This window comes from Methylobacterium sp. Leaf108 (assembly GCF_001423265.1).
Lineage (GTDB): Bacteria > Pseudomonadota > Alphaproteobacteria > Rhizobiales > Beijerinckiaceae > Methylobacterium.
Genome location: NZ_LMND01000009.1, coordinates 1 through 55629 on the forward strand (window position 1 = coordinate 1; position 55629 = coordinate 55629).

The following is a 55629-nucleotide window of genomic DNA, read 5'->3' on the forward strand; positions in this document are numbered from 1 at the left end:
CGCCGGCCGACGCGGGTGCGGCCCCCGCAACCGTCGGGACGGCGCCAAAGGTCGCGGCAGCCGACGCTCCAACCATCAGGTCTCTCCGATTCACGTCGTAATCTGCGGATCTTCCCATCGTGGTCTCCGGGCCTGCTGTAGGGGGCGATGGCACGATGGCGGGCCATCGAAGGGGATGCCCGGGGGCGAAACGGGCACCTTTGATCGACTCTAGGGTAGCGCCTCACCCCTCGTTGATTAGTGCCGTCTCGCCACATAGGGTCATGAGCCAAAGTTATGGATCGGCGACGGCGCGGTCCCGGGCGGTGGCGCCCACCCAACCGACTGCATCGAAGAGGTCGCCGATGGCGCGCACGGACCTGACCGACCTGCTGTCCTTCGCGACGGTGTCGCGGGAAGGTAGTTTCACCCGCGCGGCGACCCGCCTGGGCGTCACGCAATCGGCCCTCAGCCATGCCCTGAAAGGACTCGAGGCCCGGCTCGGCGTACCCCTGCTGACCCGGTCCACCCGCGGTGCCATCCCGACCGAGGCGGGTGAGCGCCTGCTGCGGATCGTGGGCCCGCAGTTCGAGCAGATCGAGGTCGAGCTGTCCGCGTTGACGGAACTGCGGGACAAGCCCGCCGGCACCGTCCGCATCACGGCGCCCGAGGACGCGGCGGTCACGGTCCTATGGCCGGTCCTGGCGCGCCTGCTCCCGGATTATCCCGATGTCTCGGTCGAGGTCGTCACCGAGCAGGCCTTGACCAACATCGTGGCCGAGCGCTTCGACGCCGGCGTGCGCATCGGCGAGCATATCGAGAAGGACATGGTCGCCGTGCGGATCGGGCCGGACATGCGCATGGCCGTGGTCGGGGCGCCGGCCTACCTGAGGAAGCGCCCGAGGCCCAAGCACCCCGAGGACCTCACCGCCCACCGGTGCATCAACCTGCGCCGTCCGACCCGCGGAGGGTTCTATCCCTGGGAGTTCGAGCGGAAGGGACAGGCCCTCGCCGTGCGCGTCGAGGGGCAACTGGTGTTCACCAGCCTACGCCTGATCCGGGACGGGGCGCTCTCGGGGCTCGGGTTGGCTTACCTGCCGGAGGACCACGTCGCGCAGGACGTGGCCGAGGGCAGGTTGGTCCGTCTCCTGAAGGACTGGTGCGAGCCCTTCCCGGGCTACCACCTGTACTATCCGAGCCGCCGCCAGCCCGCCCCGGCCTTCACGGTCATCTTGGAGGCGCTCCGATACCGAGGGTGAGCGGTCGGGCGTCAGCCGACCGTCTGGCCACCGTCAACCACCATGGCGTGCCCGATCGTGAAGGCGGCGAGGTCCGAGCACAGGTACAGCACGGCGGCCGCGATCTCCTCGGGCCTGCCCATCCGTCCGACGGGTTCCTGGGCGATCACCCGTGCGATGCCGTCCGGGGTGCCGCCGGTGAAACGCTGCATCATCGGGGTATCGACGATGCCCGGGCAGATCGCGTTGATGCGAATCCCGTGCTTGGCATAGTCGAGGGCGGCGCTCCTGGTCATGCCGATCACGCCATGCTTGGTCGCGGCGTAGGCGGCCTGGCCCGCGAAGCCCCTCACGCCGGCGCCCGACGAAGTGTTGACGATGGCACCACCCCCGGCCTTCAGCAGCAGCGGGACCTGATGTTTCATGCAGAGGAACAGGCCGCGCAGGTTGATCGCGACGATGCGGTCGAAGTCCTCGTCCTCGATCTCGGCGACCGGCGCCATCGGCTGCTCGATGCCAGCGTTGTTGAAGGCGACGTCGAGCCGCCCGAAGGTCTGAATCGTCCGGTCGAGCGCCGCCTTCACGTCCCCGGCCTCGCTGACGTCGCACCGGACCGCGAGCACGCGTCCGCCGGCCTCCTCGATCAGCCGGGCGGTCTCGAGATTGCCCTCCTCGGATACGTCGGCGACCGTGACGGCGGCGCCGGCCTTCGCGAACGCCAGGGCGGTGGCGCGACCGATGCCGCTGGTCGCACCCGTCACGAAGGCGATCTTGCCGGTGAAATCATGGGCCAGGGACATCGGTTTCTCCAGGATGGGTTCGAAGGGGACTTCTAAAGCCGCTGTCGGGATCAGCGCGGCAGCGCGTAGGCGACGAGCTTGGTGCCGAGGCTGATGGCCAGCGGAGGCTTGCCGCCGGCCGCCACCACCACGAACTGGCGACCGCTCACCGGGCTTCGGTAGGTCATCGGCGTGGCGTTGCCGCCCCCGGGGAGCCGGGCCTGCCAGAGTTCGCGGCCGGTCGCGACGTCGAGGGCACGGAAGGTTCGGTCCATGCTGGCGCCGACGAAGACGAGGCCGCCGCGCGTGGTGACGGCCCCGCCGGACACCGGGGTTCCCACCGTCAGCGGCAGCATCGAGGGAATGTCGAGCGGACCGGTGTCGCGCGCCGTCCCGAGGGGCTTCGACCAGAGCAGTCGCCCGCTCGTCAGGTCCAAGGCGGCGGTCAGGCCCCAGGGCGGGGCGGTACAGGGTACGCCGAGCGGCGACATGAACAACCCGCCATAGGCACCGTAGGGCGTGTTCAGCATCGGCCGGTCGGCGTCGCCACCGGGGCTTTGGCCGTCCGAGAGCGTGAGCTGGCGCTGGTTCGCCACCTCGCGGGTCATGAGCTCGACCCGGTCGGGGAACCGCATCCAGTTGGCGATCATGATGCCCCGGTCGACATCGATGGAGGCGCTGCCCCAGTTCACGCCGCCGACCGAGCCCGGATCGATCAGGACGGGCTTGCCCAGGGTGATCGGCGTCAGGTGGCCCTCGTAGCGCGATTGCCGGAACAGGATGCGGCAGAGCATCTGGTCGAGGGGTGTCGCGCCCCACATGTCGGACTCCCGCAGGGGCGCGCCCCGGAAGGCCGGAAGGTCGAGGGAAGCGGGCTGTGTCGGCGCCAGGCGTTCGCCGGCACCGATGTCGCCCTGCGGCGCCGCCACTTCGGTGACGGGCTTGATGGGCCGACCGGTCTCGCGGTCGAGCACGAAGACCTCGCCGCGCTTGGTCGGCTGGATCAGGGCCGGGCGAACCCCGTTCGCGGTGGGCAGGTCGACGAGGGTTGGCTGCGATGGGGTGTCGTAGTCCCAGATGTCATGGTGGGTCGCCTGGAAGCTCCAGCGCAGGCGCCCCGTCTCGGCGTCGAGGGCGATGACGGCGCTGGAGACCTCCTCGTCGAACGGCCGGCGCAGGCCGCCGAAGTTGTCCGGCGTGGCGTTGCCCATCGGCAGGTAGACCAGCCCCAGCGCCTCGTCGGCGCTGATCGGCGCCCAGCTGTTGGGCGAGGACGGCGTATAGGTCTCGCCCGGGGGCGGCGCGCCGATGCGGTCGGGATGGCCGGGATCGAACGCCCAGGCGAGGTCGCCCGTGCGGGCGTCGAAGGCGCGGATCACGCCGGACGGGCCGCCCCAGAACTGGCCGTCGGGGATGCCGCCGCCGACCACCGCCTTGCCACGGATGATCTGCGGGGCCGAACTCACGTAGTACTGGCCTCTGGGATAGGCGCTGATGCCCTCGCGAAGGTCGACCCGGCCGTCCTTGCCGAAATCGGTGCAGGGCTGGCCGGTCGCCGCGTCGAGGGCGATCAGCTCCGGCGTCTGGGTCGCGGCGATGACGCGGTGCGCGCACGGGCCGGTCATGTCCGGCACGGCGTAATGGGCGACACCGCGGCAGGGCTTGCCGGAGGGCGGGGTGCCATTCGACATGTCGTGGCGCCAGCGCTCGCGGCCCGTTTCGGCGTCGAGGGCGAGCACGCGGTTGTGGCCGTCGCACAGGTAGAGGGCGTCACCGACCATGATCGGCGTCGCCTCCAGGGCGGTCGCCGGTCCGGGCGTGTCGGGGCCGGTCTCGGCCTTCCACGCGACCTCGAGCCCGCCGACGTTCTGCGGGGTCAAATCGGCGAGCGGACTGAAACGGGTGCCGCCCTGGTCGTTGCCGAAGGCTGGCCAATCCTCGCGGTCGATCCGCGCGAGCGGTTGCGCCAGGGGGCCCGGGGCACGGTCGGCGATGCCCCGGCGAAGGATGGGTTCGGCCGGTCCGTCCGGGTGGAGAAGGCCGCCTGCCGCCAGGGCGAGGATGAGCGCGCCCGCGAAGGCCGGCCAGCCCAGGGCCGCCGCCGGCCGGCGTGGCCCGGCGCGTCGCACGGCAGGAAGCAGGAGCGCCAAGCCGAGGACGAAGGGCGCGAGCAGGCGGGGCAGGAGCTGCCAGGGCTCGAAGCCCACCTCCCAGACCGCCCAGGCGGTCGTCCAGAGCAGCATCGCGGCATAGAGCCGAATGCCGCGCGGATCGCGGCGCCAGACCATGATGCCGCTCGCGAGGACAGCGACCCCGGTCAGCAGGTAGTACGGCGATCCACCGTACCAGGCCAGCGCCGCACCCCCGGCACCGAGGCCGAGCCCGACGACCATGAGGAGGGCGGTAACCGCGCGTCTCGTCCAGACCGTCACGCGGCCGTCCGGGCCTGCCGCGGGCGCCGGCAGGGACACCGTTTCGTTGGTTCTCATGGTGGTGGTTTCCGTTTTCGGATCGGGGGCCGGCGTCATCGATGAGAGAAGAGCGGCAGTGCCTTCGCGAAAGCCCGGGCATGGAAGATCGTCGAGCCCTGGCCGCCCGCGCCGTCGTTCGTGACGATGAGGAGGTCGTCCGTGCCGGGCCGCAGCGCCATGCTGGTGGAGTTCAGGTTGTGGCCGTCGTCCCGGCCCGGCAGCAGCACCTGCCCGATGGGGATGCCGTTGCGGTTGAACGCGAGGATCCGGCCCTGGCCGTAGAGGGCGACATAGATGTTTCCGTCGGAATCCACGCGCATCGAGTCGGGCGCCGGACCGGTGAACTGGTAGGCCACCGTCGTCCCGAGCGGCGTGGGCGTGGTCGCGTCGACGAGGTCGACCCGGTGCAGGAGGTTGCGGCCGAACTCGGTGATCCAAAGGGTCTTGCCGTCCGGGCTGAGCGCCACGCCGTTGGCCATGGCGAGGTTTGGCAGGACCGCCGTGACGGTCCCGAGGTCCGGCGTGACGTAGTAGGCGCCGCCCTTCGGGTCGGTGGAGGTGCCGCGGAAGTCGGTGAAGTAGAAGCCCCCCTGCGCATCGAAGACGAGGTCGTTGACCACGTGGCCCGCATCCGGGGCGATGACGGTCCGCAGATCCGATCCGTCCGGTCGCACCGAGACGATGGAGCCGCGCCTGAAGCCGCCGGTTCCGGCGGCGAAGATGCGCCCGTCCCGATGGATCGCGAGACCACCGAGGTTCAGGGCGTTGGCGGGCACGACCGTGGCGAGGCGCCTGTCGGGTGTGAGGCGCAGCACCCTTCCGGTCCCGGCATCGGTGAACAGCAGGTCCCCTGCCCGGTCGAAGGACGGTCCCTCCAGGGGGATCCCCGCCTCGGAGACCTTGAACCAGGGCTGCGCGACGACGCTTTGCAGATCGCGCTCGCCGGGTGGAATGGGCACAGGTCCGCGCGTCCGCGCGTCGTACCCCAGCGCGCCGGGCGCCTCGTCGGCCAAGGTCCCTCCGGCCGTCCCCATGAGGCAGGCCAGGACGAGGAGAGTCCGGGCGAGGACCCGCGACCTCGGGGGCTTGCCCGTCACGGGGCCGGCTCGATGGTCACCGTGACCGGTCCGGGCTGGCGGAACGCATCGGGGATGCGGCTCAGCCGGCCCAGGCGAACGAGCCCGCGCGAAGATCCGAAATCCTTGTAGAAGATCGCGAGGTTGCCCCAGGGGGCGTAATAGGTGAGGTCGCCGGGCTCCGGGTCGATGCCGGCCGGCTCGCCCAGGACCGGGAGCCGCCTCGGCAGATCGGCGATCTTTTCGGTGGCGTTGTAGTCGGTCAGCTTCAGGGTGAGTGGCAGCAGCGCCCGGAAGGCACGGGCGGCCTCGCCGGGCTCCAGGGTCGCGGTGACGGTTTCGCCGCCGAACCGGATCAGGACGCTTTCCATCGCGGGCGCCTTTCTGGTGGGAGTCGAGGGTGGCCGCCGGTCCTGGGCGGGCTCTGCGTGGACGATGGCTCCTGCGGCCAGGCTGGAGGCCAGGATCACGGTCAGGAGCGTCGCGGCGCGTGCGCTGCGTTTCATGTGAGGGCCTCCTGCCCGTGCGGGGTGGAACCGGCTTCGAGCGGCCTCTGGCGCCAGGCGAGGGTGGCGGCGAGCGCCGAGGCGCACAGCGCGACGGCGCTGACGGCGAAGGTGGCGCGGTACCCGCTCGCGTCGTAGGCGAGGCCGCCGAGGGTGGCGCCGAGCGCGATCGCCAGTTGCACCACCGCGACCAGCAGCCCGCCGCCGGCCTCGGCCTCGTCGGGAAGCGCTCGGCTTAGCCAGGTCCACCACGCCACGGGTGCCGCGGTCGCGACGAGACCCCATCCGGCGAGCAGGATGGCCGACGCCGCCGGAGAACCGCCGACCATCGTCAGGGCGACCGCGATGGCCGCCATCAGGAGGGGAATGACGATGAGGAGGCTGAAGAGGCGTGACGTCAGCAGGAATCCGATGAGGTAGCTGCCGATGAGCCCCGCCGCGCCGGTGCCGAACAGGATCAGGGAGAGCGTCGTCACGTCGACGCGCGGGACCGTCTCGAGGAACGGACGCAGATAGGTGTAGAGGGCGAACTGCCCGAGAAAGAACAGCGCCACCGACAGCATCCCGAGGGGGACCTGGCGCCGGCGCAGCACCCGGAACACCGTGCCGCCCCGGGCCGTCCGGTCGGAGGGCATCGCGGGCAGGCTCATGAAAAGCCAGGCCAGCGTCACGCACCCCAGCGGGACGACGCAGAAGAAGGCCCCGCGCCAGCCGATGTGCGCCCCGAGGAAGCTGCCCAGCGGTGCGGCCACCGTGGTCGCCAGGGCGTTGCCGCCGTTGAGGAGGCCAAGGGCGCGCGGAAGCTCGGCGGCCGGCACGAGACGCATCACCGTGGCGGTCGACATCGACCAGAAACCGCCGATGACGACGCCGACCAGCGCGCGCCCGGCCATGAAGACCACGGTGTTCGGCGCGAAGGCCACCATCAGGCCCGAGGCGATCATCAGGACGGTGAGCGCCAGCAGAACGGTGCGGCGGTCGATCCCGCGGGTGGACGACGAGATGACGAGGCTCGTCAGCACGGCGAACAGGCCGGAGACGGCGATGGCCTGGCCGGCGTGCCCTTCGGTCATCTGCAGGTCGGCGGCCAGCGGCGTCAGCAGGCTGACGGGCATGAACTCGGAGGCGATCAGCGTCCCGACGCAGAGGGTCAGGGCGAAGACGGCGCCCCATGCGCCGGCCGGTGTCTCGTGCCGGAGGGCAGCTTCGTCCGCGCAGGCTTCGTTCGGGTTCATGGGCAAGCCGCCGCTCCCAGGGTGTCGAAGGTCGAGGGTGAGATTCAGGCGCCGTACTGCCGGTCGGAGACCGTCTCCATCCAGTCGACGGGACTGCCGTTCAGCGCTTCCTGGATGGCCATGTGGCTCATCGCGGTGGTCGGGCCGGCGCCGTGCCAGTGCTTTTCGCCGGGCGGAAACCAGACCACGTCCCCGGGACGGATCTCCTCGATGGGACCGCCCTCACGCTGGACCCGACCGCAACCGGCCGTGACGACCAGCGTCTGCCCGAGCGGATGGGTGTGCCAGGCCGTGCGGGCGCCCGGCTCGAAGGTGACGAGGGCAGCGCTGGTCCGGGCGGGCTCCGTCGCGTCGAAGAGCGGATCGATGCGGACCGTACCGGTGAACCACTCGCCCGGGCCCTTGCGAGAGGGCTGCGAGCCCACGCGTCTGATGTCCATGGCCATGCTCCGTCGTATCCGATCGGCTTGCGTGTCCGGACGGCTTGGAGCCGCCTGCGATGCCGGATCGGAAGCTAGCGCTCGAGATCGGACCCGATTAGATGTTCAAATGAACATGGGGTTATGAGCAGGACTTATGGATGTTGCGCGAGAGCCTCAACGACCTGAGCGCCTTCGTCGCCGTGGCGCGGGCGGGTAGCTTCACGAAGGCGGCTGCACAGATCGGGGTGTCGCAGCCGGCCCTCAGCCAGACCGTCCGGGCGCTGGAAGCGCGCCTCGGCATACGGCTGCTCGCGCGCACGACGCGAAGCGTATCGGCGACCGAGGCCGGCCAGCGCCTTCTCAAGGCCGTGGGGCCGCGCTTCGACGAGATCGAGGCCGGCCTCGTCGATCTGGCCGAGATCCGCGGCAAGCCGGCCGGAACCATTCGGATCACCGCGGACGAGCACGCGGCGCGAACGATTCTCTGGCCCGCCCTGCGCCGGGTCCTACCCGACCACCCGGAGATCAAGGTCGAGACGATCGTCGACTACGGCCTGACCGACATCGTCGCAGAGGGCATCGACGCCGGCGTTCGGTTGGGCGGGACGGTGGCCAAGGATATGGCCGCGGTCCGGATCAGCCCCGACATGCGCATGGCAGCCGTGGCGGCGCCCTCCTACCTGGCGGATCGTCCGATTCCGCGACGACCTGAGGAGCTCACCGACCATTCCTGCATCACCCTGCGCCAGCCGACGCACGGGGGGCTCTACGCCTGGGAGTTCGAGAAAGGCGGACGGAATGTCCGCGTCTGGGTGGAGGGGCAACTCGTCTTCAACACCGTTTCCCTGATCCAGGAGGCGGCGCTCGGCGGTTTTGGGATCGCCTACCTGTCACAGGACCAGGTTCAGGCATGCCTGGACGACGGCCGACTCGTTCGGGTGTTGGATGACTGGTGCCCGCCATTCTCCGGCTATCACCTTTACTACCCGTCGCGCAGCCGGCCTTCGCCTGCGTTCGCCGTGCTGGTCGAGGCACTGCGCTACCGGTCGTGACGGAGCATCGATCCGACTGCACTCCGGCATCCGGACAGCGACTCCCGATGTGTTGGTTCAATGGTGGTTCGGCCTTCCGGCCGTCAACGCGGCCCGGTCGATGACCTGAACTTGACCCCGGCGAATTTCGACCAGGCCGCCGTCCGCCCATTCCCCGAGGAGGCGGCTGACGACCTCGCGCACGCTCCCGACGTCGGACGCGAGTTGCTGGTGCGTCTTCCAGACGATGCCGTCCGCATCGGCCTCGACCAGCAGCCGCCGGGCGAGGCGCTGCTCCAGGGGTGCGAAGGCGATTTCCTCGACGAGGTCGAAGACCGCCGACAGGAGCTTGGTGTAGTCGTCGAGGACGAAGTCCCGGAAGGCGGCGCTGTCCCGCATCAGCTGGCGGAAGGTGTCGGCCGGCAAAGCCGCCAGCTCGGTCCGCGCCTCCGCGACGCTCTGCGCCGGGAAGCCACCGCCCGACAGCAGGCACTGGGTGGTCAGGACGCAGGTGCCGCCGGCCCCGACCTTGTAGATTAGCATCTCCCGGCCGCCCTCCGACATCCGGAAGACCCTGGTCCGGCCATCGATGCACATGAGGTAATTCGCGCAAGGATCTTCGAGCTCGTAGGCGATCGCGCCCGCCTCGAGCGTGGGGAAGGCGACGGTGCCCCGCGCGAGTTGGAGATGGCTCGCGCTGAAATCCCGGACCACCGGAAAGCGCTCGATCCAGCGCTCGATCTGATGGGCGCTTTGCATGATGATCCTCCTCGGGCTGGCGGTCGTCGGTCGCCGCCATGCCCCGGTCGCCGCCATGCCCCGGTCGATGCATGAAAGTCTCGGGATCCACAGACCTCGGTGACCTGGGTCACAGACGGTTGCGAGCGCCCTCAGTACCACCGTCGGCAGACAACAAGAATCCGTTCGGGCGACATCATGGGGAAGCATAGGCTTTCCCTGGGCTCGGGCGAAGTGACCGGGAGAAACCGATGCGCCGCCTCGCCCCCCTTCTGCTTGCGTCCATCCTCCTGGCCGCCCCGGCGCACGCCGAGCAGGATCTCCTGCTCGGGGCCGACATGGGCTCGGCGGCGATGACCACGGCCGAGATGACCCGGTCCGACGTCGAGGCGATGATCGCCAAGGCCGACGGCAAGCCCATCGACCTCTCCGACAAGGCACTCGCCGGGCTCGACCTATCGGGCCTGAACCTGAAGGGCGCGAACCTGCGAACCGCCCGCCTCAACACGGCGAACCTGCGTGGCGCCGACCTGACCGGCGCGAACTTGGAGCAAGCCTGGTTCATCAAGGCCGACCTCTCCGGCGCCAAGCTCGTCGGCGCCAAGATGTTCGGCATCACCGCCCGCGACGCGAACCTCAGCGGGGCCGACCTCAGCCGCTCCATGCCCATCGGCGACTTCAGGGGCGCCAACATGGCCGGGGCGACGCTGGTCGACCTCAAGGGGGGCGCCGACATCAAGAACCAGTCCATGGGCCTGATGCGTGCCGTCTTCGTTTCGGTGAACCTGAAGGGCGCCAACCTGAAGGGGGCGAACCTCGGTCGCTCGCGCCTGGAATACGCCAACCTGACCGATGCCGACCTGACCGACGTGGTGCTGATGGGCTCCGACCTGTCGGGCGCCAACCTCACGGGCGCGACGGTCACGGGCGCGGACTTCAAGAACGTCGACGTGAGCGGCGCCCGGCTCATCTCGCTCAAGGGCCAGGACAGCACGAAGGACTGGGCGGCCCGGGTGAACGTCGACCGCGCCATCACCCAGGCCGCCGATTGAGCCGCGTTCCCTCACCCGACCCTCGACCGCGCAGACCGCGTCCAAGACCACTCGTCGCATCCGGGATCGCCCCGGCTTCGGTGGCGATCGAGAACGCTTTCGCGCGAGGTCTTTATCCGATGCCCGAGACCCGTCCCGCATGCGCGGCCGCGGATGGTCGATCCGGTCCGTGCCGGATGCGATCCCACCGGTCTCGCCCGCGAGGTCGAGCCCTCGGGCCGGACCATTCAGGATTGGGTCGCCACCGGCGAGCCGAGGGATGGTCCGGCAAGTTCAGCGCACGGCCTCGATCGCCGCCTGCGCATCTTCGTGGTCTTCCGCCGTGGCGGAGGGTTTGTCCTGCACGGCCGCTGCGTGCGGTGCGCGGCACAGGGTGACCGAGATCGGGAAATGATCGGAGCCGACGCCGTCGAGCCGCTTCAGCCCGGACAGCAGAAAATGCTCGCTGAAGAAGACGTGGTCGAGGGGCCAGCGCGCGAAGGGATAATGCGCGTGGAAAGTTGCGAAGAGGCCACGACCCTGGCGGGGATCGAGGAGGCCGCTAATGTTCTGGAACAACTGCGTCGTGCGCGACCACGCCACGTCGTTGAGGTCGCCCGCAACGATGGTGGGGCCCTCCCCCTTCTCGATCTCGCGCGCGACCATCACGAGCTCGGCGTCGCGCGGAGCGCTGCTATGGCCCGGATGCGGCGGGCGCGGGTGGATGCCGTAGAAGGTCACCGGCTCGCCGTCGCCGAGGACGAGTGTCGTGCGCAAGGAGGGCACGTCTTCCTGAAGCAGGTAGCGGATGGTGGGGTCGCGCAGGGGCAGACGTGAGAAGAACAGCAGCCCGTAGGTGTTGTCCTGCGGCTGCTCGACCCGGTGCGGATACCGCTCGCGCAGCGGCGCCATCGCCGATTGCCAGGCGGCATCGGTCTCCAGCAGGAGGATGAGGTCCGGCGATTCCCTCACGAGGAGGTCGAGGGCGCGGGCGTAGTCCCGGTTGGACTCTAGCACGTTGAGGACGAGCAGGCTCAGGTGGGCTCCGGGGTCCCCAGCCGCCGCGGCCTTCGCCTGGGTCGTGGCCAAGGGCGTGAATGGCAGGATGTGGCGGGCCTGGAGGACGAGGGCGCCGGCCATCGCCACCGCGAGGACCAGAGCGGTCGCGTCGCGGCTGACGACGAGCAGACCGACGAGGCAGGCGGCGAGGGCGACGGCGATCTGGAGCCTCGGAAAATCGAGGCTGCGGACCAGGCCGACGTTCGTCCTGATGAGGGGGAGCGCGGTCGCCAGCACCAGGAGCGCCGCGATGCCCTTCAGGGCCATGGTCAAGAAGGTCACATCCGTCTCCATCGCCGCGGTGGTGGCCCGATCCGGCGGATCGACCGGACGGCGGGTCCGACCGCGCACGGATGGCCGTCGATACCGGGCGATCGCACCCAGGCGTCGCCCCCTTCCCCGGGAATACGACGCGGACCGGACCCCCGGATGACGCAATGACGTCGGACGGAAGGCGGTTCCGGTTTCATCTGCGGCCCGCCGCCGACCACGGCGACGACGGGCCGCCCAGACCTGTTGTAATAACATTACACCCGCGTCGTCCGATCACGGGGTTCGCACTTCGCGATTGCGTCCAACGACGGCAGGCCGTTAGTGCAACACTATCACATTGCACCGAGGCGACCATGTCTTCGTCGACCACCGTCCTGACCCGCATGGTTCCTCGCCGCGTGGTTCTGGCCACCCTTCCGCTCGCGGCTTGGTCGGTCGGTGTCCACGCGCAGACGGCGGCGCCCGTGACCCTCGAGGAACTCAGCGTGACGTCGCCGAGCCCGATCCAGCCCGGACGGGGGCTCGTCTCCGGGTCGAGCTTTCCCACGGGCGTCTTTCCAGTCGTGGCCGGCACCTATTCGCCGGTCACGGTGGTGACCCGCGAGCAGATCGGCCGCGACCAGCCGCGCACCCTCGGCGACGCCCTGTCGGACCGACCCGGCATTGCGAGCTCGACCTACGCGCCGGGGGCCGCCAGCCGCCCGATCATCCGAGGCCTCGACAACGCCCGGGTGCGCATCCAGGAGAACGGTATCGTCACCGGCGACGTATCGGAGCTCGGCGAGGACCACGCGGTGCCGATCAACCCGCTGGTGTCCGACCGGATCGAGGTGATCCGCGGGCCGGCGACGCTGCGCTACGGATCGGGCGCGATCGGCGGCGTCGTGTCGGCCGAGAACAACCGCGTGCCGACCTTCATCCCGGCGGGCGGTGTGTCGGGGCAGGTCACGACCGGGTACTCCACCGTCGACAACGGGCGGCTCGGTGCCGCCACCGTCGATGCCGGCCACGACGGTATCGCGGTGCATGCCGACGGGTTCAGGACGGCCACCGATTCCTACGCGATCCCGGGGGGCATCCAGCGCAACTCCGCCACCGAGACGCAGGGCGGGTCGGTCGGCATCTCGGCCATCGGCGACCGGGGCTTTGCCGGCATCTCGTTCAGCCACTACGACGCCCTCTACCAGATCCCCGGCGGCGAGGCGGCCGAGAACCGCACCCGCCTCGATCCGCGCCAGGACAAGGTGCTGTCGCGCGGCGAGTATCGCCCGCTCGACGGACCGCTGGAGGTCATCCGCTACTGGGCCGGCTACTCGGTCTACCGCCACGACGAGCGCGGCATCGGCGGCAACGGACTCGACGGCATCCAGGCGACGTTCAAGAACCGCGAGGCCGAGGGCAGGATCGAGCTGCAGCACGTGCCCGTCACCCTCCCCTTCGGCGTCCTCACCGGGGCGCTCGGCCTCCAGAGCGGGCGGCGGGTGATCTCGACCCAGGGCGAGGCCTTCCTGCCGCCGACCGAATCGCGCTCGCACGCGCTCTACCTGTTCGAGGAACTCGCGGTCGGCAACGGGCTGCGCTTCCAGGGAGCCGGTCGCATCGAGGGCGACCGCCTCAACAGCACGGTGACGCAGTTCCCGCGCGACTACCTGCCGGTGGCGGGCGAGGATCCGGCCCAGTTCGCGCTGACCCGCCGGTTCGCGCCCAAGAGCGCCAGCTTCGGCGCGCTCCAGGACCTCCCCTACGGCTTCGTGGGCGCCGTCAACGGCTCCTACGTCGAGCGCGGCCCCACCGGCTACGAATTGTTCTCGCAGGGGCCCCACGACGCGACCGCGACCTTCGAGATCGGCGACCCGCGGCTCAAACTGGAGCGCGCACGCACGGTGGAGGTCAGCATCCGCAAGGCCGACGGGCCGCTGCGGCTCGACGCGACCGGGTACTACACCCGCTACACCGGCTTCATCTACAAGCGCGACACCGGCAACCGCTGCGACGACGACTTCGCGTCCTGCGGCAGCGGCGACGAGCTGCGCCAGATCGTCTACTCGCAGGCCAACGCCGCCTTCTACGGCGCCGAGATCGCGGCCCAGCTCGATGTGCTGCCGGTGGGCAACGGCTTTGCCGGCTTCGAGGCTCAGTACGACTTCGTGCGGGCGCAGTTCGACGACGGATCCAACGTGCCGCGCATCCCGCCCCATCGCGTCGGCGGCGGCGCCTTCCTCCGGGCGGACGGCTGGTTCGCGCGCATCAACCTGCTGCACGCCTTCGATCACCGGGAGACCGCACCGTTCGAGACCGTCACCCCCGGCTACGACGACCTGCGCGCGGAGGTGAGCTACACCAAGCCCCTGGACCCGGCGGTCTACGGGGCGCGCGAGGTTACCCTCGGCCTCCAGGGTCGCAACCTCCTGGACAGCGATATCCGCAACTCGGCCTCGTTCAAGAAAGACGAGATCCTGCTGCCCGGCCGCAACGTCCGGCTCTTCCTGACCGCGCGGTTCTGAGGAGCCCCTCCGTCCGGCGAAGGCGGACCCTCGCGGGGCGGTGGCATCGGGGCAGCGTGTCGTTGCGCGAACGTTCCGGCGAGGACCGCGTTGTCGGCCATGCTTCCTCTCGACGACCATCGTTTCGCCGACCGTCTCCGCTCCGCCATCGCCGGGATCGAGGCCACCGACATCGCCCTCGGCGTGTCGCTGGCCCGTGCCAAGGATCACCCCGGCGTGCGGGCGCTGGCGAGCGCCAGCGAGGTCGGGAGCTGGCAATCGCTCCTCGCCCTGTCCGTGGGCACCCTGGCGTTCGGGCTCGCCTCGAGGGATCGGCGCCTGGCCGCGGCCGGCCGCCAGATGCTCGTGAGCGGCGTCTTGGCCAGCGTCGTCAAGACGAGCGTGAAGCGGGTCGTCCACCGCACCCGGCCCAACGTGCTGATGGACACGGGGCGCTACCAGAAGGGGTGGCTCGGCCCGAACGTCGGGCCCTGGCAGTCGTTTCCCTCGGGCCATTCCGCGCTGAGCGTCGCCGTGGCCAGGGCGGTGGGCCGTGCCTATCCGGAGGTCCGTACCCCGGCCTATGCGGCCGCGGCCGGGATCGTGGCCGTCCAGATGCTCCGGGGCGCCCATTTCCCGTCCGACGTGGTGGTCGGCTCGCTCATCGGAATCGCCGCGGAGGCGACCGCCGACGCGATCTGCGGGAGCCCCCGGCCGGCCGATCCCAGGCGGTAACCGGACCGGGTTCGCCCAGCGACAGACCGTCCGTCCACGATCAGCTGCGCAGGCCCGGCGCCTCCTGGCCGGTACGGGCCACGTATTCGGTGTAGCCGCCGCCGTACTGGTGGATGCCCTCCGGGGTCACCTCGAGAACGCGATTGGAGAGGGCGGCCAGGAAGTGGCGGTCGTGGCTGACGAACAGCATGGTGCCCTCGAAGCCGGAGAGCGCCGCGATCAGCATCTCCTTCGTGCCCATGTCGAGGTGGTTGGTGGGCTCGTCGAGGACGAGAAAGTTCGGCGGATCGAACAGCATCTTGGCCATCACCAGCCGGGCTTTCTCGCCCCCCGACAGCACCCGGCATCGCTTCTCGACGTCGTCGCCGGAAAACCCGAAGCAGCCGGCGAGCGCCCGCAGCGACCCCTGCCCGGCCTGCGGGAACGACCGCTCCAGGTCCTGGAACACCGTCAGCTCGCCGCCGAGCAGGTCCATCGCATGCTGGGCGAAGTAGCCCAGCTTGACGCTGCCGCCCAGCGCCACCGCGCCGTCGTCGGGCTGCGTCGCGCCGGTGACCAGCTTCAGGAGCGTCGACTTGCCCGCACCGTTGATCCCCATCACGCACCAACGCTCCCGGCGCCGGATCGAGAAGTCGAGTCCCTCGTAGATCGTGCGGGCGCCGTAGCGCTTGTGGACGTTCCGGAGCATCGCGACGTCGTCGCCCGAGCGCGGCGCGGGCTGGAACTCGAACGCCACCGATTGCCGGCGCCGGGGCGGCTCGACCCGCTCGATCTTGTCGAGCTTCTTCACCCGGCTCTGGACCTGGGCGGCGTGGCTGGCGCGCGCCTTGAATCGCTCGATGAACTTGATCTCCTTGGCGAGCATCGCCTGCTGGCGCTCGAACTGCGCCTGCTGGTGGGTCTCGTTGAGCGCCCGCTGCTGCTCGTAGAAGGCATAGTCGCCCGAGAAGGACGTCAGCGTGCCGCCGTCGATCTCCACGATCTTCGTGACGATGCGGTTCATGAACTCGCGGTCGTGCGAGGTCATCAGGAGCGCGCCCTCGTAGCCCTTGAGGAAGGATTCGAGCCAGATCAGGCTCTCGAGGTCGAGGTGGTTGGAGGGCTCGTCGAGCAGCATCACGTCCGGGTTCATGAGGAGGATGCGGGCCAGCGCCACGCGCATCTTCCAGCCGCCCGACAGCTTGCCGACGTCGCCGTCCATCATCTCCTGGCTGAAGCTCAGGCCCGCCAGCACCTCGTAGGCCCGGCCCTCCAGGGCGTAGCCGTCGAGCTCCTCGAAACGGGCCTGGACCTCGCCGTAGCGTTCGACCAGGGCATCCATCTCGTCGATCCGGTCGGGATCGGCGAGGCCCGCCTCCAACGCCTTCAGCTCCTTGGCGACGGCGCTCACCGGCCCGGCGCCGTCCATCACCGCCGAGACCACCGAACAGCCGGACATCTCCCCAACGTCCTGGCTGAAATAGCCGATGGTGATGCCCTTGTCGGTGGCGACCTGGCCCTCGTCGGGCTCCTCCTCGCCGGTGATCATCCGGAACAGCGTGGTCTTGCCGGCGCCGTTGGGGCCCACGAGCCCGACCTTCTCCCCCTTCTGGAGAGCGGCGGACGCCTCGATGAAGACGATCTGCCGGCCGTTCTGCTTGCCGATTTTCTCAAGACGGATCATGCGCGCGATGGACCCCGGGACTGCCCAGCGCCCTTACGGCATGGATGACCGCAGTGGAAGGGACGGGCCCTGGCCGGGGCCGCTCTCCCTCGGTGCGTCAGGCGGCGATGCGCGGCTTGTTAGGCAGCGATGCGCGGCTTGTCAGGCGGCGATGCGCGGCTTGGCCTTGACCGTGACGTGATCGGCGCCGGTCACGGTCGCAGGGCCGCCGCGGCGCGCCTGCAGGGTGCCGCCCTTGGGCACCACCAGCCAGCCGTCGCGGCAGCCGTCGATGGGTTCGGAGACGACGATGAGGCCGGTCTCGGTTTCCCGATAGTAAAGGCTCGGAGGCCGGCCGTCGCAGGCCCAGCGGTAGGCGGTGATCGTATCGCCGTCCGTCACCACCGCGGTGAAGCGCAGCGGCTCGTCAACGCCGGCCGCCTGCATCAGGTCGCGGACCGTGGAGAGCGTCTGGGCCATCGCCCCGACAGGGTCCTCGGCCAGCCCGTTGGCGAGAGCCAGCAGGAAGATCGCTTCGGAATCGGTGGTGCCGCGCCGCATGTCGTAGAGCGCGTCGGGGATCAGGGCCTCGATCCGTCGCTTGATCCGCGCATAGCCGCCGATCTGGCCGTTGTGCATGAAGAGGTGGGTGCCGTGCGCGAAGGGATGGCAGTTCGCCCGCGTCGTCGCCGTACCGGTCGAGGCACGGACGTGCGCGAAGAAGGTGCGGGCGCGGACCTGTTGGCACAGGTTGACGAGGTTCTCGTCCGACCACGCCGGGCAGACGTCGCGGTAGAGGCCCGGATCGGCCCGCTCGCCGTACCAGCCGATGCCGAAGCCGTCGCCGTTGGTCTCGGTCTTGGCCTCGGCCGCATGGAGCGACTGGTGCACCAGGGAATGCGTCGGCGCGCAGACCAGATCCGTGAGGAAGACCGGTTCACCGCTGTAGGCGAGAAAGCGGCACATCGCTCGTTATGACCCCTCGCGTTCGTGGCGGTCCCGTCCGTCGAGCAGGACTTGAGATGAGGCGAAACCGAGATTTCGCAGGACCTTGCCTGCCGGCGGCATCGGTACGAAGCAGGACTTGCGCCGTTTGGAGGCCGCGCGGCCGTCATCGATCCGCAACAATCCCTTTTGCGTGGTGAACGGGTCGTTAATGCGGCGCCACGGGACTCTTCGCACCTTTCTTTCGTGGGCGGCTGTGGCGCGAAACGGGCTCGGCGGACCGGCCGTGGCCTCGCGCACTGCGCCGGCCGCATGGCCGGAGCCCGCCCCGGACCCTTGCGGCCGGACCCGTTGCAGCCCAGCATCGGTCATCGAAAATGATTCGCGCCGCCCTCCGCGGTGGTCCCGTTTCCTCTTGACGACATCTCCTGACGAAAGCGCCAGCCTATGGACCGTACCCGCTCGGACTGCCCCGTCGCCCTCGTGGTGGAGGACGACGCCGCCCTTCGCCACCTCGCCACCGCAGTCCTGGAGGAGACCGACCTCGACGTGATCGCCTGCTCGTCCGCAGAGGCGGCCATCGCCGTCCTCGAGCGGGCCGACGTCAACGTCGCGCTGCTGTTCGCCGACATCCGCCTGAACGGGGCGATGGACGGTTTCGCCCTCGCCAACACCGTCGAGAGCCGCTGGCCGGACGTGCGGGTGGTCATGACCTCCGGTTACGATTCGAGCCGCGACGAACGCCTGTCCAATCAGGTCGTCTACCTGCAGAAGCCCTGGCGGGTGCTCGACGTGCTGGTGCAGGCCGAGCATGCCTCCCTGGCCGCCAAGGCCGCGTGATCGGCCGCCCGATCGGGTGCGGGGCCTTGCATCCGGGACCGTCAGGCCATTCATGAGCCTCGCGTTCGCTCATCGAGAGCGGCGCCAGCCATGAGCCGAGGGACGACGATCCGATGCGATTCACCGGGACCGACGCCTACGTCGCCACGACGGACCTGACCGTGGCGGTGAACGCCGCCATCGTCCTGGAGCGTCCACTTCTCGTAAAGGGGGAGCCCGGCACCGGAAAGACCGTCCTCGCCGAGGAGATCGCCAGGGGGCTCGGTGCGTCGCTCCTGACCTGGAACGTCAAATCGACCACCAAGGCCCAGCAGGGCCTCTACGAATACGACGCCGTCTCCCGGCTGCGGGACTCGCAGCTCGGCGACCCGCGGGTGTCGGACATCGGGCACTACATCCGCCGCGGCAAGCTGTGGGAGGCGTTCACCGCTCCCGAACGCCCGGTGCTGCTCATCGACGAGATCGACAAGGCCGACATCGAGTTCCCGAACGATCTCCTCACCGAACTCGATCGGATGGAGTTCTTCGTCTACGAGACCGGCCAGATCGTGAAGGCCGAGCGGCGCCCGATCGTCATCATCACCTCCAACAACGAGAAGGAACTGCCGGATGCCTTCCTGCGCCGGTGCTTCTTCCACTACATCGCCTTCCCGGACGCGCAGACGCTCCAGGCCATCGTCGACGTGCATTATCCCGGCATCAAGCCGCGGCTGGTGGCCGAGGCGCTCAAGGTCTTCCTCGCTGTCCGCGAGACGCCCGGCCTCAAGAAGAAGCCCTCGACCTCAGAACTGCTCGACTGGCTCAAGCTCCTGGTCTCCGAGGACATCGACCTCGAGACGGTGCGCGAGCGCGACCCGCGCAAGCTGATCCCGCCCCTGCACGGCGCGCTCCTGAAGAACGAGCAGGACGTCAGCCTGTTCGAGAAGCTGGCCTTCATGATGCGGCGGGAGGGACGGGGCGGTTGAGACATGCGTCGCTGGTCATAGCGATGGGAGGGGGTATGATGGCGATCGCCGAGACCTGCCGGACACGAGGAGACCGGTCGTGACGATGGAAAACGAGCCGGTGACGGTCGCGTTCTCGGAGATGATCGCATCGCAGATTCGATCCGCCGTCGACGCCGGCGAGTACCGATCTCAGAGCGACGTGATTCAGGATGCCTTGAGGCTCTGGTCGGAGAACCGCGCCATGTCGACCGAACATGACAGCGGGAGCCTAAGGCAGGCCTGGGACGCAGGAAAATCCGGCGACCTCTCGGGAGCCCTGGATTTCAGCGCATTGCGCCAGGAAGCACGCGGACGCCTGAAAGCCAGGACCATCGGCCCGGATTTGGCCAGCGACGACCCCCAGCATGCCGGCTAGGATCGTGTGGTCCGATCTCGCCAAGCAGGATCTCCTTGATCACTACGTGGCGATCGGTGCCGAAAACCCTGCGGCTGCCGAGCGTCTTTACGATCGGATCGAACAACGGGTCGGCCAACGCGCCGACCATCCGCGGATCGGCCCGCGACGGCCCGATATCCGACCTTCGGCCCGCGTCCTCGTCGAACCACCCCTTCTGATCCTCTACGAGACCTACCCCGATCACGATGAGGGGGACATTTCTTCGGTCGAGATCGTCAGGATCGTCCATGGGCGGCGGGACCTCGCGGCTCTGTTGTGAGACGTTCGCTGTCGATCCGAACGCGGCGGACCACATACGCCCAATGGGCCTTCCGCCGACGCTGGCAGGCTGCAAGAGAGGTCCCATGAAAACCAGAAAACTCGGCCGCACCGGCCTCGACGTCTCACCGCTGTGCCTCGGCTGCATGACCTACGGCATCCCGGAGCGCGGTCCCCATGCCTGGACCCTGCGTGAGGACCAGAGCCGCCCTCTGATCCGCAAGGCGCTCGACCTCGGGATCAATTTCTTCGACACGGCCAACTACTACTCCGACGGCACCAGCGAGGAGATCGTCGGACGGGCCCTGAAGGACTTCGCCGATCGCGATGCGATCGTGCTGGCGACGAAATGCTTCTTTCCGCTGACGAGCCAGCCCAACGCCGGCGGGCTCTCGCGAAAGGCGATCTTCGCGGCCATCGACGCGAGCCTGGAACGCCTCGGGACCGACTACGTCGATCTCTACCAGATCCATCGCTGGGACTACGAGACGCCGATCGAGGTGACGCTGGAAGCGCTCGACGACGTGGTCAAGGCCGGCAAGGCCCTGCACATCGGTGCCTCCTCGATGTTCGCCTGGCAGTTCGCCAAGTCGCTGTTCACGGCGGACATGAACGGCTGGACCCGTTTCGCGACCATGCAGGACCACTACAACCTGCTGCACCGGGAGGAGGAACGCGAGATGATGCCGCTCTGTGCCGACCAGGGAGTGGCGATCCTGCCCTGGAGCCCATTGGCGAGAGGCCGCCTCACGCGCGACTGGGACGAGACCAGCCCGCGCCAGGACACCGACGAGGTCGGGCGCAAGCTCTACGCCTCGGCCGAGGAGGCCGACCGCGCCGTCGTCGCCGAGGTCGCGCGGATCGCAGGCGAGCGGGGCGTGCCGCGGGCGCAGGTGGCGCTCGCCTGGGTGGCGGGCAAGCCGGGCGTCTGCGCCCCGATCATCGGGGCCTCGAAGCCTCACCACCTCGACGACGCGGTGGCCTCACTCTCCCTCGACCTCACGGACTCCGAGGTCGCGGCCCTGGAGTCCCGCTACGTGCCACACCCGGTCGTGGGGTATCAGTAGTGGCACAGACCCGGATGCCTTCGCCGGACGCCGGGGCCCTTCGCCTCGTCCTCCTGCGCCATGCCAAGTCCGACCATCCCGCCGGCGTCGCCGACCTCGACCGGCCGCTCAACGACCGCGGGAAGCGGGCCGCCCCGCTGATCGGTGCCCATCTCGCCGAGGCCGGCTTGATACCCGATCGTGTCCTGCTGTCGCCCTCGCAGCGCACCCGTGAAACCTGGAAGGCCGTGGCCGACGCCCTGGGACGGCCGCCGTGCGAGATCGCAGACGGCATCTACGAGGCGCCCGCGGGCTCCCTCCTGCGGGTGATCCGGTCGGCACCGGACGAGGCCCGCACCCTTCTCGTGATCGGGCACAATCCCGGCCTTCAGGATCTCGGGACGCAGCTGGCGGGCGCAGGCGAGGCTGCGCTGTGCCAGCGGCTGGCGGTGGAGTTTCCGACGGCCGCCTACGCCGTCATCGCCTTCGACGCTGACGCATGGCGCGAGATCGGCACCGGCACCGGACGCCTCGTGAGCTTCGTCCGGCCCCGCGACCTGACCGAGGCGGCGGACGCTTGAACCCTTCGCGGGGCCCAGCCGTTTCAAGGAGCCGCGCCCTGACGGTCCACCGCCCGTGCTCCTGACCGCTATCGTGATCGCCACCACCCTCCTGCCCCGGGTCGAGCCGGGGATCGAGGCATTGCGCCGCCGGGCCGGCGATGCCGCCGGCATGCTCGCACTGCCCGGACCGGCACCCGAACCCCCGAGCCGCTTCATGGCCGATGCGCGGGCGGTGTCGAACTGGCGGGCCGAGGCGGGCGGGGCTTTGCGCCCACTCTCCCTGGCGATGGTGGCCCGCCACGCGCCCAACCCGCCGGCCTTCGTCGCCCGCTGCGTCAAGCTCAACAACTACTGGTGCATCAAGAGCGCGCGCTGGAACGGCGAGATCGGGGCGGATGCCGAGGGCCATACCGGCTTCGCCGATGCCGCGTCGGGGGCGGATGCGGCCGCGCAGCTGCTGCGCCGTTACTACCGCGACCTCGGCCGTCAAAGCGCGCTCGCCATCGTGCGGCGCTGGGCGCCGGCGGAATGCCGCTCGCCGTCGGCCTCGCGTGGCCCGAGCGCGGCGGCGGCGGGAGTTTCCCCCGACATCGCGCCGCTGGGCTTGCGCAAGACGGTGCGCGCGCGCTTCCTCGCCCGCAATGCCCCCGGCGGCGGACCCAAGCGCGCCTCCGGGGGGACACCGGGACTGCGCGTCCAGCCCTGGTCGGCCCGCGCATTGATGGCACGGGCCGGCAGGGCCGCGCCGCCGCCGCGGATCCAGGTGGCGAGCCGCACGCCCGAGGCCGTCTCCGACGGCGCGCCGCCGCGCCCGACCCCCGGCCTGCTGGTGAGGCCATCGGTGATCGTCGCAAGACCCTCGGTCCTGCTGGTGAGACCGTCCGAGATCCTCGTGAAGCCTTCGCCGGTGACGGGTCGCCCTGCCGCCGCCGTACAGTCCCGGCCTCGACCGGCGGCGCGTGCGGCCACTTCCCTGGCGGATCGGCTCGCCGCGGAATCGGCGGCGCTGCCCGTCATTGCCGCGGGCCTGCCCGGCATTCCGCTCCTCGACCTGCGCGTCCCCGCCCCCCTGTGCTCCAACGACGAGACCCGCATCCGCAACTATGCCGGCCGCATCGCGGCGAGCGTCGGGGTGAAGCCCGACGACGACCTGCGCCTGTTCGATGGCGACGGCCGGCCGACGCCGAATCTCGCGCCCGTCATGCTGGCGATGTCGGCGGTCGAACTCGGCACCCTCAAGGCCGGCCCCGACTTGGTGGCAGCGGCGATCGCGCGGCTGTCGCAGCGCCTGGCCGATGCGACGCCGGCCGCCGGACCGTGACATCGGCGTTGGCGCGCCAGGGCCGGGCCTTGCGGTCGCCGACAGCGCGCGCCACCTCAGCCGCACCAGAGCGATCCCCTCCCCGCCGCCGATGAACCTCTCCGCATGACCAGCTTTACCGCGCGCGCCGGCTCCGCCGTCCGCGCCTTCGCCGAGGCGTCGAGCGACCTCCTGATCCAGCCGACCCTCCGGCTCGGGGTCACCGGCCTCGCGCGGTCGGGCAAGACCGTGTTCACGACGGCGCTGATCCATCACCTCGTCGAGGCGCATGCCCTTCCGGCCTTCGCCCCCTCGCAGGAGGGCCGCCTGCGCCGCGCCCGCCTCGTGCCCCAGCCCGACGACGACGTGCCCCGCTTTCCCTACGAGGATCACGTCGCGGCGCTCACCGGCGCCAGGGTCTGGCCCCGGTCCACCGATCGCATCAGCCAGTTCCGGCTGGCCATCGAGTACGAGCGGGCCGGCGGCTGGCGCTCCGGGCCCGGCACCCTGATGCTCGACGTGGTCGATTATCCCGGCGAATGGCTGCTCGACCTCGCCCTGATCGACCAGAGCTATGCCGGCTGGTCGCGCGCCACCATCGCCGGCACGCGCCGCAGCGGCAGGGCGGGTGCCGCCGTGCCCTGGCTCGAGACCCTGACGTCGCTCGATCCTACCGCTCCCCTCGACGAGGTCGTGGCCGAGCGCGCCAGCACCGCTTTCAAGGCGTATCTCGGCGCGCTCCGTGCCGGGCCGGAGGCGGTGGCGACCACCCCGCCGGGCCGGTTCCTGATGCCGGGCGACCTGGCCGGCTCGCCGGCCCTGACCTTCGCGCCCCTCGACGGCCTCGTCGAGCCCTTGAGCCCTGGCAGCCTCGCGGGGCTGATGGAGCGTCGATTTGAGGCCTACAAGGCCAAGGTGGTCGAGCCGTTCTTCCGCAACCACTTCCAGCGGGTGGACCGCCAGATCGTCCTCGTCGACGTCCTGGCCGCGGTCGATGCCGGCCCCGCCGCCCTCGCCGAACTGGAAGAGGCGCTGGACGCCGTGCTCCTGAGCTTCCGCATCGGCCGCAACACCCTGATCTCGCGCCTGTTCGCGCCGCGTGCCGAACGCATCCTGTTCGCGGCCACCAAGGCCGACCACCTCCACCAGACCAGCCACGACCGCCTCGACGCGCTGCTGCGCCTCCTGGTCTCGCGCGCCATGCGCCGCACGGAAGCCGCCGGTGCCAGGGTCGGCACCGTCGCGCTGGCCTCCGTGCGGGCCACCCGCGAGACCACGATCCACGACGGGGACGAGGTTTTGCGGGCGGTCTCCGGCACGCCGGAGGCGGGAGAGATCGTCGGCGACGAGACCTTCGACGGTCTGAGCGAAGCCGCCGTCTTCCCCGGCGAGCTGCCGGCCCGGCCCGAGGACGTCCTCGACGGTGCGGTGCCGCCGGGCTCCCTGCGCTTTCCCCGCTTCCGCCCCCCCCTCGTCAAGCCCGATGCCCTGGGCCGCCCCGGCCATCTGCCGCAGATCCGCCTCGACCGGGCCATGCAGTTCCTGATCGGGGACAGGCTCGCATGAGCGCGTCCGTCGACCCGACGACCGGGGTGCAGGCGCATCGTATCCGGACGCCCGATCGCAAAAAGGTTCGGCCATGACCTCGACCCAGCGCCCCCGCGCCTTCCGCATTCCGGCGGCCGACCAGACCGGCGCCATCGAGGGCGACGTCGCGCCGCCGAGCACGGTGCGGATGATGGAAGAGCCGTTCGAGATCGTGGAGGCCGCGGACGGGACGCCCGTGCCGGTCGCGCCGAAATCCCGCGCGCCCTGGCTGTCGCTGCTGCTCGTCGCTCTCGGCGGCCTCGTGTCCCTGGGCGTCGGGCTTTCGCTCGAGCGCATGATCTCCGACCTGTTCGCCGCCGCCCCCTGGCTCGGTTGGGTGGCGCTGGTCCTCCTCGGCCTCGCCGCCGTCGCGCTGGCCGCCATCGTCGTGCGCGAGTTGGCCGGCATCTGGCGCGAGCGCCGGATCGAGCTCCTGCGGGCAAGGGCCGTGGAGGCGATGGCCACCCGCGACCACACCGGGGCGCAGGCCGTCGTCCGGGACCTCGCCGCGCTCTATGCCGGCCGCGCGGCCCTGGCGGGTGGGACGAAGCGCCTCGACACCCTCGGCGATGCGATCCTCGACGTCGACGACCGTCTCGCCATCGCCGAGCACGAACTGCTCTCGCCCCTCGACCGTCAGGCCCGCAATGCCGTCGCGACGGCGGCCAAGCAGGTCTCCGCCGTCACGGCCCTGAGCCCACGCGCGATCGTCGACGTCGCCTTCGTGGTGTTCTCCGCGGTGAGACTCCTGCGGCGGATCGCAACCATCTACGGCGGTCGTCCCGGCTTCCTCGGCTTCCTGCGCCTCGCCCGCTCGGCCTTTGCCCATCTCACCGTGACCGGCGGCATGGCGGTGGGGGAGAGCATGCTGCAGCAGGCGCTGGGGCTCGGCATCGCCGCCCGCGTCTCGGCCAAGCTCGGCGAGGGCGTGCTCAATGGCCTGATGACGGCCCGCTTCGGCCTCGCCGCCATGGCGGTGTGCCGCCCGTTGCCCTTCATCCGCGAGCCCGCCCCACGGATCACCGACGTGGCGGGCGAACTTTTGAAGGGCTCCGGGGAGGAAAAGCTGGCCCCGTAAAAACCGACCTGCGCACACCGGGTGACCCGGTTCAGTCGAAGAGCACGCGCAATCCGTTCGATGGCGTCGCCATGCGGATGTCGGTCATCCTCTCGCACCGCATCCGCCCTCGTCGCGCCGTGCCGCCACAGCGTCCCCGGGCATGCGTTACCGGACTTGCGTTGCCGGACTTGCAGCGATGGTGCCGGGCGCTTTGCGAGAGCGGATCATGCGTTTCATCGCCATCGGTGCCGCCCACGCTGTCGAGACGCGGCGAGGCCACCGGCGCATCGATCGCTACGCAAGCCCACCATTCCAGTCTCGCGTGTGAGGCCTGCGTATTGGCATAGCGATCACGCAGAGTTCATCGGCCATTCGGCGTCGGTCGGCGGCGGGGGAATGCGACTGTGCTCCCGATTCTTCGCGGTTGCAGCACATCGACTGTCCACTGTCTGGGCCCAAACCATTCCGCCGCTAAGCCGATGTTAAGCGTTCGCGTGCACGTTCAGGCAGGAAACGCACAAGGACTTCACGTCGATGATCGGGCTCGCCTTCGGACGCACGCGCAAGGATTCTTCGGCCATCGTCGCGAGCGCGCAATCCGTATCGCAGGACGAGGCCGCTCGTCTGACGAAGGCCGTCGAGACCCTGATGGCGACACAGGACCTCACCACCCTCGATCTGCCCGAGGGCCCGCTGCGCGCCTCGCTCACCACCTTCATGGGCAAGCGCGATCAGGAGCGCCGCCGCAACCTCGGCAACATGGCCGCCATCGCCAAGGAAGCCTCCGAGGCCACCATCAACATCGGCTGGATGACCTACGACGTCGGCGAGGTGGCCCGCGCCACCCAGACCATCGCCGGCGCCACCGAGGAGATGGCCGCCTCGATCGCCGAAGTCTCACAGACCTCCGACACGGTGGTCACCGTGGCCCAGGACGCGCTGACCGCCATGCAGGCCTGCGTCGGCGACGGCGAGCAGGCGCGCAACGCCATGCAGGAGATCGAATCGCGCACCTCCCTCATCTCGGACCGCGTCGTGGTCCTCGAGCGGGCGATCTCGCAGATCGAGGTGATGGCCACCGCCATCGCCTCCATCTCCAACCAGACCAATCTCCTCGCCCTCAACGCGACCATCGAGGCGGCCCGCGCCGGCGAGGCCGGCCGCGGCTTCTCCGTGGTCGCCGCCGAGGTGAAGTCGCTCTCCGCCCAGACCGCGCGCTCCACCGGCGAGATCCGGGCGCTCCTCAGCACGCTCACCGCAGAGATGTCATCGATCTCGGTGGCGGTCGGGGAGAGCCGTGCGGCGGTCACCACCGGTCGCACGATCGTCGAGCAGCTCGAATCCCGCGTCGCTCAGACCAACGACCGCATCTCGCAGGCGAGCAACCTGAACCAAGCCATCTCGCAGATGCTCGGGCAGCAGCGTTCGGCCACCGCCGAGATCTCCACCAGCGTCCAGGGCATCGCCGCCAAGGCCTCCAAGACGCACGAGGAGATCGAGAAGATCACGGTCCGGCTGAAGCAGGCCGAGGACCTCGGGCAGACCTCCCTCGACACCGCCGGGGCCAACATCCCAAATTTCGTCCTCGTCCGGATGCCGGCCGATATCGGGGTCTGGAAGCGCAAGCTCGCCACCATCCTGGTCGGCCTTGCTCCGCCGGAGGCCGGTGCCGCCACGATCTCCGGCCGGCCCGGGCCGACCATCGCCGAGACCCTCGCCCGCTCCGACTACGCGAACCACCCGGCGATGGCCCGCTTCGCCAGGGCCGAAAGGACCGCGCTCGACGAGGCGGCCAGGATGATCGCGGCCATCGCCGCCAGCGATTGGGGCACCGGCACACCGGCCTACACCGCGGCCACGGATGCGATGGGCGTCATGATCGAGGCCGCCGCGACGATGGCGGGACTTCCCTCCGCCGCGAACTGATCGCGGATGCGATCCCCGACGGAGCCCCCGGCGGCGTAGAACCGCCGGGGGCTCCGTCGAAACCCTTCCGTCCGGGCCTTGTGCGACGGGCGTTCTCGCGTAGGTCTCATGACGACCCGCCGCCGGATCGCATGCCGTGACCTCCACGCCCCCCGTCGTCATACCCGAGCGTTTCAACGCGGCGCGCCATTGCCTCGAACGGCAGGCCGGCCACTTCCCCGACAAGCCCGCCCTGGTGATGGTCGGGGAGAGCGGGCCGACGCTGCGCCTCACCTACGGCGAGATCGACCGGGCCGTGCGCGGCATCGCCGGCGGCCTCCTCGGCCTCGGCCTCGCGCCAGGCGCGCGGGTCATGATCCGGATGGGCAACGACGCCGACTACGTCCTCGTTTATTTCGGGGCGCTGGCCGCGGGGCTGGTCGCCCTGCCTTCGTCCCCGCAGCTGACGCCGGCGGAGGCCGCCTTCCTGGTGGCGGATTCGGGTGCGGCGGTGGTGGCGGCGAGCTCCGCCTGCACGCTCACACCGGCCGACCTCGACGGCCGGATCGCGATCGGCCCGGACGAGATCGCCGCCATGGCGGAGGGACCGCCGCTGCAGACCTATGCCGACACGGCCGCGGACGATCCGGCCACCCTGGTCTACACCTCCGGCACCACCAGCAGGCCCAAGGGCGTTCTGCACGCCCACCGCGCCGTGCTCGGGCGGCGGCCGATGCACGAGCATTGGCAGGGCCTGGGCGAAGCGGACGTGATGCTGCACGCCGGCACCATGAACTGGACCTACACGCTCGGCGTCGGCATCACCGATCCGTGGGCCTGCGGCGCCACCGCCGTGCTCTACGACGGGCCGCGCGATCCGGCGCGCTGGCCTGGCCTGATCGCCGCGCACGGCGCCACGCTGTTTGCCGCCGTGCCGAGCCTGTACCGACAGATCCTGAAATACGCCGACCTCGGCGCCCACGATCTCAGCCGCCTGCGACACGGCCTCACGGCCGGCGAGGCCCTGCCGCCGGAGCTGCTGGCGGCCTGGGAGCGGGCCACCGGCAAGCCGCTCTACGAGGCGCTGGGGATGAGCGAGATCTCCACCTACGTCTCGAGCGGCCCTACGACGCCGGTCCGGCCCGGTTCGCCCGGGCGGCCACAACCGGGCCGGAGGATCGCGATCCTGTCCGAGGACGGCCGAGACCGGCCCCTGCCCCCTGGGGAAGAGGGCCTGCTCGCGGTGCATCGCTCCGAACCCGGCCTCATGCTCGGCTACTGGAACCGGCCGGAGGAGGAGGCCGCCGTGCTGCGCGGGGAGTGGTTCGTCGGCGGCGACCGGGCGAGCATCGACGCGGACGGCTACGTCCGGTTTCATGGGCGGGCAGACGACCTGATGAACGCCCTCGGCTACCGGGTCTCGCCCAACGAGGTCGAGGGCGTGCTGGCCTCCCACCCCGACGTGGCGGAAGTCGGCGTCGCCGAGTGGCGGCCGCGGCCGGACCTCGGCGTCGTCGCCGGCTTCGTGGTGCTCAAGGCCGATGCCACCGCCGACGAAGCCGGGCTCATGGCGTGGTGCTCCGAGCGGCTCGCCGCCTACAAATGCCCGCGGGCGATCCATTTCCTCGACGCCCTGCCGCGCACCGCCAACGGCAAGGTCCAGCGCAAGCGCCTCGCCGAGACCCTGGACCGGTCCGCAACGGCGTCGCCGTGACGGGCAGGCCCCTCGGCTTGTCCGTGGACCCGCCGGCCGATAGAGCGGGCGCGGGTCCGGCACCGATACCCGTCCGGCCGGTCATTCACGCGAACCCGGCCTCATGACCGTCCTGCCCCTCTCGATCTTCATCATCGCCCGCAACGAGGCCGACCGCCTCGGCGCCACCATCGCGGCGGTAAGCGATCTCACCGACGATCTCGTCGTGGTGGATTCCGGGTCGACGGACGGGACCCAGGCCCTGGCCGTGTCCCTGGGCGCCCGCGTCATCCACAACGACTGGCCGGGCTACGGCCCCCAGAAGCGGTTCGCCGAAGAGCAATGCCGCCACGTCTGGCTCCTGAACCTCGATGCCGACGAGGTGGTGCCGCCGGATCTGGCGCATAGCATCCGTGCGGTGTTCTCGGCCGGCGAGCCGGCGCTGGCCGCCTATCGCCTCGCCATCGCCGAGATCTTTCCCGGAGAAGCGCGCCCGCACCCCTGGGCCTATCGCCTGACACCGGTGCGCCTCTACCGCCGGGATCGCGGACGCTACTCGCCCTCTCCCGTCCACGACCGCGTCGACCTGCAGGCGGGGGTCGACGCGGGACGCCTGCCCGGGGTGGTCCATCATTTCTCGGTGCGCTCGCTGGGCGACCAGCTCGACAAGCTCAACCGCTATTCCGACCAGCAGGCCGACGACCTCGACGCCCGCGGCGTCACCATCCCGACCTGGCGCCTGTTCGTGGAGCTGCCCGGCAATTTCCTGAAAGCCTACATCGGCCGCCGCCACGCCGTGCGCGGCGCCTACGGCTTCCTCACGGCCATGAACTACGCCATCTCGCGCCACCTGCGCGTGGCCAAGCACTACGAACGGCGCCTCCTGCAGCGCCACAGGGATCCATCCGCCCGCCCGCATGCAAACCGGGTTGACCCACCCGACACGAAATTCTAGAGCGGTGGCCTGCGGAGACGTGGCCGAGCGGCTGAAGGCACTCGTTTGCTAAATGAGCATGCCCCGAAAGGGGTATCGAGGGTTCGAATCCCTCCGTCTCCGCCACTCACGATTTCTCCTCACAACTTCCTGCGGCGTAACAGTTTTCGTTTGCGTTCGCCGCGCAGGCGTTTCCCATTCTTCTCAACGGGGTCGGGTTCCCGAACGACACGGTCGTATCGAGGCGCGGGGAGAGGACGGCCCGAGTGTGACGGTTGTCCCCCGTCACGAGACGAGACTGCGCGCTCCCGAGGCCGAGCGATGCCGTTCCGGACGCTGCGGCTGCGCTCCAAGAGTGGCTTGTGCCCTTCTGCGTCGAGGGCGCCCGACGACGCTATCCCAGCGCTCGGAAGCGACCGCCTCCGTGCTCCGGTGGTCCGGTGGTCCGGGACGATGGTCGGTTGGCGGAAGGGTCGCCGCCATTCGGCACGTCTCCATCGGGGGCCGCTTCCGGCCAATCGGGTCCGCGGGCGATCCATCGTGTGTCTGACGTCCCAGGGGGGCCGAGCCATCCGCGACCGTCGCAGGAGAGGGAGTGTCGGCGGGCCGTCCCAATTCCCACCGGCAGACATCGACCCACGGGCGGGCGGGATCGCGGTGCGGCCACGCTGCAGCGCATCCGGATTTGCGCTGGATCAAGGACACGTCCCGGGCCGGGACTAGGCTGCGTTTTCGGGCAACAACGGACGCTTCCATGTCGGCACTTCAGAACATCAAGAACGTCATCGTCGGACTGACCGAGGAGGGCCAGGAGAACGAGCCCTCCGGCGCCATCGGCTACGGCCTGTCGCTCGCGGTGGCGGCGCGAGCGCATCTGACCGTGCAGGCGGCCTCGCCGCGTCTGGTCGTCACCAGCGCCCTCGGGGGAGGTCTGGTCCGTGGCCTCGTCGCCGAGGAGAACCGGCGTCTCGACGGCCTGAGCCGGGCCGTTGCGGACCGGGTCCTCCACGACGCGGCCTTGGCCGGCGTCGCCTGCACCGTGGCCAGCCCGCAGTTGAGGCATCAGGACGTCCTGGCCGCCTTCGCCGCCAGGGCCCGGCTGCACGACCTCACGATCCTGGATTCGGAGGCGCACACCATCGACCTCGACCGCGAGCTGATCGAGGCGACGCTGTTCCGCAGCGGCCGGCCGGTCATCGTCGTGCCGGCCGGCCACGACATCTTTGCCGGGCGGCGCATCGTCATCGCCTGGGATGGCGGCGCGCATGCCGCCAGGGCCGTCAACGACGCGCTCCCGTTCCTGCGGGCGGCCGAGGCCGTCGAGATCGTCTCGGTCGTCGGCGAAAAGGAGCTGCCGACGTCGGTCGCCGGGGCCGAACTGGCGCCGCACCTCGCCCGCCACGGCATTGCCGCCACGGTGAACGACCTGGCACTGAGGCCGGACGGCGATATCGCCGAGACCCTCCGTAGCGAGATCGGTCGCTTCGAGGCGGACATGATGGTGATGGGCGCCTACCGTCACGGCCCGGTGCGCCAATGGATCTTCGGCGGACTGACGCAGTCGCTGATGAAGGCCTGCCCGGTGCCGCTGTTCCTCGCTCACTAAGCGGTCGCCTCACCCACCATCGGACGGCCGCTCGTGACACGGCCCCATCACGAGCCCGCCGCATCCCATGTGGGAACCGCGCGGTGCATCGAGGGGCGACCAGGCGCTGCCCAACGGGGACTTCCTCACCGGCGGGCGAGGGTCTCCGCCGGTTGCAGCGAATCTGCGGGATCGACCGGACGGAGCCGAGGGGATCCGAGAATTCAGCGTTCGAGCGACTTCAGGTAGGCGATCACGTCCGCGACCTGATCGGGATCGAGGCGAAACTCCGGCATGGTCGGGTGCCCGGTGGTGATGCCCTCCGCCAGGGCCTCGCCGAGATCCTCCACCGGATACTTCGTGTGGAGGGTCCGGAACGCGGGCGCGCCCGTGAGCGGGCTCGCATCGGCGCGCCCGACGGCGTGGCATCGCGCGCAGTTCGCCCCGACGAAGGTCTTTCCACGCTGGACCTGCCCGTCTGTGGCGGACGCCCCGGACGGCAGGAGCCCGGCGAGCAGAAGCGAGAGGCAGGAGAGACGCTTGGACATGGGACGGCTCCGGGTTCGATGATCGGCAAAGCCCACGACGGGCCGACTTCGTCGGCTCGCGGTCGACTGACGCACATTCGGGGATGGCATTCGCAACACCCGCTCAGGTCGGCCGGGTGCCGGGGCCGGTCTCGTAGGCGACGACGTCGATGGCGACCCGCATGTCCGCGGGAGCGGCAGCCTCACCCCAGGCCCAGTCGCGCACCTGCGGCAGGTCCTCCCCGGTGGCGCAGACGTGCTCGCGGTGCAGCGCCAGGAGGTCGCGCAATTCCTCCTCGACGTGCTCGACGCGTGCCCCGAGCCCGGTCGACCACTCGAGGGCGGCGAGCGCCAGGTGATAGCGGTCGAGCCCGTTCAGTACCGCCATGTCGAAGGGGGTCGTGGTCGTGCCCTCCTCGACGAAGCCGTGGACGTGGATGCCCGCGTGGTTGGTGCGCCGGTAGGTCAGGCGATGGATCAGCCACGGATAGCCGTGGTAGGCGAACACCACCGGCCGGTCGCGGGTGAACAGGCTGTCGAAGGTGGCGTCGTCGAGCCCGTGCGGATGCATGCCGGGCGACGGCAGCGTCATCAGGTCGACGACGTTCACCACACGGATCCGGATCGTCGGGATGCGCCGGCGCAGCCATTCGACGGCCGCCAGGGTCTCCATGGTGGGCACGTCCCCGGCGCAGGCCATGACCACGTCGGGCTCGGCCCCGCCGTCGTTCGAAGCCCATTCCCACACGCCGATGCCCGCCATGCAATGCCGGGCCGCCTCGTCCACGCCCAACCACTGCGGGGCCGGCTGCTTGCCGGCGACGACGACGTTGATGCGGTCGTGCGTGCGCAGGCAATGGTCCATCACCCAGAGCAGGCAGTTGGCGTCCGGCGGCAGGTAGACCCGCGCGGTATCGCCCTTCTTGTTGGCGATGAAGTCGATGAAGCCGGGGTCCTGGTGGCTGAAGCCGTTCTGGTCCTGGCGCCAGACGTGCGAGGTCAGCAAAATGTTGAGCGAGGGCACGGGCTTGCGCCAGGCCAGCGCGCGGGAGGCCTTGAGCCACTTGGCGTGCTGGTTCACCATCGAATCGACGATGTGGATGAAAGCCTCGTAGCAGGCGAGGACGCCGTGGCGTCCGGTGAGCAGGTAGCCTTCGAGCCAGCCCTCGCAGAGATGCTCGGACAGGACCTCCATCACCCGCCCCTGCCGGGCGATGTGCTCGTCGGTGGGCAGGATGGCGTCGCGCCACACACGGTCGGTGACGTCGAAGACGGCGTCGAGGCGGTTGGACAGGGTCTCGTCCGGACCCATGACCCGGAAGTTGCGGGCCTCGGCGTTGAGGGCGAGCACGTCGCGCAAGTAGCGGCCGAGGACCCGCGTGCCCTCGGCGACCGCCCTGCCGTGGGACGGCATCGCGACGGCGTAGGCGGCGAGTTCGGGTAGGCGCAGCGGCCGCTGATCGCGCCCGCCGTTGGCGTGCGGATTGGCGCTGAGCCGACGGTCGCCGCGGGGATGCAGGGCGGCCAGCGCCGGCACGAGACGGCCAGCCTCGTCGAAGAGTTCCTCGGGCCGGTAGGAGCGCATCCAGCGCTCCAGGATCGCCAGATGCTCCGGGTTCTCGCGCAGCGCCGCCACCGGGACCTGATGCGACCGCCAGGTCCCCTCCACCGGCTTGCCGTCGACGACCTTCGGCCCGGTCCATCCCTTCTGGCTGCGCAGCACGATCATCGGCCAGGTCGGCCGGCCGACGTCGCGGTGCTGGGCCGCCTCACGGATCTCGGCGATGCGGTCGAGGGCGTCGTCGAGGGCCGTCGCCATGGCCTGGTGCATCGGGCCGGGCTCGTCGCCCTCGACGAACAGCGGCTCGTAGCCGTAGCCGACGAGAAGGCTGCGCAGCTCCGCCGCCGGCATCCGCGCCAGCAGGGTCGGATTCGCGATCTTGTAGCCGTTGAGGTGGAGGATCGGCAGGACGGTGCCGTCGCCGACGGGATCGAGGAACTTCGACGCGTGCCAGGAGGCGGCGAGCGGTCCGGTCTCGGCCTCGCCGTCACCGACCACGCAGGCGACGATCAGGCCCGGGTTGTCGAGCGCCGCCCCGAAGGCGTGGATCAGCGAGTACCCGAGTTCGCCGCCCTCGTGGATGGAGCCGGGCAGTTCCGGCGAGGCGTGGCTCGGGATGCCGCCGGGGAACGAGAACTGCCGGAACAGGCGGCGCATGCCGTCGGTGTCGTGGCCGACATCCGGGTAGACCTCGCTGTAGGTCCGTTCGAGCCAGGCATTGGCCACCAGACCGGGCGCGCCGTGGCCCGGTCCCCAAACGGCCATCATGTCGAGGTCGCGCAGGACGATGGCCCGGTTCAGGTGCGCGGAGATGAAGTTCAGGCCCGGCGTCGTGCCCCAGTGGCCGAGGAGCCGCGGCTTGACGTGCCCGAGGGTCAGGGGTTCGCGCAGCAGCGGGTTGTCGAGGAGGTAGATCTGGCCGACCGAGAGGTAGTTCGCCGCCCGCCAATAGGCGTCGATGACCGCAAGGTCGTCCGGCCCGAGGGGGCCGGGCACGACATCGAGATGGACCGGCGCGTCGCCGAGATCGCCGAGGGCGGGAAGCTTCGGATCGCTCGCAACTGGCATCTGGGATTCCCGCGCGCTGGAGGGTGACGCTCCACCCCATCGGCGGCTTTCCTCGCATTCCGTTCCGGCCGGTTCTTTGATCTGGATCATGCCGGGCTCGGCCGGGCCGTGCCACTCGGGGGCTTGCCCGGAGATGCGCGTGATCCTCGTCCTCAATGCCGGTTCGTCCAGCCTGCGCTGCGCTTTGTTCCGGGGCGGCGCGGAGGCCGCCCTCCTGCGCGTCCACGTCGCCGGGATCGGCGGTGCCGCCACGCCGACGGTCACGGGCGACCTCGATTTCGACGGCGAGCCGCCGGCCGGGGCCGACCTCGTGGCGGTCGCCGGCTGGGTCCTCTCGCGCCTGCGCCGCCGGCCGGACCTCCGCCTCCGGGCGGTCGCTCACCGGATCGTCCACGGCGGCGCCCGCCGGGACGGCCCCGCCCGCATCGATGCAGGCCTCATCGCGGAATTGGAGACGCTGGTGCCGTTCGCCCCGGGCCACCAGCCGCAGGGGCTCGCCTGCATCGCCGCCGTCGACGAGGCATGGCCGGGCGTGGCGCAGGTCGCCTGTTTCGACACCGCCTTCCACCGCACCCAGGACCGCCTCGCACAGATCGAGGCGATCCCGCGCGGCCTGACCGAGGACGGGCTCCTGCGCTTCGGCTTCCACGGCCTGTCCTACGCCCACATCGCGGGGGTGCTGCCCCGGCTCATCGGCGCGCGGGCCAGGAAACGCGTCGTCGTCGCCCATCTCGGGCACGGCGCCAGCCTCTGCGCCATCGCCGAGGGGCGCAGCGTCGCCACCACCATGGGCCTGACGACGCTAGGCGGCCTGATGATGGGCACCCGCTCCGGCACCGTCGATCCGGGCCTCGTGCTCCACCTGATCCGCTCGCGCGGCCTCGGCGCGTCCGAGGTCGCCGACCTCCTCGGCCGGCGCTCGGGCCTGCTCGGCGTCTCGGGCATCAGCGACGATGTCCGGGTCCTGGAGGCCAGCGACGCGCCCGAGGCGCACGAGGCCCTCGACCTGTTCGCCTATCGGATCGCGCGCGAGACCGGCTCGCTGGCCGTTGCCCTCGGCGGTCTCGACGCCTTCGTGTTCACCGGCGGCATCGGCGAGAACGCAGCCTCCATCCGGGCCGCCGTCTGCGCGAGGCTCACGTTCCTCGGCCTCGACCTCGACCCGCAGCGCAATGCCGGGGGCCGTCCGCGCATCGACCGGACCGGCTCGGCCATCCCCATCCTCGTCATTGCCGCCGACGAAGAGCGCCAAATCGCCGACGAGACGTGGGGATTGATCGGTGGGGGCGCGCAACCGCGATGAGAAAGGTGGGTCGACCGCCCGTATCCGGCGCGGCGGATCACCACGTCGCCGCGACGCCGACGTCCCGTCAGGGACGTCGGCCTTTGGGCTTGGCGCGTTTCCTCGCCGGTGCCGGCGGCGGCGGGGTGTCCTCGCCGGCCGAATCCGGATCGGTCGCGACGGGCGCCTGACGCGGCGTCGGCTTCGGCGCCGGCCGGAAACGCGGGCCCTCGTCGGGGTCCGTCACCGCCAGCAGGGGCGCCGGGCCGGGGTCCTTACTCGGCCGGCCCCGAGGCTTCCTCTCCGGCTCGGCCTTGGGATCGAAGGCGTGCGCGATCACCTTGCGCATCACGCCGGGCAAAGGTTCACCCTCCAGGTCCCGGCGCGGGGTGAAGCGCATGCCGGCGGGTGCCGCGCCGCCCAGGCCGACCCTGGCGACGAACACCGTCAGTTCCAGCGGAAAATGCGTGAAGACGTGGCGGACGACACCCGGCAGGCGCTTCCAGCGGGCGTCCAGCGGCGCGTCGAGGAGCGCCCGGGCGACGTCGTAATCCGGCTGCCATGAGCTGGTCGGTGGCTCCGCCATGGCGCCGAGCAGCCCCTCGGGGGGGCGGGTTCGCAAAAGCACCGCCTCGTCGCCGCTGCGGATCGCCACGAAGGCGGCGCCCCGGCGCGGCACGCCGGGCACCTTCTTGAGCTTGCGCGGAAACGTCTCCTGGGTGCCCAGCGACCTGGCGCGGCAGGGCGCCATCCACGGACACAGCGCGCAGGCCGGGTGCTTGGGCGTGCACAGGGTTGCGCCCAGGTCCATGACGGCCTGGGCGAAGTCGCCCGGACGGTCCGGAGGCACGAGCTCCTGCGTGAGGGTGCGGATCGCCGGGCGCGCGGCGGGAATCGGGGTCTCGATGGCGAAGAGCCGGGTCACCACCCGCTCGACGTTGCCGTCCACCGCCGCCTCCTGGCGCCCGAAGGCGATCGCCGCGATAGCCCCGGCCGTGTAGGCGCCGACCCCGGGAAGCCTGCGCAAGCCGTCGAGGGTGTCTGGAAAGGCGCCGGCCGCCGCAACAGTCTTGGCGCAGGCGTGCAGGTTGCGGGCGCGCGAGTAGTAGCCGAGCCCGGCCCAGGCCGACATCACCGCCTCCTCGGGCGCCTGCGCCAGCGCCGCCACGTCGGGAAACCGCGCCAGGAACGCCGCGAAATACGGCTTGACCGCCGCGATCGTCGTCTGCTGCAGCATCACTTCCGAGAGCCAGACCCGATAGGGGTCTGGCGACTCGCCGGGGAGCGCCCGCCAGGGCAGGACGCGGCGATGCCGGTCGTACCAGGTCAGGAGATCTGTGGCCTGGGGCCGGATGATCGACGCGTCGGACGCTGGCATGCGGCACGGTCCTTACGCGCAAGCTCGCCGTGGGTCCAAGCCTCCGTCCGAATGCGGCCGAGGGGAGCCCGGCGCCTCGACCGGAGCGGACGCGCCGTGATAGCCACGCTCGATCGCCATGCTTGGCCACCGCCATCGAGAACAGGCCGTCATGCTCACGACCCAGGACCTCCTCACGACCCAGGACCTCCTCACGACCCAGGACCTCATTCTCATCGAAGCGCGGGTCACCAACGAGGGGCCGAACGTCGGCCTCGCCTACGGCCTGTGGTTTGTCCTCGGCTTCCTGTCGGGGCACCGTTTCTACCTCGGCCGACCGATCTCGGCGATCTGCCAGATCGTGTTGTTCGTGGTGCTCATCGGGTTCGTCTGGCTCCTGGTGGACGCCTTCCTGATCCCCGGCATGGTCCGCGCCAAGCAGGCCGAGATCCGCGAGCGTCTCGTCGCCCAGGCCCTGGCCAGGCTGTGATGCGCGGCGCCTCGGGCCGATCGGCCGTCGTGGGCGCCTGCGCCGGACACAAGATGCGGGGCTGAGGCGATGGCACGGATCAAGCCGCTGGCGGAACTGCTCGACTCCTGCGTCGGCAAGGCCTTTGCCGCGCAGGGCTTCGCCTCCACCGACATCATCGCGGCCTGGCCCGAGATCGTCGGCGAGCGCCTCGCCCGCTTCTGCCAGCCCTCCAGGATCGAATGGCCGCGGGGCAAGCGCGGCAACGAGAACGGCCGGCCCGACCCCGGCGCCCTGATCGTGCGCGTCGAAGGTGCGTTCGCCCTTGAACTACAGCACCTCGCCCCGGTGGTGATCCAGCGGGTCAACGCCCACTACGGCTGGGCCTGCATCGGCCGGATCGTGCTGCGGCAGGGCCGGATCGAACGCCCCGCCCGTCGCCAGCCCCCCACTCCCCTCGACCCCGCCCGCCGCGGCGAAGTGGCGCTCGCGGTCTCCCGGATCGAGGACGACGGCCTGCGCGACGCCCTCGACCGCCTCGGGATCGCCATCGTCTCGGACACGCCCCGACGTTGAAGCGACGCCCATGCCTTGTCAGGCGGGCGAGAGGATTCTACCGCAGGCACCGACAGTTCGCTCACGAGCACGCCAGCGGAGCCTGACCCATGATCACCCGGCGCGACGCCCTCACCTTCACCGGCTTCGCCATCGGCGCCGCCGTCCTCCTGCCGCGCTTGTCCCTGGAGGCCCTGGCGCAGGAGTCCCCCGCGGCCAACCTTTCGACGCTGATGGAGCCCGGCCCGCTGGGCGACGTCTGGCTCGGTCCCAAGGACGCCAAGGTCACGATCATCGAGTACGCCTCGATGACTTGCTCGCACTGCGCGGCCTTTCACCGCCAGACCTGGCCGACCCTGAAGGAACGCTACATCGACACCGGCAAGGTCCGCTTCACCCTGCGTGAGTTCCCCCTGGATCCGCTGGCCACCGCCGCCTTCATGCTGGCGCGCTGCGAGGGCGACGCGAAATACTACCCGATCACCGACCTCCTGTTCGACCAGCAGGCGAACTGGGCCTACGTCCAGAAGCCGCAATCGCCGGTGGACGCCATGGAGCAGATGCTGCGTCAGGCCGGCTACTCGAAGGAGAAGTTCGAGGCCTGCCTCAAGGACCAGAAGGTCTACAGCGCGGTGAACGCGGTCAAGCAGCGGGGAATGGACGTCTACAAGGTCGATTCGACGCCGACGTTCTTCATCAACGGCGAGCGCTACAAGGGCGAGATGTCGATCGAGGGAATGGAGAAGGTGATCAAGCCGATTCTCGGCGCCTGAGGTTCGTCATCGGCCGTCGTGGCTCCGGTCCGTCGGGATCGGAGCGTTCGTCGGCCGGTTTCGACGTGCGGGCCTCGGTGGCTCCCTGCGCCCGGCGCATGGCCTTGCCGGCGACCTCGACCGATCTTCCGAAAACCTCGGAAAAACCGCGAATTCACGATCTGGGTCAACAACTTAGATCAACCGTACGGCGCCTTGACACCCAAGATAGGCGAAACTATGGTGCGCCGCGCTTCAGGGGGCCGTCAGGTCGGTTCCCCTCGCTCTCGCCAATGTGAGTTTTCGCCGTGAGCGGCAACGAACCTAGCGACGGGCGTAGGGCATCGCCGGATGAGGCACGGGACGGCGACCTCGCTGCGAGGCTCCGGCGGCTCGAAACGCGGATCGAGCGGACGCAGCGCGATGCTGGTTCCTCTCCATCGCAGCGTTCCGGTTCTTCCACCGGGCCTTCTCCCCTCGGTCAGGCGATGCGGCTCTCGACCGAGTTCATGGCCGGTGTCCTGGCAGGAGGCATCCTGGGCTGGATGGCCGATCATTTCCTGGGGACGAAACCCTGGGGGCTGATCGTCCTGTTGATGCTGGGCTTCGCAACCGGCGTCTACAACGTCATGCGTGCGTCGGGATCGCTCTCGAAGCCGCCGAGCTGAAGGCCGGGCTTCCCGATGGGAGCCGGGCGGACCACCGCCGCCCGCGATGGCGGCACATGAGAATGGCTAAGGCGCGCGTCGCGCCGGGTTTCAGAAGGACGGGAGCGGCAATGGCCGTAAAGATGGATCCGATCCACCAGTTCGAACTGAAGCCATTGGTTTCCTTCGGCCATATCGGGAACCAGGAGATCGCGTTCACGCAATCGTCCCTCTACATGTTCGCCGCCGTCGGCATCATCGCGTTGCTCACGATCGTCGCGACCGCGCAGCGGTCCGTGGTCCCGGGACGGATGCAGTCGGTCGCCGAGATCTTCTACGACTTCATCGGCTCGACCTTGCGCCAGTCGGCCGGCCACGGCAGCGAGCGGTTCATGCCGCTGATCTTCTCGCTGTTCATGTTCGTCCTCGTCCTGAACATGCTCGGCATGATCCCCTACGCCTTCGCGGTGACGAGCCACATCATCGTCACCTTCGCGCTGGCCCTGCTGGTGATCGGCACCGTCATCGTCTACGGGTTCATGGCGCATGGCACCGGCTTCCTGAAGGTGTTCGTGCCGTCAGGCGTGCCCGGCTGGCTGATGCCGATGATCGTCGCCATCGAGATCGTGTCGTTCATCTCGCGGCCGATCAGCCTCGCCGTCCGTCTGTTCGCCAACGTGCTCGCCGGGCACATCGCGCTCAAGATCTTCGCGGGCTTCGTGCCGGCGCTGCTGGCGGCCGGCGCCTGGGGCATCATTTCGCCCCTGCCGCTCGCTTTGAGCATCGCGGTCACCGCCCTCGAGTTCCTCGTCGCCGGTCTGCAGGCCTACGTCTTCGCGACGCTGGCCTCGATCTACCTGAGCGACGCCCTGCATCCCGGCCACTGAGGCGCGGCCCGGATACCCCTTTCGTCCCCGGCCCGCGGTCGCAGGCCGGATTTCTCTCCACGCAACGCACGCAAGCGACCCTTAGGAGCACTTTGATGGATCCCTTAGCCGCCAAGTACATCGGCGCCGGCCTGGCCTGTCTCGGCATGGCGGGTGCCGCCATCGGCCTCGGCAATCTCTTCGGCCAGTTCTACGCCGGCGCCCTGCGCAACCCCTCGGCCGCCGACGGCCAGCGCGGCAACCTGCTCCTCGGGTTCGCCCTGACGGAAGCGCTCGGCATCTTCTCGCTGCTCGTGGCGCTGCTGCTGCTGTTCGCGGTCTGATCCAGGCCAGCGACCCTCTCACGGCCGGGTGGAGCGACCTTCGGGTCACCTTCCCCGGCCGTCTCCACGCCTTTCTCGACAGACGACACGTCTCCCGACAGACGACACCTCGCGCTCGCGACGTTTAAGCGAAGGACGACATGGCTCAGCCGGCCCCCTCGACCGACACCCACCAGGCCACCGTCGTGGTGCCCGCGTCCGAGCATGGCGGCGGCTTTCCGCCGTTCGAGAGCCATACCTTCCTCTCGCAGCTCATCTGGCTCGCCCTCGCCTTCGGGCTTCTCTACTACCTGATGGACAAGGTCGCGCTGCCCCGGATCCAGGGCATCCTGCACGACCGCGCCACCCGTCTTTCCAAGGATCTCGACGAGGCCCACCGCATGAAGACGGAGGCCGAGGCCGCCGGCGCGGCCTACGAGAAATCCCTGCAGGATGCGCAGGCCAAGGCCCGCGCCATCGCCCAGGAGACCCGCACCGCCCTCGCCCAGGAGACCGATGCCAAGCGCAAGGCCCTCGAAGGCGAGTTGAACGAGCGGCTCGCGGCCTCCGAAGCCACCATCAAGGCCCGCACCACCGAGGCCATGGGCAGCGTGCGCGGCATCGCCAGCGAGACCGCTGCGGCCATCGTCGAGCGCCTGACCGGTCAGACGCCCGACCAGGCCGCCCTGGACCGCGCCCTCGACAGGGCCGCCGGCGCCCACTGACCCGAACGGGTCGGCCTTACAACGGACAATCGCGTCCGCGCCCGTGGCGCCGGATGCCGGGAAATTGGGACGACACGCATGTTGATGGAAGCGGAATTCTGGGTTGCGGCCGCCTTCGTGCTGTTCATGGTCGTGGTCTGGAAGGTCGGCGGCTTCGACCAGCTGACCAAGGGCCTCGACGGTCGTGCCAAGCGCGTCCGGGCCGAGCTCGACGAAGCCCGCCGCCTGCGTGAGGAGGCCGCCGGCGTGCTCGCCGACTACAAGCGCCGCCGCTCCGAGGCCGAGCGCGAGGCGGAGGCCATCGTTGCCGGCGCCAAGGCGGAAGCCGAGCGCATCGCCGCCGAGAGCCACGAGCGCCTGAACGATTTCATCGCCCGGCGCACCAAGTCCGCCGAATCCAAGATCGCCCAGGCCGAGGCTCAGGCCACCGCCCAGGTCCGTGCCGCGGCCGCCGACACGGCCGTGCGGGTCTCCGAGGTGATCCTCAAGGAGCAGATGCAGGGCGACGTCGCCCAGGATCTGGTGCGCCTCAGTCTCGGGGAGGTCCGCAACCGCCTTCGCGCCTGATCGGGCGACGGGTGATACGGTTTCCGCTTCAATGAAGCGTGAACCGTATCACCGAGCCCGCGCGGCGCTTGAGCGGAGCCCATTTCCGCATCACGAAGTGATCAACCGGAAATGATATGATTGATCGAAAGCCGCCTCCGGGCGGCTTTTTTCGTTCGGGGGGCGGATGGAGAAAAAAGACGATCACCCCGAGAAGGCGATGGCCCTGGCGAACGCCGCCCCGAAACCGGCCAACGGCACGGCGATCACGGTCGGCTCCTTGGCGTCCTGCTTCATCCCGCTGACGCTGAGCGTCTTGGCCGTCTTCATGGTGTCGGTGGCGAGCGTCGGCAGGCTGATCGGCACGAGGCAGCCGTCGAGCGTGCAGAGGGCGTAGGGGGCGCCCTTGCCGAGTACGGTTTCGTCGAGCTTGAAGCCGATGCCCGGCTCGATCGCATAGCCGAACGGCATCAGGATGGTGCCCTCGGCGCGGCCCTCCACCGGCGGCTTCAGTTCGATGACGAATTCGCGCTTGCCGGTGCGGGCGTTGCCCTGGGCCTGGGTCACGAGGCAGGTGGGCTTTCCCTCGGGACGGGCGCAGGTCATCGTCCAGTCGCCGTAGCTTTCGCTGATCGCGCTGGCCCCTTCCGGCCAGACGGATTTAACGGACGCGGGCTTTTCGGGCGCCGCAGCCTTCGGCGGTGGTTTGCGCGGACGCGGCTTGGGGGCGGCCGCGGTAGGTGCCTCGGGCGCCTCCTGGATCTCCTGCGCGAGGGCGCCGGGTACCATCCAGACGGCAAGGATGACCGATACGAGGCCGTGGGCGAGGCAGCGAGACGACGTCATGGAATCCTTGATCCGAAGGCGGGACGAGGCGGCCATATCGATCGTCGGACCGGCCTTGCGAGCGAGGGCGGCGCCTGCGCCGGTCCCGGGTGGCGGCGTCGATCCGGTGCCGGCCGTACAACGAAAATCCTCGCCCGCTCTAGCCGGGCGACCCGACCTTCGCAACACAGGCCCCACGGCGGTGGCCGCAAGCGCGACCAGGCTTAGTGGACGGCGCAGCCCCTGGTCAGCGAGGAGGCCCACGCCACCCGCGCGGTGTAGAAGATCTGGCCACACTCGCTGATGATGTCGATGCTCCAGCCGGCGGTGACGTCGCGATAGGCGTCCGAGCAACGCCGGCAGGCCAGGGCGAGGCGATCCGCGATGGTCACGGCCACGGCGAGATCCGTCGTTTCGAGGGCGTTGCCGTCGCACCAGATGGTGGTGTCCGGCGAACGAATCCGCAGGTGGAAGACCGACACGCCGACGCCCCCGTCCGCCCGCGGCCGAGTACCGCGGTCGGTCGAATAAGCGCCCTTCGGCGGCGGATCGCAAGCCGGCAGCACGGCGGCCGGCTACGCAGGCGACGGTCGGGTTCCCGCAGGACGCATCCTTGTTGTCTTCGCGCAACAGTTCGAGCCGGAAGGCTCTACCGGGCGGGCGGTTCGATCGCCTGGAGTTCGTTGGCCGGCAGGCCCGCCGCGGGCTGGGCGACGGCTGCGGGCCGTTCGCCGCGCGCGCGCGCCGACAGGGCGACGGTGAGTTTCTCGGCCGGTTCGGACTGCATCAGCGCCAGCACCTCGGCCATCTTGCGCGGGTTCATAGCGACGACGATCGGGACGAGGACGTCGAGGCCGAGCCGGTCGAACACCCGCGCCGCATCCTTGGGCTTCATGGTCTCGTACATCGTCACGATGTTCTTCAAGGCGGCGCGCTCGGCCTCGGCCCGCTGGGCCGGTCCGCCCTCCCCCGTCTCCTCGCGGCGCTGGAGCACGGGGACGCTGTCCTCGAGCTTCTTCTCGACGCCGCCGAGCATCTGCTCGCGCAGGTCGAGGGATTCGCTGCGCTGCTTGAGGGCGTCGCGGCGGGTCCCCAGACGCTCGAGGATGGCGCGCTCGCTCGCCGGGATCGCCTCGGGCGGCGGCGACGAGGGTGCCTTGCCCGGCGGCTCCTGCTTGACCTCGAGGATGGCGGGCGGCTCCTCCTTGGGCGTCACCGAACCGGTGGTGGTCGGGTCGATGGGTTCGTAGCCGGTGCGGGCCTTGGCGAGGACGCGGGCGAAATCCGGTAGCGGCGTCCCGGCCGGCGGCGGCCCCGGCGGGGGCGCATCCTCGACGGCGATGGCCGACAGCTTCAGGACGAGTAGCCCGGCGGCGGCGAGGGTCACCGCGTCGATGAGCCGGAGCCGGAAGGGGCGCGGCGGCTTGAGCGCCGACAGGCGGACCGGCGAGGTCATGCGGCGCGGCTGCGCAGGCGCCCGAGGGCACGCTCGGACATGGCCAGGGCCGCCGCCGCGGCGACGCCGATCCGCTCGCCGTTCGGGCTGGCGGGAGGGAGGGCCGGCGCGTCCACGACCGCGGGGACGGAGCGCGGGACGGCGCGGGGTGCGACCGCGATCTCCGGTTCCCGCTCGCGCGCGGGCACATCGACGGGACGGCCCGGCTGCGCGTTGGCAACGATGGCCGCGATCCGCGCGATGACGCCGTGCCCCGCCTCCACATGCGCCGAGAGGTCGGCGGCGTAGCGTTCGGCTGTGCCGAGGCGCTCGGCCAGGGTGCGGTCGCACTCGTCGAGGGTGGCGCGCAGGCCGGCGATGGCGCGCTCGGCGGTGGCGCTCGCCGTCACGAGGTCGCCGATGGTCTGGCGCAGGGCGGCCTCGTCGCCCTTCAGCTTGGTGATGCGCCGGCTGAGCCGCATCGAGGAGACGATGGTCGCCACGAGGAGGATCGCCACGAGGATGTCGGCGGTGAGGGTGACGAGGAGGCTCATGGCGCAGGCTCACCCGTCGTTGCGGTTGTTCATGGAGGCCTCGAAGGCCTGGAGCGTGGTCCGCGAGCGCCGGAGGGGGCGCGTCAACTGGACCGCGATGTTGTCGTCGATCCGTCCGATCCGCCCCTGCGTCAGGGCCCAGTCGCCGCAGCGCACGGTGATGAGGTCGGAGGGCTTGGTATCGAACATGATGGTGTCGCCGACCTTGAGCGAGAGCACCTTCTTGAGGGGCAGCATCATCTCGTGCAGCACCGCGTCCATCTGGGCGTCGGCCTGCCAAATCTCGGTGGCGAGGTGGCTTTCCCAGACGTGGTCGCGGCCGAGCTTCTCGCCCATGAAGCTCTGCATGAGCAGTTCACGGATCGGCTCGATGGTGGCGTAGGGAAACAGGATCTGGAGCTGTCCGCCGCGCCCGTCCATGTCGAGCTTGAGGCTGATCAGGATCGCGGCGTTGCCCGGCCGGGTGATGGTGGCGAAGCGCGGGTTGGTCTCGATCCGGTCGATGGCGAAGCGCACCGGCGAGAGCGGCTGGAACGAGAGTTCGAGGTCGGTGAGGATGATCTCCACGAGCCGACGGACGAGCTGCATCTCGATCGTCGTGAAGGGGCGCCCGTCGAGGCGGGTGGAGGTGCCGCCGCGCTTGCCGCCGAGGAGCAGGTCGAGGGTCGAATAGGCGAGGTTCGATTCCACCGTGACGAGGCCGGAGTTCTCCCAGGCGTCGGCCCGGAACACGCCGAGCAGGGTCGGCAGCGGGATCGCGTTGAGGTAGTCGCCGAACCGCACCGAGGTGATGTTGTCCAGCGTCACCTCGACGTTGTCCTGGAAGAAGTTGCGCAGGCTCGTCGACAACAACCGGATCATCCGGTCGAAGACGATTTCCAGCATCGGCAGGCGTTCGTACTGGACGACGCCCGAATCGACGATGGCACGCACGCCGCCGGCACCCGAGGCCGAAAGCTCGCGCAGGGAGAAGCCGAGGACGCCGTCGATCTCGTCCTGGTTCAGGATGCGGTCGTTGCCGGCCAGCTCGGGGAGATTGTCGGTCTCCCCGTCCTCGATCATCGTCGCCCATTCGGCCGCGACGTCGCCCGAGGTGTTGGTGGTGCCCTGCTCGGCGAGAGCCGCACCCCATTCGTCGGCGAGGGAGTCGCCCCCGCCCTCGTTGTTCTGTTCGATCAGGGCAGCGGCCCAATCGTCCTCTTCAATCTCGTCTCCGGGTCCGGCCATGGCTGTCTCGACTGCGCTCCGACGGGCCTCAGGTCACGGGCTCGGACCGGATCGGTCCGAGGGGATGGAGATCGGCACGGGCCATGGCGAGGGTCGTCACTGGACCACCACTTCCTTGAACAGAACGGCCTCTGCGCGGGCCGGATGGATCGCGACGTTGACCCGACGCAGCAGCTCCTCGCGCAGGCGATAGATGCCCGCCGACCCGGTGAGGTCGGTGGCGCGCAGTTCGCGCAGGTAGACCTGGAAGGTGTCCTCGATGCGCGGCATCAGGGGCTTTACCTCCCCCTCGACCTTCGCATCCTTCAGTTCGAGGGCGATCCTGAGCTTGGCGAAGCGGGCCTTGTCCTGGCCGGGCTCGCTGCTGAGGTTCACCAGCATCTCGCGCACGTCGAGGAAGACGACCGGTACCTTGACGACCGCGGCCGGGTCGGGATGCGCCTCGGCGGACTTCTTCTTCATGAGGAAGAAACCGCCGCCGCCGCCCGCCAGCAGCAGTACCGCAGCCGCGATGACGATGAGCTTCTTCTTCGACTTGACCGGGCCCTCGCCCTCAGCGGCTTCGCCCTCGGCGGGGGCCTTCTTCGGCTTCTTGGCCATCTGACGCGCCCCCGGACGAAACGAACGATGCCGACCGATTAAGGAGGCCGGCTTGTGCGAGGCACACCGCGCCCGCTCCGAGGCTCAAGATATCGATCGTGGGGGTTAACGTGTCGTTAAAGCGGCAAAAGCTGCCGGGTCGGATCTGCCGTAGGCACCGGGGCGTCCCCCCTCCGTTTCATCTCGAGCGTCCATCAAACCATTCATAAGTCAAAGGAAATTGGATCGTCCGATCGTGGCACGGCCCATGCGCTGATGGTTGGTGCCGCTGCGGCTTGAGGCTTGGTCGACCGATGCAAAACGCCCTCTTCGTGGGAGTCTCGAGCCAGATGGCGCTCCAGCGCGAGCTGGAGGTGATCGCCAACAACATGGCCAACGTCTCCACCAACGGCTTCAAGTCGCGCAACAGCCGCTTCCAGGAGTACCTGATGCCGGTGGCGAGCGCGGATTCGTTCCAGCGGCCGGACCGGCGCCTCTCCTACGTCATCGACCAGGGCACCGCCCTCGACCTCGCCCAGGGGCCGATCGAGCAGACCGGCAACCCGCTCCACGTGGCGGTTCGCGGCGAGGCCTTCCTGGTGGTGCGGACCCCCGCCGGAGACCGCTTCACCCGCAACGGCGCCTTCGAGACCAACGCGCAGGGCACCCTCGTCACCAGCGACGGCTATCCCGTGCAGGGTGACGGCGGCCCGATCCAGATCGGTCCGCAGGAGACGGGAATCGCCATCGGCCCGGACGGGACGGTCTCGACCAACCTCGGTATCCGCGGCCGGGTGCGCCTCGTCACCTTCGCCAACCCGCAGGCCCTGCGCAACGAGGGCACCAACCTCTATGCCGCCGACGCACCGCCCCAGCCGGCCGGCCTCGCGGGGCGCCTCGAATCCGGGGCGCTCGAGCGCTCCAACGTCAAGGCGGTCATCGAGATGACCCGCCTCATGGACGTCAACCGCACCTACACGATGGTCTCGGGCATCGTGTCCCGCCTCGACGAGCTGCGCGGCACGGCGATCCGCCGCCTCGCCGACGTCGCTTAGAAGGAGCTTTGAGCGATGCGCGCCCTCTACGCCGCCGCCACCGGCATGGCGGCCCAGGAACTCAACGTCCAGGTCATCTCCAACAACATCGCCAACCTGCGCACCACCGGGTACAAGCGCCAGCAGCCGCATTTCCAGGATCTGCTCTATCAGAACCTGCGCCGGGCCGGCTCCTCGACCTCCGACCAGAACACCCAGCTTCCCGCCGGCCTCGCCATCGGCTCGGGCGTCAAGACGACCTCGACCGCCCGGGTGATGTCGCAGGGCACGCTGTCGAGCACCGAGAAGGACTACGACGTCGCCATCCGCGGCGAGGGCTACTTCCGCGTGACGATGCCGGACGGCCGCCTCGCCTACAGCCGCGACGGTTCGTTCGACCTCTCCGCGCAGGGGCAGCTCGTCACCCGCGACGGCTATCTGGTCGATCCCGGCATCCAGGTGCCCAACAACGCCACCAGCGTGACCATCAGCGCGCAGGGCGCGGTCCAGGCGACGGTGCCGGGCCAGACCGCGCCTCAGGCGCTCGGACAGTTCCAGCTCTCGCGCTTCGTCAACAAGGTCGGCCTCGAATCCATCGGCGACAACCTGTTCGTCGAGAGCGCGGCCTCGGGCCCCGCCATCACCGGCCTGCCCGGGGCGGAGGGCTTCGGCAACCTGCAGCAGAGCTACCTCGAAGAGGCCAACGTCAACGCGGTGACCGAGATCTCGTCGCTGATCGCGGCCCAGCGCGCCTACGAGATGAACTCCAAGGTCGTCACCGCCGCCGACCAGATGCTCTCCACCACCTCGCAGATGTTCCGTAGCTGATCGCTCCGTTGAGGGTTGCCACCATGTACGTCCTCAAGCCCGTCCGGCAGGTCCGTCGTCCCCGCGTCATTCCCTTGGGGGCGGGCGTCGTGCTGCGCACCTTGCTGGCGCTGGCGATCCTCGGGTTCATCGCGCTGCCGGTCCTGGCCGAGCCGGCCCGGCTGCGGCTGCGCGGCGACGTCACCGCCAAGGGCGACGTGCTGATGCTCGGCGACCTCCTCGAGGGGGCAGGTGCCGAGGCGGCGCGCCACCCCCTGTTCCGGGCACCGGCGCTCGGCGCATCCGGCACCATCCAGGCCCGGCGCATCGCCGAGGCCGTGGCCCGGCTCGGGCTCGGCGAGATCGAGACCGGCGGCCGCGTCCAGGTGGCGGTCCAGAGGGCCGCCCGCCGCGTCGGCGCCACCGAGATCGAGGCCGCGATCAAGCGCGCCCTCGAATCCGGCTACGGCCTGGAGAGCCGCAGCCTGGCCCTGCGCCTCGACGGGGAATCGCCGGTCCTGCTCGCGCCGCTCGACCTCGACGGGCAGGCGACCGCCATGGACCTCACCTACGACCCACGCCTGAAGCGGGTGGCGGCGCTGATCACGCTCGGCGACCGCCAGGCCTCGTTGCGGGTGTCCGGGCAGATCGTGGAGATCCGCGAGGTCGTGGTGCTCGGCCGCGCGCTCAACCGGGGCGAAGCCGTGACCGCGGCCGACGTCGCCATCGAGCGGCGTCCGCGCGAGGCGACGCCCGCCGACGCCCAGGCGGGGACGGCGAACCTGTTCGGGCAAGTGGCGCTACGGACCCTCGGCGCCGGTGCCGTGCTGCGCTCGGGCGACGTGGCCCCGCCCGATCTCGTCACCCGCGGCGAGGCGGTGACCCTGGTCTTCGACAGCCCGGGCCTCAACCTGTCCCTGCGCGGCCTCGCCAACGAGAGTGGCAAGCTCGGCGGCATGGTCGGCGTCACCAACCCGATCTCGAAGAAAGTGGTGACGGGCACCGTGATCGGTCCCGGCCGTGTCTCCGTGGGGCCGGCCGCCCCCGTGCGCCAGGCCAGTGCCGCCCTCGATCCGGCGCGCTGACGGTCCCGATGCCCTTCGCTGTCCTCCCATCCGGTAGTCCGATGACCGCATCCCGTTCGATCCGCGCCACCGCGATCCTCGTCGCATGCGCCGCCCTCGGTGCCTGCAACACCGTCGACCGCCTGTCGCAGATCGGGGCGACGCCGCCGCTTTCCGCCATCGAGGATCCCACCGCCCAGGCCGGATACAAGCCGGTGCGGCTGCCGATGCCGGACGTGCAGCCGGTGTCCTATGCTCCGAACTCGTTGTGGCGCACCGGCTCGAGGGCGTTCTTCAAGGACCAGCGTGCGGCGCGGATCGGCGACCTCGTGACGGTCAAGGTCAACGTCACCGACAGGGCCAACCTCAACAACGAGACCAAGCGGTCGCGCACCAACTCCGAGAACGTCGGACTTCCCAACGCCTTCGGCCTGGAGAGCAACAAGGCCGTCCTCGCTGCCGGCATCGACCCGTCGTCGCTCGTGAGAGGCACCTCCGACACGACGAGCGAAGGCGCCGGATCGGTCCAGCGCAACGAGACCGTCACCACCAGCATCGCGGCGATCGTCACGCAGATCCTCCCCAACGGCAATCTCGTGGTGGAGGGCAAGCAGGAGATCCGGATCAACTTCGAGGTCCGGGAACTCGTGGTGGCCGGCGTCGTCCGACCCGAGGACATCGAGTCGGACAACACGGTCGAATCGACCAAGATCGCCCAGGCACGCATCGCCTACGGTGGCCGCGGCCAGATCACCGACGTGCAGCAGCCGCGCTACGGTCAGCAGCTCGTGGACGTGCTGCTGCCGTTCTGATCGACGCCCGCGCTCAGTGCTCGGTGCCCGGACGGTTCGGACGCGGGGCCTCGCCATGGGCTTGCGTGAAGGCCGACCGCTTGGGATCGTTCCTGGATTGCGCGACACGGGCCCGCTGCCACAAAGCGACCGCGATGACGATGGCCAATGTCGCGATGGCCAGGACTGGAATGAGGACGTCGCTGTTCATGATGGGCTTCCTGTAAAGACTGTCTCTACGGGCAAGCCGGAACGAGGAATCAATGTTCCTCCGGCCGAGCTTGTGACGCCGTGGTTGGGCCGAGATCGTGCGGCGGCCCACTGGCGCAGGCACGAGCCGCCCTACGGTGCGAGGCGATGCGCATCTTGCTTATTCGACGGGGCGGGTTCATTGGCGACGACGGGCCACTCCTCCCCAACGAGGAGCTTTCATCTGCAAGGATGACGCATCATGAACCGACCCGATCAGCGTCCCCGCGTGCCGAACTTCTCCTCCGGCCCCTGCACCAAGCGTCCCGGATGGACGGTGCAGGCCCTGGAGAACGCCGCCCTCGGGCGCTCGCACCGCTCCGCCGTGGGCAAGGCCAAGCTCAAGCAGGCGATCGACCTCACCCGTACGGTGCTGCGCGTGCCGGCCGACTACCGGATCGGCATCGTTCCGGCCTCCGACACCGGCGCCGTCGAGATGGCGATGTGGTCGATGCTGGGCCCCCGGACCGTCGAGGTCGCGGCTTGGGAAGCCTTCGGTTCCGAGTGGGTCACCGATGCGCTGCACGAGCTGAAGATTTCGCCCATCGTCCACCAGACGCCCTACGGCACCGTTCCCGACCTGTCGAAGATCGACACCCGGCACAACGACGTCATCTTCACGTGGAACGGCACCGCCGCCGGCGCGCGCGTGCCCAACGGCGACTGGATCGCGGCCGACCGCGAGGGCGTCACCATCTGCGACGCGACTTCGGCCGCCTTCGCGATGTCGCTCGATTGGGACAAGCTCGATGTCGTGACCTTCTCCTGGCAGAAGGTGATGGGCGGGGAGGCCGCGCACGGCATGATCGTGCTCTCGCCCCGAGCGGTCGCCCGCATCGAATCCAACACCCCAGCCTGGCCGATCCCGAAGGTGTTTCGGATGGCCAAGGACGGCAAGCTGATCGAGGGCATCTTCAAGGGCGACACCATCAACACGCCCTCGATGCTGGCGGTCGAGGACTACCTCGACACCCTGGCGTGGGCGGAGAGCATCGGCGGGCTCGACGCGCTCCACGCACGGGCCGACGCCAACGCCAAGGTCATCCACGACTGGGTGGCGCGTACCCCCTGGATCGGCCATCTCGCGGTCGATCCGGCGACCTACACCAACACCGGCGTGTGCCTGGTGATCGCCGATCCCGACGTCCTCGCCCACGGCAACGCCGCCGTCGCGGCGGTGGCCAAGGGCATCGCCGACACCCTCGACGCCGAAGGCGTCGCCTACGACATCGGGGCGTATCGCGACGCGCCCGCAGGCCTGCGGATCTGGTGCGGCGCCACCGTGGAGGCATCCGACCTCGAGGCCCTGACGCCGTGGCTCGACTGGGCCTTCGCCGTGGAGAAGGCCAAGTTCGCCAAGGCGGCCTGAAAGGCGGCCTGACGGCCGGAACGACGGCCGCCGCATCGTCCGGGATGCGGCGGCGCGCGCGAGGCGGTCGTCCCGGCGGCTATTCCGCGGCCTTCACGTAGGTCTCCGGCGGTGGGCAGGAGCACATCAGGTTGCGGTCGCCGTAGGCGTTGTCGACGCGGTTGATCGGCGGCCAGTACTTGTCGATGCCGCGCGATCCCGCCGGGAAGCAGGCGGCCTCGCGCGAATACGGGCGTTCCCAGGCGCCGACGAGATCCTGCACCGTGTGGGGCGCGTTCTTGAGCGGGTTGTTCTGGCGGTCCATCCGGCCCGTCTCGATGGCGCCGATCTCCTCGCGGATCGCCAGCATGGCGTCGCAGAAGCGGTCGATCTCGCCCTTGGTCTCCGATTCGGTCGGCTCGATCATCAGCGTGCCCGCCACCGGCCAGCTCATGGTCGGCGGGTGGAAACCGCAATCGATCAGGCGCTTGGCGATGTCGTCGACGCTGACGCCGGCGCTCTTCTGGAAGGGCCGCACATCGATGATGCATTCGTGCGCGACGCGGCCGTTCTGCCCCGCATAGAGGACTTGGAACGCGCCCTCGAGCCGGCGGGCGATGTAGTTGGCGTTGAGGATCGCGACGCGGGTCGCCTGCGTGAGGCCGCGCCCGCCCATCATCAGGCAGTAGCTCCACGAGATCGGCAGGATCGAGGCCGAGCCGTAGGGCGCCGCCGAGACCGCTCCCTCCTCGCCGGTGCGCGGATCGCCCGGCAGGAACGGGATCAGGTGCGCTTTGACGCCGATCGGCCCCATGCCCGGTCCGCCGCCGCCGTGGGGGATGCAGAAGGTCTTGTGCAGGTTGAGGTGGCTGACGTCGGCGCCGATGTCCCCGGGGCGGGCGAGACCGACGAGCGCGTTGAGGTTGGCGCCGTCGAGGTAGACCTGCCCGCCCCGCTCGTGGACGATGTCGCAGATCTCGCGCACCCGCGTCTCGAACACGCCGTGAGTCGAGGGATAGGTGATCATGCAGGCCGAGAGGCGGTCCCGGTACTGGTCGGCTTTCGCCAGGAAGTCGTCGATGTCGACGTTGCCCTGCGGGTCCGCCCCCACCACCACGACGCTCATGCCGCACATCTGCGCCGAGGCCGGGTTGGTGCCGTGGGCCGAGGACGGGATCAGGCAGACGTCCCGGTGCCCCTCCCCCCGTGACAGGTGCCAGGCCCGGATGGCGAGCAGGCCCGCGTATTCCCCCTGCGCGCCGGAGTTCGGCTGCATCGAGATCGCGTCGTAGCCGGTGATCGCGCAGAGCTTCTCCGACAGGTCGTCGATCATCTCGTGGTAGCCGGCCGCCTGATTCGTCGGCACGAAGGGGTGGATCTCCGAGAACTCGGGCCAGGAGATCGGCAGCATCTCGGCGGTGGCGTTGAGCTTCATCGTGCAGGAGCCGAGCGGGATCATCGCCCGATCCAGCGCCAGGTCGCGGTCGGCGAGGCGGCGCATGTAGCGCGTCATCTCGCTCTCGGCCCGGTTCATGTGGAAGATCGGATGGGTGAGGTAGGGGGAGGTCCGTACCAGGTCCGCGGGCAGGCGCGGGGTCGGCCATGCCTCGTCGTAGACGAGATGCTCGCCGCCGAAGGCACGCCACACCGCCTGGACGATGTCCGGCCGGGTGCGCTCGTCCACGGTGATCCCGATGCGGTCGTTGCCGACCTTGCGCAGGTTGACGCCGTTGGCGACCGCCTGCCGGAGGATGAGCCCCTGGAACGCCCCGACCTCCACGGTGATGGTGTCGAAGAAATGCGTCGGCGCGACGGTGAAGCCCAAGCTGGCGAGGCCGTGTGCGAGCCTGACGGCGTCGCGATGGACCCTGTCGGCGATGGCGCGCAGCCCGCGCGGACCGTGGAAGACGGCGTACATCGAGGCGACGACGGCCAGGAGCACCTGCGCCGTGCAGATGTTCGAGGTCGCCTTCTCGCGCCGGATGTGCTGCTCGCGGGTCTGCAGGGCCAGCCGATAGGCGCGGTTGCCGCGGGCATCCACCGAGACGCCGACGAGCCGTCCCGGCAGGGTCCGCTTGTGCGCGTCCCGCGTGGCCATGTAGGCGGCGTGCGGGCCACCGTATCCCATCGGCACGCCGTAGCGTTGCATCGAGCCGACGGCGATGTCGGCACCCATCTCGCCGGGCGGCTTCAGCAGCGTCAGCGCCAGGGGATCGGCGGCCATCACCGCCACGGCCCCGGCCGCGTGCAACCGGGCTATGGCATCGGAGACATCGTGGATCGCCCCGCCGACGCCCGGATACTGGAAGACGGCGCCGAACACCGCCCCGGGGTCGAGGTCGGTGGCCGGATCGCCCACGACGATGCGCCAGCCGAGCGGTGCCGCCCGCGTCCGCAGCACCGCAATGGTCTGCGGCAGGCAATCGCGGTCCACGAAGAAGGCGTCGGCCTCGCTCGAAGCGATGCGTCTGGCCATCCCCATCGCCTCGGCCGCCGCGGTGGCCTCGTCCAGGAGCGAGGCGTTGGCGACGTCGAGGCCGGTGAGGTCGCAGACCAGGGTCTGGAAATTGATCAGGGCCTCGAGCCGGCCCTGGCTGATCTCGGGCTGGTAGGGCGAATAGGCGGTGTACCAGGCCGGGTTCTCGAAGATGTTGCGCTGGATCACCGGCGGCATCGTGGTGCCGTGGTAGCCCTGGCCGATCAGCGAAACGAGGAGGCGGTTCTTGTTCGCGATCTCGCGCATGCGCTCGATCGCCCGCCGCTCGGTGAGCGAACGCCCGAAATCGATCCGTTCCGCTTGGCGGATGCCGGCGGGCAGGGTCTCGTCGATGAGGGCGTGCAGGCTCGGCGCACCGACCACCGCCAGCATCTCGCCGATCTCGGCCGTCGTGGGACCGATGTGACGGCGATTGGCGAAATCGTAGGGATCGTAGCGGTCATCGCTCATGGGGATGCCTCGTGATCGGGAAGGAACGACGGCAAGCGGATCGCACGCCCCGCCCCCCACCCAAGTCGGACCTTCGGACCTTGGGCGACGGACGTGCGGATCTCGCAGACGCGCGGGATTCGTGGGGGAGGAGGGCGCCGCCTACTTCGGGAAAGCCGCGTAGGCGGCCTCGTCCATCAGCGCCCCGAGGGCGGCGGGATCGTCGAGGCGCATGCGGTAGAGCCAGCCGGCACCCTGGGGGTCGCCACCCACGACCGTCGGGTCTTCCACCGC

54 protein-coding genes and 1 tRNA gene (1 of these 55 only partly in view) are annotated in these 55629 nt (G+C 69.9%); 33 read left to right on the plus strand and 22 right to left on the minus strand.

From position 1 onward, the window contains the following. The first annotated feature begins 344 nt into the window (after positions 1–344). Positions 345–1238, plus strand: coding sequence for a LysR family transcriptional regulator (locus ASF39_RS07425; protein ID WP_056282355.1), 894 nt, complete (start codon positions 345–347; stop codon positions 1236–1238). An 11-nt stretch (positions 1239–1249) separates the two neighbouring features. Here the strand turns inward: ASF39_RS07425 and ASF39_RS07430 are convergent, their stop codons facing one another. The 6 genes from ASF39_RS07430 to ASF39_RS07455 are packed head-to-tail and all read right to left on the minus strand — an operon-like array spanning position 1250 to position 7724. Beyond that, a complete protein-coding gene (locus ASF39_RS07430; protein WP_056282358.1) occupies positions 1250–2017 on the minus strand; it encodes an SDR family oxidoreductase in 768 nt (255 codons plus the stop codon). 50 nt (positions 2018–2067) lie between these two features. Continuing rightward, entirely contained in the window at positions 2068–4485 is a 2418-nt protein-coding gene (locus ASF39_RS07435) for a membrane-bound PQQ-dependent dehydrogenase, glucose/quinate/shikimate family (RefSeq protein WP_082494426.1), read from the minus strand. A gap of 35 nt (positions 4486–4520) precedes the next feature. Beyond that, positions 4521–5564 (minus strand): SMP-30/gluconolactonase/LRE family protein, encoded by a 1044-nt coding sequence (locus tag ASF39_RS07440; protein ID WP_056282361.1) that lies wholly within the window; start codon positions 5562–5564, stop codon positions 4521–4523. Beyond that, a complete protein-coding gene (locus tag ASF39_RS07445; RefSeq protein ID WP_244472306.1) occupies positions 5561–6049 on the minus strand; it encodes a cyclophilin-like fold protein in 489 nt (162 codons plus the stop codon). Before ASF39_RS07445 ends, ASF39_RS07440 begins: the two co-directional genes overlap by 4 nt. Further along, complete coding sequence (locus tag ASF39_RS07450; protein WP_056282364.1) at positions 6046–7284, minus strand: MFS transporter; 1239 nt, start codon at positions 7282–7284, stop codon at positions 6046–6048. The genes ASF39_RS07445 and ASF39_RS07450 overlap by 4 nt, the downstream gene beginning before the upstream one ends. A gap of 44 nt (positions 7285–7328) precedes the next feature. Continuing rightward, positions 7329–7724 (minus strand): cupin domain-containing protein, encoded by a 396-nt coding sequence (locus ASF39_RS07455; RefSeq protein WP_055883147.1) that lies wholly within the window; start codon positions 7722–7724, stop codon positions 7329–7331. Positions 7725–7864: 140 nt separating this feature from the next. On the opposite strand from ASF39_RS07455, the gene ASF39_RS07460 reads away from it, so the two are divergent. Beyond that, complete coding sequence (locus tag ASF39_RS07460) at positions 7865–8758, plus strand: LysR family transcriptional regulator (protein WP_056282367.1); 894 nt, start codon at positions 7865–7867, stop codon at positions 8756–8758. Between the two features lie 57 nt (positions 8759–8815). Here the strand turns inward: ASF39_RS07460 and ASF39_RS07465 are convergent, their stop codons facing one another. After that, the gene (locus ASF39_RS07465; protein WP_056282370.1) at positions 8816–9496 is read right to left on the minus strand and encodes a Crp/Fnr family transcriptional regulator; all 681 of its coding nucleotides are present in this window, start codon (positions 9494–9496) and stop codon (positions 8816–8818) included. Between the two features lie 230 nt (positions 9497–9726). Here ASF39_RS07465 and ASF39_RS07470 point away from each other — a divergent pair, with 230 nt between their 5' ends. Beyond that, entirely contained in the window at positions 9727–10527 is an 801-nt protein-coding gene (locus ASF39_RS07470) for a pentapeptide repeat-containing protein (RefSeq protein ID WP_056282372.1), read from the plus strand. 273 nt (positions 10528–10800) lie between these two features. Here ASF39_RS07470 and ASF39_RS07475 read toward each other — a convergent pair whose 3' ends face one another. Next, complete coding sequence (locus ASF39_RS07475; RefSeq protein ID WP_244472307.1) at positions 10801–11847, minus strand: endonuclease/exonuclease/phosphatase family protein; 1047 nt, start codon at positions 11845–11847, stop codon at positions 10801–10803. Positions 11848–12191: 344 nt separating this feature from the next. On the opposite strand from ASF39_RS07475, the gene ASF39_RS07480 reads away from it, so the two are divergent. Both ASF39_RS07480 and ASF39_RS07485 read left to right on the plus strand, forming a co-directional pair. Then, positions 12192–14342 (plus strand): TonB-dependent receptor, encoded by a 2151-nt coding sequence (locus tag ASF39_RS07480; RefSeq protein ID WP_244472308.1) that lies wholly within the window; start codon positions 12192–12194, stop codon positions 14340–14342. Positions 14343–14441: 99 nt separating this feature from the next. Beyond that, positions 14442–15056 (plus strand): phosphatase PAP2 family protein, encoded by a 615-nt coding sequence (locus ASF39_RS07485; RefSeq protein ID WP_056282374.1) that lies wholly within the window; start codon positions 14442–14444, stop codon positions 15054–15056. 40 nt (positions 15057–15096) lie between these two features. On the opposite strand, the gene abc-f is transcribed toward ASF39_RS07485, so the two are convergent. Together abc-f and ASF39_RS07495 are read right to left on the minus strand one after the other, a co-directional pair. After that, positions 15097–16719, minus strand: a complete 1623-nt coding sequence (gene abc-f / locus ASF39_RS07490) for a ribosomal protection-like ABC-F family protein (RefSeq protein WP_056282378.1) — start codon at positions 16717–16719, stop codon at positions 15097–15099. 141 nt (positions 16720–16860) lie between these two features. Then, on the minus strand, positions 16861–17664 hold the full coding sequence (locus tag ASF39_RS07495) for a class II glutamine amidotransferase (RefSeq protein WP_056282381.1): 804 nt from the start codon (positions 17662–17664) through the stop codon (positions 16861–16863). A 426-nt stretch (positions 17665–18090) separates the two neighbouring features. On the opposite strand from ASF39_RS07495, the gene ASF39_RS07500 reads away from it, so the two are divergent. The 14 genes from ASF39_RS07500 (at position 18091) to ASF39_RS07565 (ending at position 31839) form a co-directional block, all read left to right on the plus strand. Then, positions 18091–18483, plus strand: a complete 393-nt coding sequence (locus ASF39_RS07500; protein ID WP_055883131.1) for a response regulator — start codon at positions 18091–18093, stop codon at positions 18481–18483. A gap of 113 nt (positions 18484–18596) precedes the next feature. Then, entirely contained in the window at positions 18597–19448 is an 852-nt protein-coding gene (locus ASF39_RS07505; RefSeq protein WP_056282384.1) for a MoxR family ATPase, read from the plus strand. An 85-nt stretch (positions 19449–19533) separates the two neighbouring features. Next, positions 19534–19845 (plus strand): type II toxin-antitoxin system ParD family antitoxin, encoded by a 312-nt coding sequence (locus ASF39_RS07510; RefSeq protein WP_056282480.1) that lies wholly within the window; start codon positions 19534–19536, stop codon positions 19843–19845. A gap of 4 nt (positions 19846–19849) precedes the next feature. Continuing rightward, on the plus strand, positions 19850–20146 hold the full coding sequence (locus tag ASF39_RS07515) for a type II toxin-antitoxin system RelE/ParE family toxin (RefSeq protein ID WP_348271512.1): 297 nt from the start codon (positions 19850–19852) through the stop codon (positions 20144–20146). A gap of 85 nt (positions 20147–20231) precedes the next feature. Next, positions 20232–21212, plus strand: a complete 981-nt coding sequence (locus tag ASF39_RS07520; RefSeq protein WP_056282391.1) for an aldo/keto reductase — start codon at positions 20232–20234, stop codon at positions 21210–21212. 14 nt (positions 21213–21226) lie between these two features. Further along, entirely contained in the window at positions 21227–21772 is a 546-nt protein-coding gene (locus tag ASF39_RS07525; RefSeq protein WP_056282393.1) for a histidine phosphatase family protein, read from the plus strand. A 55-nt stretch (positions 21773–21827) separates the two neighbouring features. Then, entirely contained in the window at positions 21828–23075 is a 1248-nt protein-coding gene (locus tag ASF39_RS07530; RefSeq protein ID WP_056282396.1) for a hypothetical protein, read from the plus strand. Positions 23076–23180: 105 nt separating this feature from the next. Then, the gene (locus ASF39_RS07535) at positions 23181–24620 is read left to right on the plus strand and encodes a YcjX family protein (RefSeq protein WP_055883116.1); all 1440 of its coding nucleotides are present in this window, start codon (positions 23181–23183) and stop codon (positions 24618–24620) included. Positions 24621–24693: 73 nt separating this feature from the next. Next, positions 24694–25719 (plus strand): TIGR01620 family protein, encoded by a 1026-nt coding sequence (locus tag ASF39_RS07540; protein ID WP_056282401.1) that lies wholly within the window; start codon positions 24694–24696, stop codon positions 25717–25719. A 516-nt stretch (positions 25720–26235) separates the two neighbouring features. Continuing rightward, positions 26236–27627: a methyl-accepting chemotaxis protein gene (locus tag ASF39_RS07545; protein ID WP_056282404.1), complete on the plus strand. Its 1392-nt coding sequence runs from the start codon at positions 26236–26238 to the stop codon at positions 27625–27627. Positions 27628–27763: 136 nt separating this feature from the next. Further along, a complete protein-coding gene (locus tag ASF39_RS07550) occupies positions 27764–29320 on the plus strand; it encodes an AMP-binding protein (RefSeq protein WP_056282409.1) in 1557 nt (518 codons plus the stop codon). A 103-nt stretch (positions 29321–29423) separates the two neighbouring features. After that, positions 29424–30254, plus strand: a complete 831-nt coding sequence (locus ASF39_RS07555; protein WP_056282412.1) for a glycosyltransferase family 2 protein — start codon at positions 29424–29426, stop codon at positions 30252–30254. A gap of 13 nt (positions 30255–30267) precedes the next feature. Next, positions 30268–30359 (plus strand) — tRNA-Ser (locus ASF39_RS07560). A 628-nt stretch (positions 30360–30987) separates the two neighbouring features. Next, complete coding sequence (locus ASF39_RS07565; RefSeq protein ID WP_056282415.1) at positions 30988–31839, plus strand: universal stress protein; 852 nt, start codon at positions 30988–30990, stop codon at positions 31837–31839. 203 nt (positions 31840–32042) lie between these two features. On the opposite strand, the gene ASF39_RS07570 is transcribed toward ASF39_RS07565, so the two are convergent. Then, on the minus strand, positions 32043–32366 hold the full coding sequence (locus ASF39_RS07570; RefSeq protein WP_056282418.1) for a cytochrome c: 324 nt from the start codon (positions 32364–32366) through the stop codon (positions 32043–32045). Positions 32367–32469: 103 nt separating this feature from the next. Next, positions 32470–34974 (minus strand): phosphoketolase family protein, encoded by a 2505-nt coding sequence (locus tag ASF39_RS07575; RefSeq protein ID WP_056282421.1) that lies wholly within the window; start codon positions 34972–34974, stop codon positions 32470–32472. Between the two features lie 139 nt (positions 34975–35113). Here ASF39_RS07575 and ASF39_RS07580 point away from each other — a divergent pair, with 139 nt between their 5' ends. Beyond that, the gene (locus ASF39_RS07580; RefSeq protein ID WP_244472309.1) at positions 35114–36277 is read left to right on the plus strand and encodes an acetate kinase; all 1164 of its coding nucleotides are present in this window, start codon (positions 35114–35116) and stop codon (positions 36275–36277) included. A 67-nt stretch (positions 36278–36344) separates the two neighbouring features. On the opposite strand, the gene mutY is transcribed toward ASF39_RS07580, so the two are convergent. Next, positions 36345–37634, minus strand: a complete 1290-nt coding sequence (gene mutY / locus ASF39_RS07585; protein ID WP_056282428.1) for an A/G-specific adenine glycosylase — start codon at positions 37632–37634, stop codon at positions 36345–36347. A 151-nt stretch (positions 37635–37785) separates the two neighbouring features. On the opposite strand from mutY, the gene ASF39_RS07590 reads away from it, so the two are divergent. The 8 genes from ASF39_RS07590 to ASF39_RS07625 all read left to right on the plus strand — a co-directional run bounded on the left by ASF39_RS07590 (position 37786) and on the right by ASF39_RS07625 (position 42517). Further along, positions 37786–38103: a TM2 domain-containing protein gene (locus ASF39_RS07590; protein ID WP_056282431.1), complete on the plus strand. Its 318-nt coding sequence runs from the start codon at positions 37786–37788 to the stop codon at positions 38101–38103. Between the two features lie 69 nt (positions 38104–38172). After that, positions 38173–38658 carry a DciA family protein gene (locus ASF39_RS07595; protein ID WP_055883096.1) on the plus strand — a complete coding sequence of 162 codons (486 nt, stop codon included), beginning with the start codon at positions 38173–38175 and terminating at the stop codon, positions 38656–38658. An 89-nt stretch (positions 38659–38747) separates the two neighbouring features. Continuing rightward, complete coding sequence (locus tag ASF39_RS07600; protein WP_055883093.1) at positions 38748–39410, plus strand: DsbA family protein; 663 nt, start codon at positions 38748–38750, stop codon at positions 39408–39410. 287 nt (positions 39411–39697) lie between these two features. Further along, complete coding sequence (locus tag ASF39_RS07605) at positions 39698–40057, plus strand: AtpZ/AtpI family protein (RefSeq protein WP_055883091.1); 360 nt, start codon at positions 39698–39700, stop codon at positions 40055–40057. A 110-nt stretch (positions 40058–40167) separates the two neighbouring features. Further along, positions 40168–40923, plus strand: a complete 756-nt coding sequence (locus ASF39_RS07610; protein WP_055883089.1) for a F0F1 ATP synthase subunit A — start codon at positions 40168–40170, stop codon at positions 40921–40923. 95 nt (positions 40924–41018) lie between these two features. Next, positions 41019–41246, plus strand: coding sequence for a F0F1 ATP synthase subunit C (locus ASF39_RS07615; RefSeq protein ID WP_018044493.1), 228 nt, complete (start codon positions 41019–41021; stop codon positions 41244–41246). A 140-nt stretch (positions 41247–41386) separates the two neighbouring features. After that, positions 41387–41950, plus strand: a complete 564-nt coding sequence (locus ASF39_RS07620) for an ATP synthase subunit B (RefSeq protein ID WP_055883087.1) — start codon at positions 41387–41389, stop codon at positions 41948–41950. A gap of 81 nt (positions 41951–42031) precedes the next feature. Then, on the plus strand, positions 42032–42517 hold the full coding sequence (locus ASF39_RS07625) for an ATP F0F1 synthase subunit B (protein ID WP_200938186.1): 486 nt from the start codon (positions 42032–42034) through the stop codon (positions 42515–42517). Between the two features lie 183 nt (positions 42518–42700). Here ASF39_RS07625 and ASF39_RS07630 read toward each other — a convergent pair whose 3' ends face one another. The 6 genes from ASF39_RS07630 to fliL form a co-directional block, all read right to left on the minus strand. Next, a complete protein-coding gene (locus ASF39_RS07630) occupies positions 42701–43285 on the minus strand; it encodes an invasion associated locus B family protein (RefSeq protein ID WP_244472310.1) in 585 nt (194 codons plus the stop codon). Positions 43286–43545: 260 nt separating this feature from the next. After that, positions 43546–43803, minus strand: a complete 258-nt coding sequence (locus ASF39_RS07635) for a hypothetical protein (RefSeq protein ID WP_055883083.1) — start codon at positions 43801–43803, stop codon at positions 43546–43548. A gap of 167 nt (positions 43804–43970) precedes the next feature. Beyond that, on the minus strand, positions 43971–44777 hold the full coding sequence (locus ASF39_RS07640) for a hypothetical protein (protein WP_056282442.1): 807 nt from the start codon (positions 44775–44777) through the stop codon (positions 43971–43973). Then, complete coding sequence (locus ASF39_RS07645; protein WP_056282445.1) at positions 44774–45310, minus strand: DUF6468 domain-containing protein; 537 nt, start codon at positions 45308–45310, stop codon at positions 44774–44776. The genes ASF39_RS07640 and ASF39_RS07645 overlap by 4 nt, the downstream gene beginning before the upstream one ends. 9 nt (positions 45311–45319) lie before the next feature. After that, positions 45320–46537 (minus strand): flagellar motor switch protein FliM, encoded by a 1218-nt coding sequence (gene fliM, locus ASF39_RS07650; protein WP_055883078.1) that lies wholly within the window; start codon positions 46535–46537, stop codon positions 45320–45322. Between the two features lie 96 nt (positions 46538–46633). Further along, positions 46634–47137, minus strand: a complete 504-nt coding sequence (gene fliL / locus ASF39_RS07655) for a flagellar basal body-associated protein FliL (protein WP_056282447.1) — start codon at positions 47135–47137, stop codon at positions 46634–46636. A gap of 293 nt (positions 47138–47430) precedes the next feature. On the opposite strand from fliL, the gene flgF reads away from it, so the two are divergent. The 4 genes from flgF to flgH are packed head-to-tail and all read left to right on the plus strand — an operon-like array spanning position 47431 to position 50833. Beyond that, complete coding sequence (gene flgF / locus ASF39_RS07660) at positions 47431–48171, plus strand: flagellar basal-body rod protein FlgF (RefSeq protein WP_056282449.1); 741 nt, start codon at positions 47431–47433, stop codon at positions 48169–48171. A gap of 15 nt (positions 48172–48186) precedes the next feature. After that, entirely contained in the window at positions 48187–48978 is a 792-nt protein-coding gene (flgG, locus tag ASF39_RS07665) for a flagellar basal-body rod protein FlgG (protein WP_055883072.1), read from the plus strand. A 23-nt stretch (positions 48979–49001) separates the two neighbouring features. Next, complete coding sequence (gene flgA / locus ASF39_RS07670; RefSeq protein WP_055883070.1) at positions 49002–50042, plus strand: flagellar basal body P-ring formation chaperone FlgA; 1041 nt, start codon at positions 49002–49004, stop codon at positions 50040–50042. Between the two features lie 41 nt (positions 50043–50083). After that, positions 50084–50833, plus strand: coding sequence for a flagellar basal body L-ring protein FlgH (gene flgH / locus ASF39_RS07675; RefSeq protein ID WP_056282453.1), 750 nt, complete (start codon positions 50084–50086; stop codon positions 50831–50833). Positions 50834–50846: 13 nt separating this feature from the next. On the opposite strand, the gene ASF39_RS21735 is transcribed toward flgH, so the two are convergent. After that, positions 50847–51023: a hypothetical protein gene (locus tag ASF39_RS21735; RefSeq protein ID WP_165700235.1), complete on the minus strand. Its 177-nt coding sequence runs from the start codon at positions 51021–51023 to the stop codon at positions 50847–50849. Between the two features lie 240 nt (positions 51024–51263). On the opposite strand from ASF39_RS21735, the gene ASF39_RS07680 reads away from it, so the two are divergent. Then, entirely contained in the window at positions 51264–52430 is a 1167-nt protein-coding gene (locus ASF39_RS07680; protein ID WP_056282456.1) for a phosphoserine transaminase, read from the plus strand. 79 nt (positions 52431–52509) lie between these two features. Here the strand turns inward: ASF39_RS07680 and gcvP are convergent, their stop codons facing one another. After that, positions 52510–55356, minus strand: coding sequence for an aminomethyl-transferring glycine dehydrogenase (gcvP, locus tag ASF39_RS07685; protein WP_056282461.1), 2847 nt, complete (start codon positions 55354–55356; stop codon positions 52510–52512). Positions 55357–55497: 141 nt separating this feature from the next. Continuing rightward, on the minus strand, positions 55498–55629 hold the final stretch of the coding sequence (gcvH, locus tag ASF39_RS07690; RefSeq protein ID WP_056282464.1) for a glycine cleavage system protein GcvH. Its footprint extends 231 nt past the window's final position; 132 of the gene's 363 nt are visible here — the last part of the coding sequence; its start codon lies beyond the right edge, outside the window; it ends in the stop codon at positions 55498–55500.

Coding starts and splice junctions, on each gene's coding strand:
- flgF (WP_056282449.1), top strand. CDS start 47,431: ATGCAAAACGCCCTCTTCGTGGGAGTCTCGAGCCAGATGGCGCTCCAG.
- ASF39_RS07620 (WP_055883087.1), top strand. CDS start 41,387: ATGGCTCAGCCGGCCCCCTCGACCGACACCCACCAGGCCACCGTCGTG.
- ASF39_RS07645 (WP_056282445.1), bottom strand. CDS start 45,310: ATGAGCCTCCTCGTCACCCTCACCGCCGACATCCTCGTGGCGATCCTC.
- ASF39_RS07590 (WP_056282431.1), top strand. CDS start 37,786: ATGCTCACGACCCAGGACCTCCTCACGACCCAGGACCTCCTCACGACC.
- fliL (WP_056282447.1), bottom strand. CDS start 47,137: ATGGCCAAGAAGCCGAAGAAGGCCCCCGCCGAGGGCGAAGCCGCTGAG.
- flgA (WP_055883070.1), top strand. CDS start 49,002: ATGTACGTCCTCAAGCCCGTCCGGCAGGTCCGTCGTCCCCGCGTCATT.
- ASF39_RS07455 (WP_055883147.1), bottom strand. CDS start 7,724: ATGGACATCAGACGCGTGGGCTCGCAGCCCTCTCGCAAGGGCCCGGGC.
- ASF39_RS07465 (WP_056282370.1), bottom strand. CDS start 9,496: ATGCAAAGCGCCCATCAGATCGAGCGCTGGATCGAGCGCTTTCCGGTG.
- gcvP (WP_056282461.1), bottom strand. CDS start 55,356: ATGAGCGATGACCGCTACGATCCCTACGATTTCGCCAATCGCCGTCAC.
- ASF39_RS07460 (WP_056282367.1), top strand. CDS start 7,865: ATGTTGCGCGAGAGCCTCAACGACCTGAGCGCCTTCGTCGCCGTGGCG.
- abc-f (WP_056282378.1), bottom strand. CDS start 16,719: ATGATCCGTCTTGAGAAAATCGGCAAGCAGAACGGCCGGCAGATCGTC.
- ASF39_RS07425 (WP_056282355.1), top strand. CDS start 345: ATGGCGCGCACGGACCTGACCGACCTGCTGTCCTTCGCGACGGTGTCG.
- ASF39_RS07615 (WP_018044493.1), top strand. CDS start 41,019: ATGGATCCCTTAGCCGCCAAGTACATCGGCGCCGGCCTGGCCTGTCTC.
- ASF39_RS07610 (WP_055883089.1), top strand. CDS start 40,168: ATGGCCGTAAAGATGGATCCGATCCACCAGTTCGAACTGAAGCCATTG.
- ASF39_RS07595 (WP_055883096.1), top strand. CDS start 38,173: ATGGCACGGATCAAGCCGCTGGCGGAACTGCTCGACTCCTGCGTCGGC.
- ASF39_RS07565 (WP_056282415.1), top strand. CDS start 30,988: ATGTCGGCACTTCAGAACATCAAGAACGTCATCGTCGGACTGACCGAG.
- ASF39_RS07555 (WP_056282412.1), top strand. CDS start 29,424: ATGACCGTCCTGCCCCTCTCGATCTTCATCATCGCCCGCAACGAGGCC.
- ASF39_RS07505 (WP_056282384.1), top strand. CDS start 18,597: ATGCGATTCACCGGGACCGACGCCTACGTCGCCACGACGGACCTGACC.
- ASF39_RS21735 (WP_165700235.1), bottom strand. CDS start 51,023: ATGAACAGCGACGTCCTCATTCCAGTCCTGGCCATCGCGACATTGGCC.
- ASF39_RS07600 (WP_055883093.1), top strand. CDS start 38,748: ATGATCACCCGGCGCGACGCCCTCACCTTCACCGGCTTCGCCATCGGC.
- ASF39_RS07430 (WP_056282358.1), bottom strand. CDS start 2,017: ATGTCCCTGGCCCATGATTTCACCGGCAAGATCGCCTTCGTGACGGGT.
- ASF39_RS07520 (WP_056282391.1), top strand. CDS start 20,232: ATGAAAACCAGAAAACTCGGCCGCACCGGCCTCGACGTCTCACCGCTG.
- ASF39_RS07435 (WP_082494426.1), bottom strand. CDS start 4,485: ATGAGAACCAACGAAACGGTGTCCCTGCCGGCGCCCGCGGCAGGCCCG.
- ASF39_RS07495 (WP_056282381.1), bottom strand. CDS start 17,664: ATGTGCCGCTTTCTCGCCTACAGCGGTGAACCGGTCTTCCTCACGGAT.
- ASF39_RS07525 (WP_056282393.1), top strand. CDS start 21,227: ATGCCTTCGCCGGACGCCGGGGCCCTTCGCCTCGTCCTCCTGCGCCAT.
- ASF39_RS07630 (WP_244472310.1), bottom strand. CDS start 43,285: ATGGTACCCGGCGCCCTCGCGCAGGAGATCCAGGAGGCGCCCGAGGCA.
- flgG (WP_055883072.1), top strand. CDS start 48,187: ATGCGCGCCCTCTACGCCGCCGCCACCGGCATGGCGGCCCAGGAACTC.
- ASF39_RS07680 (WP_056282456.1), top strand. CDS start 51,264: ATGAACCGACCCGATCAGCGTCCCCGCGTGCCGAACTTCTCCTCCGGC.
- ASF39_RS07535 (WP_055883116.1), top strand. CDS start 23,181: ATGACCAGCTTTACCGCGCGCGCCGGCTCCGCCGTCCGCGCCTTCGCC.
- ASF39_RS07545 (WP_056282404.1), top strand. CDS start 26,236: ATGATCGGGCTCGCCTTCGGACGCACGCGCAAGGATTCTTCGGCCATC.
- ASF39_RS07480 (WP_244472308.1), top strand. CDS start 12,192: ATGTCTTCGTCGACCACCGTCCTGACCCGCATGGTTCCTCGCCGCGTG.
- ASF39_RS07575 (WP_056282421.1), bottom strand. CDS start 34,974: ATGCCAGTTGCGAGCGATCCGAAGCTTCCCGCCCTCGGCGATCTCGGC.
- ASF39_RS07570 (WP_056282418.1), bottom strand. CDS start 32,366: ATGTCCAAGCGTCTCTCCTGCCTCTCGCTTCTGCTCGCCGGGCTCCTG.
- fliM (WP_055883078.1), bottom strand. CDS start 46,537: ATGGCCGGACCCGGAGACGAGATTGAAGAGGACGATTGGGCCGCTGCC.
- ASF39_RS07500 (WP_055883131.1), top strand. CDS start 18,091: ATGGACCGTACCCGCTCGGACTGCCCCGTCGCCCTCGTGGTGGAGGAC.
- ASF39_RS07450 (WP_056282364.1), bottom strand. CDS start 7,284: ATGAACCCGAACGAAGCCTGCGCGGACGAAGCTGCCCTCCGGCACGAG.
- ASF39_RS07485 (WP_056282374.1), top strand. CDS start 14,442: ATGCTTCCTCTCGACGACCATCGTTTCGCCGACCGTCTCCGCTCCGCC.
- ASF39_RS07640 (WP_056282442.1), bottom strand. CDS start 44,777: ATGACCTCGCCGGTCCGCCTGTCGGCGCTCAAGCCGCCGCGCCCCTTC.
- ASF39_RS07510 (WP_056282480.1), top strand. CDS start 19,534: ATGGAAAACGAGCCGGTGACGGTCGCGTTCTCGGAGATGATCGCATCG.
- mutY (WP_056282428.1), bottom strand. CDS start 37,634: ATGCCAGCGTCCGACGCGTCGATCATCCGGCCCCAGGCCACAGATCTC.
- ASF39_RS07445 (WP_244472306.1), bottom strand. CDS start 6,049: ATGAAACGCAGCGCACGCGCCGCGACGCTCCTGACCGTGATCCTGGCC.
- flgH (WP_056282453.1), top strand. CDS start 50,084: ATGACCGCATCCCGTTCGATCCGCGCCACCGCGATCCTCGTCGCATGC.
- ASF39_RS07470 (WP_056282372.1), top strand. CDS start 9,727: ATGCGCCGCCTCGCCCCCCTTCTGCTTGCGTCCATCCTCCTGGCCGCC.
- ASF39_RS07540 (WP_056282401.1), top strand. CDS start 24,694: ATGACCTCGACCCAGCGCCCCCGCGCCTTCCGCATTCCGGCGGCCGAC.